Origin of the sequence: Evansella sp. AB-P1, assembly GCF_029688925.1 — a bacterium.
Classification (GTDB): Bacteria; Bacillota; Bacilli; order Bacillales; family Salisediminibacteriaceae; genus Evansella.
Window position 1 is genome coordinate 171,486 of record NZ_JARUKY010000008.1, and the last position, 51,511, is coordinate 222,996.

40 protein-coding genes, 1 pseudogene and 1 riboswitch (1 of these 42 running past the window's edge) are annotated in these 51,511 nt (G+C 35.7%); of the genes and pseudogenes, 2 read left to right on the forward strand and 39 right to left on the reverse strand.

Annotated features, from left to right (window positions below):
- The 18 genes and pseudogenes from QA612_RS10300 to uraD form a co-directional block, all read right to left on the reverse strand.
- Window positions 1-564 carry the start of an oligosaccharide flippase family protein gene (locus QA612_RS10300; RefSeq protein WP_278283732.1) on the reverse strand. Its footprint begins 894 nt before the window's first position, so the window shows 564 of its 1,458 coding nt (coding positions 1-564); the start codon lies at window positions 562-564; its stop codon lies off the left edge, out of view.
- Window positions 565-586: 22 nt separating this feature from the next.
- Window positions 587-1,228 carry a CpsD/CapB family tyrosine-protein kinase gene (locus tag QA612_RS10305; RefSeq protein WP_278283733.1) on the reverse strand — a complete coding sequence of 214 codons (642 nt, stop codon included), beginning with the start codon at window positions 1,226-1,228 and terminating at the stop codon, window positions 587-589.
- The gene (locus QA612_RS10310) at window positions 1,221-1,964 is read right to left on the reverse strand and encodes a YveK family protein (RefSeq protein ID WP_278283734.1); all 744 of its coding nucleotides are present in this window, start codon (window positions 1,962-1,964) and stop codon (window positions 1,221-1,223) included. The genes QA612_RS10305 and QA612_RS10310 overlap by 8 nt, the downstream gene beginning before the upstream one ends.
- A 39-nt stretch (window positions 1,965-2,003) precedes the next feature.
- A complete protein-coding gene (locus tag QA612_RS10315; protein WP_278283735.1) occupies window positions 2,004-2,942 on the reverse strand; it encodes an NAD-dependent epimerase/dehydratase family protein in 939 nt (312 codons plus the stop codon).
- 380 nt (window positions 2,943-3,322) lie between these two features.
- Complete coding sequence (locus QA612_RS10320) at window positions 3,323-4,318, reverse strand: glycosyl hydrolase family 28-related protein (protein WP_278283736.1); 996 nt, start codon at window positions 4,316-4,318, stop codon at window positions 3,323-3,325.
- A gap of 207 nt (window positions 4,319-4,525) precedes the next feature.
- Entirely contained in the window at window positions 4,526-5,326 is an 801-nt protein-coding gene (locus tag QA612_RS10325) for an alpha/beta hydrolase (protein ID WP_278283737.1), read from the reverse strand.
- 314 nt (window positions 5,327-5,640) lie between these two features.
- A complete protein-coding gene (locus QA612_RS10330) occupies window positions 5,641-7,182 on the reverse strand; it encodes a flotillin family protein (protein ID WP_278283738.1) in 1,542 nt (513 codons plus the stop codon).
- A gap of 35 nt (window positions 7,183-7,217) precedes the next feature.
- Window positions 7,218-7,751, reverse strand: a complete 534-nt coding sequence (locus QA612_RS10335; RefSeq protein ID WP_278283739.1) for an NfeD family protein — start codon at window positions 7,749-7,751, stop codon at window positions 7,218-7,220.
- Window positions 7,751-8,290 (reverse strand): PspA/IM30 family protein, encoded by a 540-nt coding sequence (locus tag QA612_RS10340; RefSeq protein ID WP_278283740.1) that lies wholly within the window; start codon window positions 8,288-8,290, stop codon window positions 7,751-7,753. The genes QA612_RS10335 and QA612_RS10340 overlap by 1 nt, the downstream gene beginning before the upstream one ends.
- Window positions 8,291-8,465: 175 nt before the next feature.
- On the reverse strand, window positions 8,466-10,061 hold the full coding sequence (locus QA612_RS10345; protein ID WP_278283741.1) for an aspartate:alanine exchanger family transporter: 1,596 nt from the start codon (window positions 10,059-10,061) through the stop codon (window positions 8,466-8,468).
- A gap of 325 nt (window positions 10,062-10,386) precedes the next feature.
- Entirely contained in the window at window positions 10,387-11,259 is an 873-nt protein-coding gene (locus QA612_RS10350) for a fumarylacetoacetate hydrolase family protein (RefSeq protein ID WP_278283742.1), read from the reverse strand.
- Between the two features lie 48 nt (window positions 11,260-11,307).
- The gene (locus tag QA612_RS10355) at window positions 11,308-12,492 is read right to left on the reverse strand and encodes an amidase (protein ID WP_278283743.1); all 1,185 of its coding nucleotides are present in this window, start codon (window positions 12,490-12,492) and stop codon (window positions 11,308-11,310) included.
- A 41-nt stretch (window positions 12,493-12,533) separates the two neighbouring features.
- Entirely contained in the window at window positions 12,534-13,799 is a 1,266-nt protein-coding gene (locus QA612_RS10360; protein WP_278283744.1) for a pyridoxal-phosphate-dependent aminotransferase family protein, read from the reverse strand.
- Window positions 13,800-13,816: 17 nt separating this feature from the next.
- Window positions 13,817-15,058 (reverse strand): Zn-dependent hydrolase, encoded by a 1,242-nt coding sequence (locus tag QA612_RS10365; RefSeq protein ID WP_278283745.1) that lies wholly within the window; start codon window positions 15,056-15,058, stop codon window positions 13,817-13,819.
- Between the two features lie 311 nt (window positions 15,059-15,369).
- Window positions 15,370-15,861: pseudogene (locus QA612_RS10370) on the reverse strand (ABC transporter ATP-binding protein); the annotation flags it as partial.
- Window positions 15,862-15,928: 67 nt separating this feature from the next.
- The gene (gene uraH, locus QA612_RS10375; RefSeq protein ID WP_278283746.1) at window positions 15,929-16,291 is read right to left on the reverse strand and encodes a hydroxyisourate hydrolase; all 363 of its coding nucleotides are present in this window, start codon (window positions 16,289-16,291) and stop codon (window positions 15,929-15,931) included.
- 11 nt (window positions 16,292-16,302) lie between these two features.
- Complete coding sequence (gene pucL, locus QA612_RS10380) at window positions 16,303-17,286, reverse strand: factor-independent urate hydroxylase (RefSeq protein ID WP_278283747.1); 984 nt, start codon at window positions 17,284-17,286, stop codon at window positions 16,303-16,305.
- 68 nt (window positions 17,287-17,354) lie between these two features.
- Window positions 17,355-17,855 (reverse strand): 2-oxo-4-hydroxy-4-carboxy-5-ureidoimidazoline decarboxylase, encoded by a 501-nt coding sequence (gene uraD / locus QA612_RS10385; RefSeq protein ID WP_278283776.1) that lies wholly within the window; start codon window positions 17,853-17,855, stop codon window positions 17,355-17,357.
- 548 nt (window positions 17,856-18,403) lie between these two features.
- Here uraD and QA612_RS10390 point away from each other — a divergent pair.
- On the forward strand, window positions 18,404-20,056 hold the full coding sequence (locus QA612_RS10390; protein WP_278283748.1) for a PucR family transcriptional regulator: 1,653 nt from the start codon (window positions 18,404-18,406) through the stop codon (window positions 20,054-20,056).
- A 12-nt stretch (window positions 20,057-20,068) separates the two neighbouring features.
- On the opposite strand, the gene QA612_RS10395 is transcribed toward QA612_RS10390, so the two are convergent.
- The 18 genes from QA612_RS10395 to QA612_RS10480 all read right to left on the reverse strand — a co-directional run bounded on the left by QA612_RS10395 (window position 20,069) and on the right by QA612_RS10480 (window position 46,989).
- Window positions 20,069-20,788 carry a hypothetical protein gene (locus QA612_RS10395; RefSeq protein WP_278283749.1) on the reverse strand — a complete coding sequence of 240 codons (720 nt, stop codon included), beginning with the start codon at window positions 20,786-20,788 and terminating at the stop codon, window positions 20,069-20,071.
- 51 nt (window positions 20,789-20,839) lie between these two features.
- Complete coding sequence (locus QA612_RS10400) at window positions 20,840-22,276, reverse strand: 8-oxoguanine deaminase (protein ID WP_278283750.1); 1,437 nt, start codon at window positions 22,274-22,276, stop codon at window positions 20,840-20,842.
- Window positions 22,277-22,291: 15 nt separating this feature from the next.
- Window positions 22,292-23,635, reverse strand: a complete 1,344-nt coding sequence (locus QA612_RS10405; RefSeq protein ID WP_278283751.1) for a 5'-deoxyadenosine deaminase — start codon at window positions 23,633-23,635, stop codon at window positions 22,292-22,294.
- Between the two features lie 74 nt (window positions 23,636-23,709).
- A riboswitch (purine riboswitch) is annotated at window positions 23,710-23,809 on the reverse strand.
- 51 nt (window positions 23,810-23,860) lie between these two features.
- Window positions 23,861-24,490: a nucleotidyltransferase family protein gene (locus QA612_RS10410; protein ID WP_278283752.1), complete on the reverse strand. Its 630-nt coding sequence runs from the start codon at window positions 24,488-24,490 to the stop codon at window positions 23,861-23,863.
- A 12-nt stretch (window positions 24,491-24,502) separates the two neighbouring features.
- Window positions 24,503-25,597, reverse strand: a complete 1,095-nt coding sequence (locus QA612_RS10415) for an XdhC family protein (RefSeq protein WP_278283753.1) — start codon at window positions 25,595-25,597, stop codon at window positions 24,503-24,505.
- Between the two features lie 646 nt (window positions 25,598-26,243).
- Window positions 26,244-26,738 carry a 2Fe-2S iron-sulfur cluster-binding protein gene (locus QA612_RS10420; protein WP_278283754.1) on the reverse strand — a complete coding sequence of 165 codons (495 nt, stop codon included), beginning with the start codon at window positions 26,736-26,738 and terminating at the stop codon, window positions 26,244-26,246.
- Window positions 26,722-29,025, reverse strand: coding sequence for a xanthine dehydrogenase subunit D (gene pucD / locus QA612_RS10425; protein ID WP_278283755.1), 2,304 nt, complete (start codon window positions 29,023-29,025; stop codon window positions 26,722-26,724). Before pucD ends, QA612_RS10420 begins: the two co-directional genes overlap by 17 nt.
- Before the next feature lie 16 nt (window positions 29,026-29,041).
- On the reverse strand, window positions 29,042-29,926 hold the full coding sequence (locus QA612_RS10430) for an FAD binding domain-containing protein (protein ID WP_278283756.1): 885 nt from the start codon (window positions 29,924-29,926) through the stop codon (window positions 29,042-29,044).
- Between the two features lie 211 nt (window positions 29,927-30,137).
- On the reverse strand, window positions 30,138-31,511 hold the full coding sequence (gene allB / locus QA612_RS10435) for an allantoinase AllB (protein ID WP_278283757.1): 1,374 nt from the start codon (window positions 31,509-31,511) through the stop codon (window positions 30,138-30,140).
- 272 nt (window positions 31,512-31,783) lie between these two features.
- Window positions 31,784-32,605, reverse strand: a complete 822-nt coding sequence (locus QA612_RS10440) for a sugar phosphate isomerase/epimerase family protein (protein WP_278283758.1) — start codon at window positions 32,603-32,605, stop codon at window positions 31,784-31,786.
- 14 nt (window positions 32,606-32,619) lie between these two features.
- The gene (locus tag QA612_RS10445) at window positions 32,620-33,783 is read right to left on the reverse strand and encodes a dihydrodipicolinate synthase family protein (protein WP_278283759.1); all 1,164 of its coding nucleotides are present in this window, start codon (window positions 33,781-33,783) and stop codon (window positions 32,620-32,622) included.
- Window positions 33,783-34,940 carry a Gfo/Idh/MocA family protein gene (locus QA612_RS10450; protein ID WP_278283760.1) on the reverse strand — a complete coding sequence of 386 codons (1,158 nt, stop codon included), beginning with the start codon at window positions 34,938-34,940 and terminating at the stop codon, window positions 33,783-33,785. Before QA612_RS10450 ends, QA612_RS10445 begins: the two co-directional genes overlap by 1 nt.
- Window positions 34,941-35,178: 238 nt before the next feature.
- The gene (locus QA612_RS10455; protein ID WP_278283761.1) at window positions 35,179-36,867 is read right to left on the reverse strand and encodes an ABC transporter permease; all 1,689 of its coding nucleotides are present in this window, start codon (window positions 36,865-36,867) and stop codon (window positions 35,179-35,181) included.
- A gap of 28 nt (window positions 36,868-36,895) precedes the next feature.
- Complete coding sequence (locus QA612_RS10460) at window positions 36,896-38,020, reverse strand: extracellular solute-binding protein (RefSeq protein WP_278283762.1); 1,125 nt, start codon at window positions 38,018-38,020, stop codon at window positions 36,896-36,898.
- A 1,250-nt stretch (window positions 38,021-39,270) separates the two neighbouring features.
- Window positions 39,271-40,182 (reverse strand): metal ABC transporter substrate-binding protein, encoded by a 912-nt coding sequence (locus QA612_RS10465; RefSeq protein WP_278283763.1) that lies wholly within the window; start codon window positions 40,180-40,182, stop codon window positions 39,271-39,273.
- Between the two features lie 419 nt (window positions 40,183-40,601).
- Window positions 40,602-43,703 (reverse strand): efflux RND transporter permease subunit, encoded by a 3,102-nt coding sequence (locus QA612_RS10470; protein ID WP_278283764.1) that lies wholly within the window; start codon window positions 43,701-43,703, stop codon window positions 40,602-40,604.
- Window positions 43,704-43,730: 27 nt separating this feature from the next.
- Window positions 43,731-45,095, reverse strand: a complete 1,365-nt coding sequence (locus QA612_RS10475) for an efflux RND transporter periplasmic adaptor subunit (protein ID WP_278283765.1) — start codon at window positions 45,093-45,095, stop codon at window positions 43,731-43,733.
- Between the two features lie 271 nt (window positions 45,096-45,366).
- Window positions 45,367-46,989 (reverse strand): glycine betaine uptake BCCT transporter, encoded by a 1,623-nt coding sequence (locus QA612_RS10480; protein ID WP_278283766.1) that lies wholly within the window; start codon window positions 46,987-46,989, stop codon window positions 45,367-45,369.
- 241 nt (window positions 46,990-47,230) lie between these two features.
- On the opposite strand from QA612_RS10480, the gene QA612_RS10485 reads away from it, so the two are divergent.
- A complete protein-coding gene (locus QA612_RS10485; RefSeq protein ID WP_278283767.1) occupies window positions 47,231-48,481 on the forward strand; it encodes a diguanylate cyclase domain-containing protein in 1,251 nt (416 codons plus the stop codon).
- 88 nt (window positions 48,482-48,569) lie between these two features.
- Here the strand turns inward: QA612_RS10485 and tenA are convergent, their stop codons facing one another.
- The 3 genes from tenA to QA612_RS10500 all read right to left on the reverse strand — a co-directional run bounded on the left by tenA (window position 48,570) and on the right by QA612_RS10500 (window position 51,462).
- Window positions 48,570-49,235 (reverse strand): thiaminase II, encoded by a 666-nt coding sequence (gene tenA / locus QA612_RS10490; protein WP_278283768.1) that lies wholly within the window; start codon window positions 49,233-49,235, stop codon window positions 48,570-48,572.
- A 421-nt stretch (window positions 49,236-49,656) separates the two neighbouring features.
- On the reverse strand, window positions 49,657-50,406 hold the full coding sequence (locus QA612_RS10495; RefSeq protein ID WP_278283769.1) for an ABC transporter ATP-binding protein: 750 nt from the start codon (window positions 50,404-50,406) through the stop codon (window positions 49,657-49,659).
- 48 nt (window positions 50,407-50,454) lie between these two features.
- Window positions 50,455-51,462: an ABC transporter substrate-binding protein gene (locus QA612_RS10500; protein WP_278283770.1), complete on the reverse strand. Its 1,008-nt coding sequence runs from the start codon at window positions 51,460-51,462 to the stop codon at window positions 50,455-50,457.
- Window positions 51,463-51,511: the final 49 nt, after the last annotated feature.

Here is a 51,511-nt window from a genome sequence, read left to right on the forward strand (position 1 = left end):
AGCTAGCATATAGGACATTCCATATAGAAGGCTAATAATGTAAGGATGTAGAGAGAACAACATTCCTAATGAAATTGTTGTCACTAATGTTAAAGCAGATACCATACGGATATAACCGAAATACTCCATTTTCTCAATGAGCTGAAAATACGTAGTTCCAATACTTTGTAAAGCAACACCAGTAACCATTGGAAAAATTAAGAGATAGGCTGTTTGTATGAGCTCTTGATTATTTACATAAACAAACTCAATATAAATAAATCCAAATACAAAAGTAATGATAAGTAATAAAAACCTCATTTTTATATAAGAAGACATTAAAATCGAAGTGCTTACATTTTTCTTTGATCCTTCCCGAAGAACAATGTCACTTAAGCCAGCGTCCGTAAAATAGCCCATAATCATTGAAATTGCTAAGGCGACACTGAAAAGTCCATAATTGTGAGATTGTAAGTAATAAGCTAATATAATTAAGGCAGCAGCATTTAATGCACTGGATAATGCTGTGCTGTAAAATAAGTGAATAATATTATTTATGATAGAGTTTCCATTCGTTTTCTTCATCCTTAGCCACCTTAAAGGAAAATCAACCCGTTAAATAGATCACACCAAGTATTTTTTGATTCGCCCGTTCCAAGTAGTTTTTTGTTAATAAAGCTTCCTCTTTTTTCGTACTGTTTTCTCTCATCATTAACACAACACCATCACAATATTGAGATACAATTTGTGCATCAGCAACATCCAAAAAAGGTGGCGATTCGAATATCACAATATCATATCGCTGTCTCCATTCATTCATAATTGTAGACACTCTATTAGACACCCAAGCATCTAACGGATTTGTGGGAATTGGACCAGTTGGTAAAAGGTGTAGTCCATGAATAAAGGTTTCTTGTATACAAGATTCTAATTTTTCTTCCTTCATAATGACATGAGTTAAACCAGTTAAGTTATTAAAATGAAAACAATCATGTAGGGAGGGCTTTCTAAAGTTTGCATCTACTAAAAGAACATTTTTCCCTTGCTCAGCAAAGGAAATTGCCATTTTAATAGAAACTAACGGCTTTTGTTCTTCATGATTAGGTGTTGTAATCATCATGAACGTCTTTTCCTTCTTCGTTACATTTTCTATGTTTGAACAAATCATTCTTATTTGCTCTGTACTAACTAAATCATCTCGTAATGATAATTTTCTAACCATTTTCGTTTTACTTCTACTTTTACGCACCAAGTTCTCCTCCCTTCACCCTGTGTAAATAATTCTTTTTTATAGGTTTCCTTTTCTTTTTCTTCATAGGCTTAATTTTTTCATCTAAATTTAAATATCCTAATACTGTTAAGCCAAAGATTTCCTCAACTTCTCTTGAATTTTTTACTGAATCATCAAAGTATTCCTTTAACATAGCTAAACCAATTCCTAAGAACAAGCCAACCATGATACCTATAGCAATATTTACAGTAGTACTCCCTATCTGTTTCGTAGAAATGGATCCATTCTGATAGCTGAGTACTTCAATATTGTCTACATATAACAATTCATTCATCTTTTCTACTGTCGTAAAAGCAATTGCCTGCGTGAGCTCCTTTGCTTGTTCTGGTGAGCTATCCCTAACAACTACATTAATAATTTGTGAATTATCATTATTTCTTACCGTTATTTTTTCCTCTAAACTTCCCATATTAACGTTCAATTCATTACTTACTGTGCTTAGAACAATTGGACTTTTAATAAAATCAATAGTTGATGCTAGTAGTTTATTAATATCTTGATTCGTCCCTGCACGTTCCTCAATATTTCCTAAGCTCCCAACAAGTAAATAATCAGTTGCTTCATACGAAGGCTTTATTACAAAAATGGAAATGAATAGTGTAAAAATGGAAACGATTAAAAAGGACCCAATAAGTGTTAGCTTTCTTCTTTTCATAATCTCAAAAAACTTTTTTAAATCAATATTCCCGTCCATCATCATTCCCCCATTCATATAGAAAGCTAATGAGTGTAATTAAATCATTTGCTTCCTATCATTTGTCATCTCATCTTTATAATAATGTAATGTTTCCTGCAACCCTTCCCGCAGTCTATACTTAGGCTGCCACCTTAATATATTTTTTGCTTTCTCATTCTTTAAATAACTGTGTCTTATATCTCCCTCTCTTTCCTGACCATAGAGAGTAGATATAGGTTCTTGCAAAATAGCTTTCATTTCTTCAATAATTTTATTGATTGATACCTTCGTTTGAGTGCTTATATTAAAGGTTTCGTTATGGCCATACTCTAGTGCTCTTACATTTGCTTGTGCTACATCTTTAACAAAGATGAAATCTCTTGTTTGATTCCCATCTCCAAAAACAGTTGGTGATTCACCATGTAAGAGCCTATTAATAAAGATGGCGATGACACCTGCTTCACCATTCGTATCCTGTCTCATTCCGAAAACGTTCGAATATCGTAAAATTGTATATTGCATACCGTAAAGCTTTGAAAACAGTTTAATATAAGACTCGCCATTTAATTTTGATAAACCATAAAAAGAAACGGAATTATAAGGATGCATTTCATCTACCGGTAGGTAATTTGGATTCCCATAAATAGCTGCGGTTGAAGCATAAATAATTTTTTTCGTTTTGTACTTTATGCACGCATCCAATATATTGATGGTTCCTAATATATTTTCTTCACTATCATACAGCGGATCTTTCATTGATTTTGAAACAGACACTTGAGCTGCTTGATGAATGACGAAATCAGGTTCTTCTAATTTAAATATTTCATCAACTGAATCCCTAATATCTGCTTCATAATATTTAACACCAATAGGTATGTTTTTTTTATGTCCAGTAATAAAGTTATCTAAAACAACAACTTCATAATGATTTTTCAACAGTTCCTCTACAATATGTGAACCAATAAACCCAGCACCACCAGTTATTAATACCTTCATTTTATTTCCTTCTTTCTAAAAAGAATTTTTGAAAACAACCTACAAACAGGTTCTTTATAAAGAACTTCACGATTAAAAAAAAGATAAAAACAATATTCTTTATAACGTACAATTGTTCTATATACTGAATTTTAATATTTTTCTTTACAAATTGTAAATCACTATTTAGAAGTATTACATGTTATTTTTACCTATAATGCAAAAGATTACTCTCGTTTACTCTTTATATCGTATATTTATATATTTTATAACGAACACTATTATATCTAATAGAAAATCAAAAAAAAACCAACTATATAATAATAGATGGTCTTCCTTCCCTCTCCGGACATTCGTTATATAGGATGAGGAGTGTAAGTGTAATTAAAATTAAATTCAACTTAATTTCTTGCTTCTTCTACAGGGGATGTAAAATAATTATAATAACCTTCGTCACTTATGAATTCACTCAGTATATTGGATGTTAGAAAGTTTCCAGTAGATTGTCTGCTAAAAGTAATAATTGGTTCTTCATGAACTAATTCATGAACATCCCAAATCACTCCATCAAATTTATTATCAGATCCCATAACGGAAAGAACACTTTCCGTATAACTAGTAAGCTGAACTTGTAAGCTTGTAAATTCATTTCCTGTCGTCTCATATGGAATGGTAATAGAGCCAATTAATTCAATACAATTAACACAGTCATCTAGTGTAATATTGACAAATCGATTACCATTTACCCAAGTAAAATCCGCATCATTCTCTTGTTCCACAGCTTCTAAGTAAATTCCCCTATTAAATCCAACAATATTTAAGTCAGTAAAGTTTACAAAACTAATAAAATGGTTTGGACCATCTGCAAACAAAGCAAGTGCCGTACCTTGTCGCGTTCCGCTTGAATTCACAATGGTTACATTTCTTACATGAGTCCTTTCCCAGGACCAAAATTGGTGTTTTCCATCTAAATATATGACTTCTGAATCAAAGCTATTATTTGTAACTTCAATAATTCCATTAGTAATAGATGCATTTTTTTCTAACTCAATTGCTCTAAAGTTCCCTTCAATAAATAAACGAGTGTTTTGGTCAAACTCAAGCTCAACACCTTCTCTTACAATGATTCCCGATTTAATAACATAGTGCTTATTCCCAGTTAGTCTTACCTTACTAATGTTGGATTCATAGCTATGATCTATTGCAGCTTGAATCGCTTGTGAGTCATCCTCTAAATTATCTCCATCAGCGCCAAAATCATCAACATGAACGTAGTACTTACTACTTTCTATTGTCTTGCTTACTGTCTTACCATTGTTCAATTGAATAATTAATACAGCTAGTAACAAAAAAGTGAAAAATAGTAACGAGTATATGATGATCCTCTTTTTTTTCATATAAACTCCTTTTATGGATTAGTATTAAAAATAGAAACGGTTCAGGAGTGAAGGGTGCCAGCGACGAGCATTCACTTCACGGTTGTTTCATCTGACGAAAATTACACAAAAAATCACTAGAAGAGGAAGAAACAGGAACATGTGAAAGCTTTCTCCTGTAACGATTAACCTCCCATTTGAAAGATATTTTCATATTGCAAAGAATCCTTATACAAAATTATTAAATTTCAACCAAGTTGTACACGGGTTTGTCCAGGTAGATACATGCTCTTCCCCATCAGCTAGTCCTAAGCCGTGGCGCCCCTTTGCAAAAACATGTAAATCAAATAATACCTTATTTTTATTAAGCTCTTGAGCAAACAACAAACTGTTTCCTACTGGGACTGATGCGTCATCTGATGTATGCCACAAAAAGGTAGGTGGTGTTTCTACTGTTACCCTTTCATCATTACATACTTTTTTTAATAGTTCCTCGTCAGGGGTAGACCCAATTAAGTTATCCTTTGATCCACTATGTAAAAATGGTTCTCTCATTGTTATCACTGGATAGCACAGGATTAATAACTCAGGACGTGAAGATAGTTTATCAATTGGATCTTTAGAGTTTTTATCCCCTGTGTCAAAGGTAGTTCCTGCTGTAGCAACAACATGACCTCCAGCAGAAAAGCCTAAAGCTCCTAGTTTATTTGGATTTATACCATATTCATTTGATCGATAGCGTACCATGCGAATGGCTCGCTGTATATCTAATAATGCACAGGGATATTGATATGGAGCAACACGATAGCGCAGTACAAAAGCTGAAATGCCAATGGAATTTAGCCATTTAGCCACTGGTTCTCCTTCATGGTGTGCCCGTCTTGCATATCCTCCACCAGGGCATATAATGATTGCAGAGTTATTTTTTCCCTCTACTAAATACGGAGTTATTGCTGGGCTATCTTCTGGTGTCGTACCTTTCGCTAATGGTGCGCCATCTGGCCATAAAAGTATTTCCACATGTAACATCCTTTCGTATTTTCAGAGTATTTTAACATTAGTATACTACATCTTTATACTAGAGACGTTTGTTTTTAAAATGCTGAAGAAGCTTGGTTGCGAGATGATTGCGCCACCTTTTCTACCGCAAATGTTGCGTTGCAGGAAGATAGAAGCGCAAACGAAAACAAAAAATGAAATAACGAAAAGGCATGAAGAATTTGAATTCTTCATGCCTTAATACGTTCCTAATATTTAAACTCCGTAACATTTTTTAAATGATCAGTGAAGCCTCTCTTAGCAACGTACAAAAATAATTCGTTACCCTATGAGATATACTTTTTTTATTTTTCCGAAGGTTTATCTTCAGGAAGATTTGTATCCGTTAATTCTTGTTTTATTTGTTCAATATTTAATTTTTCATTTCCTTTTCCAGCAAAGTTTTCAATTAAGTCTTTTACATCAATCCCCGAGGAAGCCTTTAAAGATTCCTGTAATGTTGACATTAAGTTTGTGGCATAGCCAGTAACCTTATTAGCCCCACCATTTTCACCACTTGAGCCGGTGTCTACAACTGTAATACTATCGATATTAGATAATGGTGAAGCCACTTCTTTTGCATAAGTAGGTAGCATTTGTAAAATCATATCAAGAATAGCCGCTTGACCATACTTCTCGTAAGCTTCTGCAATTTTCTCTTTCGCTTCCGCTTCCGCAAGACCTTTCAAACGGATAACTTCTGCTTCTGATTCCCCTTTTGCTCGAGCTGCATCCGCTGCTGCAATACCGTCTATACGTACTTTCTCAGCTTCTGCTTTTGCCATTGCTTCAATGTTATAACTTTTCGCATCCGCTTCAGCCATATGTCTTCTTTTTTCCGCTTCAGCAGACTGTTCCACTGCATATCGATCTGCATCCGCTTTTTTCTTCACTTCAGAATCATATTGCTTTTCACGACGTAAAATCTCTTTTTCTTCTAATTCAATTTGCTTTTGTCGTTCAATAATTTGAATTTGCATTTGCTGTTCTGTTACTTCTTGCTTAGAACGAGCTTCTTGTAGATGATATGCTTGGTCAGCAAGTGCTTTTGCTTCATCTTGATCTCTACGGAACTCTGCAATCTTTAATTGATTTGCTCGTTCTGATTCAGCAATTTCTGTAGCGCGTTCTAATTCTGAACGTTTTGCATCCTTATCTGCTTCAGCACGTTTAATACGAGTTTCCTTATCAGCTTCAGCAGTTGCTATATCAGCATCTCTTTTCACTTGAGCAATACGTGGTTTACCTAAAGAATCTAAATAACCATTTTTATCACGAACATCCTTAATTGTAAAAGAAACAATAAGAAGACCCATTTTCGCTAAGTCTTGAGAAGCTACACGTTGAACCTCTTGGGAAAACTTTTCTCGATTTTTATAAATTTCTTCCACTGTCATCGTACCTAAAATAGAACGTAAATGACCTTCTAAAACTTCTTTCGCTTCATTTTCACGATCATCCTTTGTTTTTCCTAAAAATTGTTCTGCTGCTGTAGCAATTTCTCCGATGGATCCACCGATTTTGATAATTGCAGTTCCATCTGCCATAACTGGTACACCTTGCTCTGTATAAACTTCTGGTGTTGATACATCAATTTTACTAGAAAGTAAGCTTAGTTTTTCTGATTGCTGGAATACAGGTAAAACAAACGTACCCCCACCACGAACAATCTTAATACGGTTACCTGACTCATCTGTATTTACATTTCTACCACCTAAATAACTCCCTGTAACAATGAGTGCTTCATCTGGTCCTGCTGTTCGATACTTTGTAACAAATACGCCGATAAGTGCAAGAATTAATACTGCTACAATACCAATAATAATTAATAAAAATTCTCCTGGCATGATTTACCTCCTCTGGTTTTAACCAAATAATTTTTTTAATCTAATTTTACATATGGTGTCACATGTAAAACACTTTCTTTTACGTCTACTACTAGTACTTGTTCACCATAAGGAATGGCTTGAACCTCAAAGCTAACAGCAGAACGGGCAATATTTCCTCCTGTTCCTTCAATCATAACTTCTCCAAAACCATCCTCTGGAATTGAAAGAATGACTTTTCCTACTCTTCCTTTTAAATCCTCGTCTGAATAGGCTAAAGTTGCTTCTGCTTTTGATAAAGGTATCAGAATGAAAATGTTTAATAATGTTACAAGAAGAAAAGCACTGAATAATGAGACAACTAAGACTATGAGACTATGTACCTCTGTAAAACTTTCAATTACATAGGCCATTGAATTGAAAAAAGTTAAAAAAGACAAAATGAGTGTAGGATTGATCGGACCTTCGGAAAGAGCTTCAAAAATGCCCTCAATGAAATCACTTAATAATATATAAACTAATGTTAAAACGCCACTTACAATAAATCCGAATAAATAAATTGTTTCCAAAGAATATCCAAAAAGTTCCATTATTTATCCCGCCCATTTTTTTTCTTTATAATTTCTTTTAACCTCTCAAGCTCCAAATTATCCTCATTGTCCAATGAGTGTAGTTCTTTCTTATTACTTAAAGCAATAGGTCCAGTTTTATGTTTTATAGCATTAAGCTTAAATTCAAGATCTTGGTATTCTAGTTTCATTTGTTTTAGAGTGGATTTTAACTCTCTTAGCTTACTTTCTGTTTTTTCATGAACAACTTCAAGAAACTCTATTTCCTTTTTCACCTTAGCCTTATCTTCAATATATCGGAGAGCTAATTCTTCATTTCCGATCTCTACAGCGTTTAGTGCTTGTTCTTCCCGTTTTTGTAGCTTGAGCTTCACTTCATTCAACTGCTTTAATAGACGTTTTTCTTCAGCGATCATTTTCGAGGTAGCGATTTCCGTCTCTGATACTTCATTCCACACATTTTTCACATAATTCTCAAGTATTACTTCTGGGTCTTCTGCATTATCGACTAATTTAGAGAAGCCCCTAGTTCTTGCGAGACGTCTAAAAAACTGAATCATTCACCACCCCTCCTAGTTCGCTACACAAATAATACAGTATCTGTAAATCGTAACATAAGTAAGACCTACAAATCACTACATTAGAAAAAGATTATACATTTTTACATGAAGTATTTTGAGCACTACTATATTTACCGAACGAGAGTAGGAAAGGTTTCATTTTTTTATAGATATTCTACAGTATTAACGCCAACAATTGAGCTGAGATTGCAACAAAAATCAATGCGAATGGATACGCGGCAGCATATGCGATTGCTGGATCCTCTGAATCAATTAGGTTGTTACAAGCACCTAAACCTGGTGTACTTGTCATCCCACCACATAGTGCTCCTAACGAATGGATAATGCTTAACTTAAATATTTTTTTTGCTAATAAAAAGCCAAGGAATATTGGAATTATTGTAATTAAAGCACCGCCAATGATCAATCCGATTCCCTCTATTAAAACAACTTCTACTAATCCACTTCCTGCAGTTGTTCCTGCCCCTGCTAAAAACAGGACTAATCCTAGGTCCCGAATTACCCGGTTCGATGGTTGATAATATCTTGCTTGGATCGGTCCAACTTTACCAAAATGGCCGATTAATATAGCAATAAATAGAGGACCACCAGCTAACCCTAATGTCATACTTCCTAATCCAGGAATATATATAGGAAGCATTCCTACTAATATCCCTATAAGTAGTATTAAGCTAAGAGATAAAATATGTACATGGGTTTCTGTTAATTGCTTAGATCCAAATAATTTTTCTACCTCTTTTAATCGTCTTTCACTTCCTACAACTGTAAGGACATCACCCCGTTCAAACCTCCAAGTAGCGCTTTGATTAAATTCAAATCCACCTCTTTCCATGCTTGTAACGTTCACACCGTAATTTGCCCTTAACTTAATCTCACGTAAATTCTTACCAATTAAATCTTGGGAATCAACAACAATTCGCTTTAAGCTTAAATTATCCTTATATTCGACCTTCTGTAATACTTCTGTTCCAACCTCATCCTTTAATCGTTTAAGGTCATCTGGATAGCCCACTGCTATTAACTCATCACCCATTAATAATACAGTGTCATTCCTTCCTAAAAAGCTTCTGTCTCCCCGAACAACCTTACTAATAACAACTGAATTATTTCGATCGAGCTTTAACTCTTTTATAGTCTTTTTATCCATCGCTTCATTTTCAATTCGAATCATCATTGATTGAGGAGAACCTTTATGTCGTACTGGACCAACTGTTCTTTTCAAATCTTTTTCTAAATCTACTTTTAAAATACGTGGCAAAAGTTGTACAAATATGACAACTGCAATAACCCCAAATGGATATGCTATTCCGTATCCCACTGATGCAATCGGGTCATTTGTTGCATCGAGGGCTGCAGCTAAACCCGGTGTACTTGTAAGTGCACCAGTCATTAATCCAATACTTAATGGAGCAGACAGATTAAATAGCTTTGATACAATAATTGTCGTAACGGATGCAATAGCAACAACCATAAATCCAATTATCCCAAAAATAATACCACTACTTTTCATCATTCTAAAAAACCTTGGACCAGCTTGTAGCCCTACTGCTACAATGAATAAACTTAAACCTAAATTTTGAACTACTGGTGAAATTTCATATCCAAAATGTCCAAAAAACATTGCTACTAATAAAACACCTGATGCTCCTAAATTTAACCCTTTTATTGATAACTGTCCCACAATGGAACCTAATAATAAAATAATAAAAATAAGAAACAACGTATCATCCAATAAAGAAACTATAGCCATTTATCACTCTACCTCCAAAGCATTTAACCATCATTATATAGCAACAACCGATTATATAAGAAAAATCGGCAATGGGATCGCCGAAGTTCCAAAAGGTTAACGATTTTAAATTTATGTTTAGCCATTCTAAAAATTTATATATAAAGTAAAAATAACATATTTAATAAAAAAATCATAAATCTAAAATACCATTGATCACATATTAACCTAAAAAATAGCTTTATTAAGGGAGATTGATTAACATTTTTGTGAACGAACCTACATTTTTTTATAGTAGTTTTTCTTCTTTAACTTTAGAAGGAAGATTAGAGGGGCTACGAATCCATTATATATGCTTCTTTACGTGGTTTATTAAAGGATAAAATCCATCAATGGTACACATTACTTCATCACCTTCATGTATGTCTACTGGTCCAGGTGTACCAGTTAGAATAATATCTCCTGGATATAAAGTTGAAATGCTTGAAAAAAAAGCTACAATTTTTGCAGGTGAATAAATCATATTATGGATGCTATTCTCATACACTACCTTTCCATTTAAAACTGTTGAAACATTTAGCTTTTCTATTTGTTCTAGTTCATCCACCGTAATAAGAGTAGATCCAATACTTACAAATGTATCAAAACTTTTTGCTCTTGCTAAAAAACGTGGATTCCTTTCATGAATGTCTGCTGCTGTCATATCCAAAGCAGTAGTGTAACCAGCAACCACGTCCTTATAATCTTCCTTTGATATGTGTTTACATTTCTTACCGATAATAATTGCAAGCTCACCTTCAGCCGTTGTTCTATCTGATTCACTCGGAATTACTATTGTTTCATTTGACCCAATGATGCTTGTAGTAGGCTTCAGAAAACAAACAGGCTCCCAATCAGTTTCTAATTCATCTTTCTCAGCCTGACCCTTAGCATAATTAAATCCAATCCCCCATACCTTCCCTGGATTATGTAGAAGAGGCGCATTATGATTATTTTCTAACTCACTTTGGAACGATTGTTTCTTTCTTAACATTTTATAGCCATCTTGATTAAACCATTGGACAATTTCATCTAATTGACCTTTTTGCAAAATGCCTAAAAGTGTGTTTTCCCATTTCCTATTCGACACTTTATTTACATCTGTCATTAAGGTATATCCTTTTTCTGTTTGAATTGCTGTAACTATTTCCCCAGAATTTTTTATAGATATTAATTTCACCAAAACCTCTCCTTCCTGTGTTATAACTACCAATTATTAATGATTTAGCTAGTTTATTCGTTGTTTTAGATGCTTGTTTACCCATTGTAGAAGTCTTAAATCTTCATGAGGTCCAGCAATAATGGAAAGCCCGATTGGAACCCCATTTATCTCCGTTACTGGAATCGTTATTTGTGGTAATCCTGCCATTCCAGCAATACCGGAAAGCTGCATCGTTTGTGATCTTCTTTTTTCAATTGCATCTCCAGATTGTTGACATAGAGGGGCTACTCCTGGAACGGTTGGAATTACTAATAATCCATCATCTGCTAAAAGTTCAGTCATTCTTTTTTGGATATCTCCTCTTAATTCTTTGTATGGTTTACTATCCAATTCTTTTAATGTACTTGCCCATTGAAATCTATCATTTATGTCAGGACCAAAAGTTGGCTTTACTTTCTTTATCCATTCTCCGTGGTTTTTCCATATTTCAATTCCTTGTAACGTTCTAAAGGCTGTGCTCCATGTAAGTAGGCCTTCTTTCGCTATTTTATAGTGAAAGATTTGGTTTCCAAAGCTTTCAATCCAAGAAACAAATGGAGATAAAGCTTCATTACTTTCTTTATCCGCTAATGAGAACGTATCTTCACCAATAATAATTCGCTTAAACTTTAAGCCAGTCTCATTTAGCTCTTTTTCAATAAGAGTTGATGCAACTTTGAGTAAAACATTCGTTTCTCTACTTAAAACTCCAACCGTATCAAAGCTTTGTGCTAAAGGAACGACCCCTTCTAAAGGAATTAATCCATGGGTAGGGCGGTATCCGTAAATCCCACAGTATGCTGCTGGAATTCGAACAGATCCCCCAGTATCAGTTCCTAATGCAAAATCAACAATCTCTGCTGAAACGGCTACAGCAGAACCGCTTGATGACCCTCCTGGAATACGTTTACTATCTTTTGGATTCACAGGTGTACCGTAATGATAGTTTTCACCGTTTAAACTGTACATTAATTCATCCGTTATTGTTGTGCCAACTAACTTTGCCCCCTTGTTTAAAAGACGTGCAACAGCAGGGGCATATTCTTCTGCAGGATCATGGGTTCGAAGCCAGTCTGGGTTTCCTGCAGTACATGTGTGATTTTTAATATCAAATATGTCTTTAACGGCAAAGGTTAAGCCATCTAACCTCCCACTACTAGTAGGTTTCACGTTTAAGTCCTTATTTACAAAAGCGTGATAGTCCATTTTCATGAATAACCCTCCTAAACCAATAGTAATAACCTTCCATCCTTTTAACTAACGGTACTTTCTGTCTCTGTTCTTTCCCATTGCTTATACATATCTAAAGCTGCTTGAACACCAGCACCAATGTTTAATTTTACTTGATGATGGATGAGAACAGCTTCAAAGGATGCCAAAGTTAATAAGATGTTCCTTTTTTGACAGCTATATCCCATCGTACCAATTCTCCATATTTTCCCATGCAATGGACCGAATGAGCTTGCTATTTCTATCCCAAATTCCCCCAAAAGCATGGATCGTACAGAATCACCATTCACTCCCTGTGGAATGGAAACACACGTAACAGTAGGAAGCTTACAGCTGTTATCACCAAATAATGATAAACCCATGGCTTCAATACCTGCTACTAATGCCCTTTCATTCTGACGGTGACGACGAAACCTTTCTTCTAGACCTTCCTCCACAATAACACTTAGACCTTCATATAACCCATATAGCATGGAAGTAGCCTCTGTATGATGGTTAAGACGTTCTGGACTCCAATAATCCTGCAGCTGACTTAAATCAAAATAATTACTTCTAATTCTTCTATTTACGTTATTAGATAAAAGGTGATCCTTCGTTGCAATACCTCTTTCAATAGACTTTCGTTGTAAAACGATTCTTTCTATTCGTTCGTTATACGTAATAGGTGCCATACCTGAAGGAACGGAAATACACTTTTGTGTTCCAGTAATAAGGGCGTCAACCATCCAATCATCTGGTTTCACTTCTGTACCTGCTACAGTAGCTACTGCATCAACAATAAACAAAGCATCTGCTTCCCTACATGCAAACCCAATTTCTTTTAATGGCTGCATACGACCAGTAGATGTGTCACCGTGAACTATTGCTACTATCTTTGGCTTCACTTTTTTTATTTCTTTTATTACTGATTCTGGGTCAAATACACAACCCCAATCACAATTCATTAAATGGACATTTGCACCACATCGTTCTGCAATTTCTGTTAGTAAATAACCGAATCGCCCAAAGGAAGGAACTAGAACAGTATCTCCTTCTTCAATGACACTACATAACACAGCTTCAATACCAGCTCTTGAGGTACCATCTATTGGGTATGCCCAATGATTCTTCGTTTGTAAAACTTTTCGTAATAGCTCCATAGTTTCATTCATTATGGATGTAAAACTAGGATCGAATTGTCCTAAAATAGAAGAAGACATTGCTCGTAAAACTCTTGGATCTACTTCAACTGGACCAGGTGTCATTATCGTTCGTGCTGGAACATGTAATGGTTCATATATCGATTTCATTCTCAACTTCCCCCAATCTATTTTGCTAATCGAAGAAGCGACTGAAATAAGACTTGAGTGCCAGTAGCGCAATCTTCTTTTTCTGACCATTCATTTGGATGATGACTAATTCCATCCTTGGATCGAATAAAAATCATTCCCATCTCAGTCACTTTTGACATAATTAAGGAATCATGACCTGCACCACAAGGGAGTTTCATCGTTTTAATGTTTAGTTCTTTGCACACATCCTCTAATACCGCTATCATACTTTCGGAGCAGGAGGTTGGATCCACGTCCTTTTTCTTTACAATTTGAAACTGTATCTTTCTTTTTTTGCAAGTAATTTCAATTTTTCCATACACTTCGTTAACCATTTGTGTACGTATTTGCTTATCTACGTGACGTAAATCAACAGAGAAAGTTCCTTTCCCTGGAATAATATTTACTCCTCCAGGCTCTATTTTTAACTTACCAACTGTACCTACCCCTTCATAATGCTTTGCTATTTTCTCAATCTCTAGTAAAATTTCCGCCATACATAAGGATGCATCTCTCCGCATGTCCATCGGTGTTGCACCTGCATGATCCGCGCTGCCAATTAAAGTCACCTCCAGCCAAATAGGACCTTGTATATCTGTAACGATTCCAACTGCTAAGTTATTTTCTTCTAATACCTTCCCTTGTTCAATGTGCATTTCAATATAAGCTTTCATTTCGTTGCCATTTCTAACTGCATCTTTATAATTTGTTGGATTTAAGTTTGCTTGTAAAAAAGCTTCCTGATATGACAGTCCTTTATCATCCTTTAATGTAAAATAATCTTCCGTTAATTCTCCTGTCATTCCTTTACTTCCTATATATCCAGTACCAAATCTTGATCCTTCCTCATCAGTAAAGGAGACCACATCAATTGGATGGGTTAACTTAATACCTGACTCCTTTATGGTTCGAACTGCTTCGATTGCCCCTAACACACCTAAAGAACCATCAAAAATACCACCTTGGAAAACGGTATCAATGTGGGAACCTACAATTACTGCTGGAGCATTTTCATTTGTACCTGCTAAGCTACCTATTATATTTCCAATCGGATCTACATGAACGTGAAGATCCGATTCTTTCATTAAGTTTATAAGATACTCTCTCGCCTCCAGATCCTCTAAACTTAGAGAAAGTCGCGTAATTCCTTCTTTTTTATTAGGACTAGCACCAATTTTAGCCAATTCCATTAATGTATTCCACAATCTCTTTTGATTGATCCTGTATGTTACAATCATAAAATCATCCTCCTATAATTATCCACTTTCCTTCTCTCACGCTTTCCTATCACTTCGTATAGTTGGTCTCATTGTAATTACCAATGAGGCAACAGTCTTTATTCAACTTAAATAAATTTTAAACTCTTTATTGTTTAATTTAACTATGCCAATGAGATATTTAATTTGTCTATTGCTAGATGTCTTCGTTAAAAGTGAGTTTCTAAACCCTATAGTTTGAGAATAAACATGGAATCAGGAGACATGAAAGATGAATGTTAATATAAATGAGGTCAACCAGTGGTTGACCTCATTTATTTTTGTTTCATTGGTGTCACAAATAATATAGTCGTATTCTCCTTTTCCCATATTTGTAAGAGCTTCATTTGAAGTGCTTGTCTCGTGATTTCATCCAGGGCAGCAAATGGTTCATCCATAAATAATAGCTTAGGCTTTGCTGCTAGTGCTCTTGCAATAGAAACTCGCATTTTCATCCCACCAGATAGTTGGCGTGGGTATGATTTTAAATAATCTTTCAGACCAACCATATCTATTACTCGAAGTTCTTCATCTTTACGTTTACGCTTATTTATCCCTCTCAATTCCAAAGGAAGCATAACATTATCAAGGACTGTCCTCCATGGCAATAAATTCGTATCTTGAAACACGAATGCCATATCATTTGTTTTTTCAATAATATCCTTAGGTTCCTGACCAAATACGGTTATTGTTCCATTTGTCGTTTCCCCTAGTCCAGCTGCCATTCTCAAGGCAGTAGATTTTCCACATCCCGAGTGGCCTAAGAAACTAATAAATTCACCTTCTTAACATTTTGAAACGACACCACATCTGTTTGAGGAGTAAGCATTATCATCTTCCCCTTTCCTAATTTTAACTTCCACGATATGTGCTATAGCCACCTGGAGCAATTAGCAAAGGAACATGATAATGTTCCTTTCTATTTCCTATTCCAAAACGAATAGGGACAATGTGAAGAAAGGGGTATTCATCTACCTTCTTCCCTTCACCTTTATAATAGTCTGCAACGCGAAAGACAAGCTCATAAATACCTACTTCAAACTCTTCTCCTTCTAATAATGGTTTATCCACTCTCCCATCAACGTTCGTTCTACATTCTTTTATTTTTATAAAATTTTCATCTGTTTGATTGTATTTCCAAAGCTCAATAACCATTTGACCTGCAGGCTTTCCTTTACTTGTATCTAGTACATGTGTCGTTAGTTTTCCGATCATATTTCGACTCCTCAATCCTCATCAATTTTCAATATGTCATCTTGTGTCATGGAAAAACCTTGGAACCCATAAGGTGGTCGGGGATCTGTAAATACCTTTCCTTCAGGAGACGAAGAAACCTCGTCTAACACCGTATCCCATGTTCGATTATTGGATTCAAATGATACCTCAACTAATTGAGGGAATCTTTTTAAAATCCGTGCCCCAATATCATAAATGAGCTTTTGAATAGAAGGTGAGTCCTTTTCATGAAAAACAGCTTGGGCAATATGGACAACTTGTTCTGCACATACATAATTAGAAGGATTTTCTCCGTTTCCATCCTGATTATTTTCATAGCGCCAACGTATATCTAAATAGATGAATAGTGGACGATCAAATGATTCTGGTAAGGTAGTAAATTCATCCTTTATATATCCATAAAAAGAACTTCCCTTCACTTTAATTAACCTCAATCCTTCTACACCACTAACTTGATCAATAATTTCATAATCATCACCTTCTGTACGAAATACCTCCAAGGATGTGGAAGGATGTTCTAGTAATCCTTGTCTAAATACTGTATCACTTGGAGCAAATCCATTACCGTATGAAACATCCACTTCTTCAAATGAAAACTGTTTTCCTGAAATCACAATTCCGTCAATATGCTTATACTTTCTTATAAAGCTTTCACTTACATAATGTAAAAAACCTTCCATTGTTGAACCATCATATTCTCCAGCATGGTATAATATAAAATTCTTCATAGAGTCCGTTGCTATAACAAGAGAATTATCTCCTTTTGAGAAGGAAGATAAAAATGCATCCCCCTTCAATGCAACCTTTATGTCCATTCCAAAAATCGTATTAGACCGTCCTTTGAAATTTGATTCTGGAATTTCTTTTATTCCTGCTAGTGGTTTTGCATATGTTCGATAAACAAAAACATCACCTTTTCCATAATACATTTTTCGTCTAATTTCTGTTTTGTTCTTTAAAACGTTAGATTTCATAATTACATCCCTCTCAAACGTTTGTTGTTTTTTATATCCTTCTTATATCAGTTGATTATTGACAGTATTCATGATGGAATTACTCCTTTAACTAGATCGAATAATCTGAATCGAGCTATCTTAGATACTTCACTTAAGGCAGTTTCTAATTCTTTTTCATATGAATTTGTTATTCTCGTTCTCATCTGTAGCTTAATTTCTTCTTTTCCCTTTCCTTTTACAGCTAAAATAAATGGAAAGCCAAATTTTTCAACATACATTCTATTTAGCTTAGTAAATTCTTTAAATTCCTCTTCCGTTAATTCGTTAAGTCCAGCACTTTTTTGCTCTTCTTTAGACGAAGCAGATAAATCAAACTTTGTCCCTAAATCGGGGTGAGCTCTTAACAAGGATAGTTTTAATGAGGTATTAGCATTGTACATCTCTTCAATCATCCCATTGTACATTTCTTCAAAGCTTTCGAAGGGGTGTAAATACCAAGACACTTCCGCTACCCAAGGAGAATGTTCAAACACTAATCCAATTTTATTAATAAACTCATGACGTTCCATTCTATTTATATCTAGCATTGTATACACTAAAATTCCCACCTACTTCCTCTTTTTATCAAACGTTTATCATTTGATTCATTCCATAGTCACATCATAAAGAGAAGTTATTCAATCGTCATTGTCTAAGTTAACTAATATGATAGTTAGTAATTGTATTTAAAATATAATCTACAGAGGGACCCACTGAATTCTCATCGCTCCATGATCCATTTCTTTCCTTAAGCCTTTTATTCATTGTGCTACTTATTATCATTTAGACTTCGCCTAAACCTACACAAAACATTAGTATCCCTTTAAAAATTTGTGAGGTTTTCTCCCTCATTTTTTCATTAAACATAATTACGTACCATAAAAAATGATCTTTTACCATCTGTACAATTACAAGTCGTCTAATTTCGAAAATAAATTAGTGAATGAGAGAAACAACTCCTTCTATTCTATTTTGTATAAATTAACTAATTTTTTCATAAAGATAGTTACATTTTCTTACAAAAAAGTTTTTATATCTCCTATTTTCCTGTACGGTAATAACAAAGAATTTTATAAATAAGGGGTGAATACTACCTATGCAAATTACAGATATTCTAGAGCTTCCTTCTTTTAAAGATGCAACAGTAGTTGCAGGAAAAAATAAGTTAACGAATACGGTACAGTCTATCAACCTAATGGATGCACCAGACATAATAAACTTTTTAACCAACGATCAGCTCTTATTAACCACGGCTTATTCCATAAAAAACAATACAAGTGCTCTTATGGAACTAGTGAATCAAATGGCCGAGCAAGGATGTGCAGGATTAGGGCTAAAGACGAAAAGATTTATAGAGGAGATACCTAAGGAGGTAATCAAGAGGGCTAACGAACTAAACTTCCCTATTGTTGAACTCCCTTTAAATTATTCATTGGGAGAAATGTTAAATGAAGCTTTAGGATGTATCTTAAACGAACGGACACATGAACTAAATTATGCTTTAAATATTCACCGTAAATTTACAAATATCGTTATTTCTGGCGGTGGCTTCTCAAAAATTATTGATAGTCTCCATGCTATCTTAGATTATCCAATCATTCTTTTGAATAATCGATTAGATATTATGGCATTTTCTAATGATATAGATAAAGAATCTTTTTTCAATATTTATTGGTATATCCATGAAACAATACACCAAGAGGAGATTAGCGGATTAAAAGCTTTTCACATACCATATCAAAAAAGAGAAAGTATTTACAAAGATTTTTTCATTTTCCCCATTCATACAACAAACAAACAAAAAGGGTATATAATTATTTTTAGTTCATGTATATCTAAAGAAACTCCTTTTACATTAGCACTAGAACAAGCAGCTAACGTTATTTCGTTTGAATTTATGAAGCTTAAAGCCATCGAACAACATTCCCGTAGATTAAAAAATGAATTTTTTACTAATTTAGTAGAGGGAAGCATTGTTTCAGAAGATGAAATAATTAATAGAGGAAAGGAATACCATTTAAATAAACAACTCCAATATATATGTTTAACGTGTAAATTAGACGATACATCGGATTTCCATCTAGACACATACCCACTACAATCAGAAAAGAAGTTGACTAATAAAAGAGAAAGAATATACGAACTATTAGAATCTTTGTTATCCATTCAATACGACAATAGTATCTTATTTACAAAAGGTGACCTCTTTGCTATTTTAATAGGGTTTGATTTTTACAATGACAATATTGAAAAAAAAGTGCTACACTCCATTCGTGAAATTCAACAAGAAATACTTCAATCCACAGATATTTCCATATCATTTGGGATAAGTAATTATATAGAGTCCTTTCTAGAAATTCCTACTGCCTTTCAGGAAGCAGTAGACGCACTTCGTACTGGTTATGGGGAAAACAAAACAAATTTCATTAAAACGTACCATATTAAGGAATTAACGGAATTATTTAAAACGATCCCAACCCTTAAACTTAAGGAGTTTTACAAGTCTTCTCTACAAGAGTTAGCTTATCCAGAAGATAAAGAAAAGGAAGATTTAGTTCAGACTTTAGCTATTTACTTAAATAACAATTGTCAAATAGCAGAAACGTCTAAAATGATGTTTATTCACCGAAACACAGTCATTTATCGAATAAAGAAATGCGAGAAAATACTGGGCATGGACTTTAAAGGACAGGATGATACGTTAAGACTAAGAATAGCATTATTTATTCAGTCCTTGATAACAAATTGAGACTGAATCTCTCTACCATTCGAAAAAATATTTCAATGCGATTACGATAAATGTATAAGAAACAGACCCTAAAACAAAGGAAGGAAAGTGTGTTTTCCGCTTTGAAGGTAATTCCTCTTTTAAAACATTTAGTATCATTGCCCCAGAAATAAAAGCAAAAATAATGGCTACGATTAAAGAAGGTAACGTAATCCAAAGACCAACGATCCAGCCTATTAAAATTGCCACAGCTAAAAGGTAACGACCCACCTTACGATAACGATCAGCGTCTTCTGACCAAAGATCATAGGATACCGCAAGGAAATGAGTCCCAATTGCAGTGGAATAAAATACCGCTTGCCAACCTGCCACTTGAGACGTAATAACAACATAAGAAATTAACATATTATATATACTAAAAAAACCTAATTCAACCCAAAATACATTGCTTAACCGATACGTTTTTTGTTCAGCATTATCTGCAATTTTTTTAATGCCGAATAAAACTAACACTCCTATTAATCCTACAAAGTATAACTCTGATTCCATCGTTAATTGACTACCTTCCTCTCCATAAACAGCTTGCTGTTCATGGAGAGCTGGTAGAACATAAACAAATACGTAGGAAACAGCGATTCCTCCAGAAAAGGAAAGCCATCGCCCTCTTCTTATGCGAGATGACGGAATTAATCTGTTTGCAAAAAGTTGAATAAAAATGAAGAGTACTCCAGTTATTAGAGCTCCTATTGTCATTATGAACAGCCTTTCTAAAATATCTATCGGACATCATTTTATTCTATAAAACTATAAATATCTCCATGCCTCGTTTTCTTCTACACTTCTTCTTAATCTTTTGTAATTTATTTTTAATGTTTTTGAAGCCAATTCTAGCATTCTCTTAGCACCTTCATTTGCCCTCCACGCTAAAATTTCTTCATCTACATTTACTAACATTCCATTTTTTACAACGATATCGCCTCCTACGATTGTCATATCTACTTGTGGTGCTCCTGTTAAGATTGGTAAAGCAGTATCATCATATAATGCACCAGCGTACTCTAGTTTGGTAGAGTCAATCATAAACAGATCTGCTGCTTTACCAACTTGTAATACTCCTATTTCTTTATCCCAACCAAGAACCTTCGCAGATCCTCTCGTAGAAACAAATAAGCAATCCTCTGCCCTAAGTCCTCTCACTCCTTGCATATGCTTATGAAGTAAATGCATTATTTTCGTTTCCTGTAATAAATTGGAGGCATCGTTAGAAGCAGCCCCGTCTACACCTAGACCAACTGGTACCCCTTCTTTTAGTATTTTCATGATTGGAAACGTTCCTGAAGCCATTTTCATATTACTCGAAGGACAATGAGCCACACCGCACCCACAACTTCCTAGCTTCGTAATTTCATCATCATTGAACCAAATACCGTGAGCATACCAAACGTCTTCACCAATCCAACCTGTTTCTTCCATGAGCTGTAATGGTCGTAACCCTAATTTTTCTATACAATAAGCTTCTTCATCTTTCGTTTCAGCTAAATGTGTATGCATACGAACGCCATAGCTTCTCGCTAATGCTGCTGATTCTATTAGTAAGTCCTTACTAACAGAAAAAGGTGAACATGGAGCTACACCTACTTTAAGTCTAGAGAATTTGCTGTTATCATGATACGTTTCAATGAGTCGCATCGTATCCTTTAAAATGACATCTTCTTTCTGCACTACTTCATCAGGTGGTAATCCCCCATCTGAACGTCCTAAACTCATAGATCCTCTAGTAGGAAAAAATCGTATCCCTAATTCATTCGCTGCACGAATCTCCTCATCTATTAAATTCCCACTAATCCCGTTTGGAAAAACATAAAAATGATCAGATGATGTTGTACATCCACTTTTTAATAGCTCTCCTAACCCAACCTTTGCACTTAAATACACGTCTTCCAGTCGAATATGCCTCCAAATATCATAAAGTGTGATCAACCAATCAAAAAGCTCACAATCTTGCGCCAATGGGATATTCCGTGTAAATGTTTGATATAAATGATGATGTGTATTGATGAGACCGGGATAAACAATTTTATTTCTAGCGTCTACTACAACATCAGCGTTTTCATTGGTTATATTTCTCCCAATTTCTTTTATCTCTTGACCTTCAATATACATACTACCATCGGGATATTGGCTGCGATCATCATCCATAGTAATAATATTTTTCGCATTTTTGATTAGTAACGTCTTCATTTCCTTTTCTCCTTTCTATGTGGATAAGGTAAGGTTAGGGATTCTATTGAGAAGTCTTTTTAAAGTTCTATTCCCTTCTTTTAAAACATGGTCCTTATGCATCGTCTTTATTATTCTGTTTTCCATTAGAATTTTTCCGTCTACAATTGTCGTTTCAACATCGCTTTGCGTTGCTGAATAAACAATTCTAGAAATCGTATCTACCTCATAGGTTGGATACGTATGAAAATCGTTTAAGTCTAAAATAACCATATCTGCTTTTTTTCCTATCTCAATGCTTCCAATCTCATCATCCATCCCTATTGCTTTAGCCCCACCAATAGTAGCCATTTTAAAAACTGTTTTCGAATCCATTGCAGTAGGTCCATGTATGGGCTTCTGAATAAGTGCGGCTATTCTCATTTCATTAAACATGTTTAAATTATTATTACATGGTGCCCCATCTGCCCCTAAGCTTACGGAAATATTATTATCTAGTAAGCTTGGAATCTCAGCAATTCCTGAAGCTAATTTTAAATTGGATCCAGGACAATGAGATACATTTACTTTTCTTTCTTTTATAATTCGTTTCTCTTCTTCATTTAACCAAACACAATGGGCTAAAACTAGCCTTTCATTTGCTAAGCCTAAGTGATCTAAATAAACGATATTTCTCATACCCGTTTCACGTTCAACAATAGCAATTTCACCTATGTTCTCTGAAGCATGTGTATGAACATATGACTTGTAATAATCAGATAACCTACTTACCTCTATTAATAATTTCTCTGTACACGAAACGACAAACCGCGGAGAAAAAGCATACTTTATCCTCCCTCCATCATACATGTTCCATTTTTCCAATAGATCAACACTTTCCTGAATGGATTGGTCTGTTTGCTCTTGAAGGGGCTTTGGTGTATCACTTCCTTTATCCATCATTACTTTTCCTGATATAGCTCGTATACCGGAAGATGCCATTGCTTGAAATGCATAGTCCGTATAGTTAACTGTCTCCATATCTACAATGGATGTCGTTCCACTTTGGATAAGCTCACCAATTCCTAATAAAGCAGAATAATAAATAGACTCTTCATCATGTGCGGCTTCCAATGGCCAAATTCTTTTTTTGAGCCAATCTAATAGCTCTAAATCATCTCCCCTCCCTCTGAATAATGTTTGACATAAATGTACATGTGTTTGAATAAAGCCCGGAATAATCGTTTTGTTCGACGCATCTATAATCTTGTCTACAGTAGGATCTTCTATTTTTTTACTAATAGAAACGATTTTGTCATTTTCTATTAGAATATCTCCAATAAATTGATCCTCGTTCGTATTCATCGTAATGATTTCACCATTTGTTATTAAAATCCTCATATCCATTCCTCCAATCATTGTAATGAGAATGTTCAAATTAAATTTCAAGTATTAAAATAGCTACGACAGATATGCACAACAATACACATCATCGTAGCTAGGAATTTACGGCGCCTAGTAGAAACCCTTAAATCTTTATTTTGAGGTTATACGATTCGGTTGAATTAATCATTCTGTTAACTTTTAAGATGTAATATACAAAGGATATTAGGGATAAGTCTGTTATTAAGCGTCCATGTTTTTTATCATCCACTTCGCTTTTTCAAAATCCTCCGGAGTATCGATATCAAAGGCAATGTGAGGGTCATTCATATAAATATTCACCATTTTATTAACGTTCTTAAGTAATGCCTTCCCTCCATGATCGCCGGATACATTTGAAAAATCTAACTGCTTATAATTGCCGAAAAAGATAGGATGACCTGGAGTTTTTTGAAAATAGGGACGGACTACAAATGGATCTGATTGTTTTTTCATACCTTTAATTCCTGTTTCAAATACGGTCAGCATCGAATTCCTTTGTATAAACGGTTGGTCTCCTAAAAAAAACATAACTGAACTGGATGAAGAAGGAACAAACTCCATACCAGTTAAAAAGGATGAACTCTGTCCCTTTTCATATTTTTCGTTATATACCCATTTAATAATAGATGAATGAATGGATATTTCACGTTTGATTTTTTCTTTTTGATGGCCAACAACAATAACAATTTCTTCAAATGGTAGACTCATTACATTCTTAATCACTCTTTCTAAAATAAATGAATCTCCCAATTTCATCAATTGCTTCGTACAGCCCATACGCCTTGACATTCCAGCAGCCAAAATGACTGCAGATACAGTGTGTTTTACCATAAGAATCACACCTTAATAATTAGTAATCGTTGAATGTTTAAAAAAGGTTACACTTCTTTTACGTTTTCGCCTTTCATTTCTTACTTGAATTAGCTGCCCTAAAATACTAATGCTAATTTCGTCTGCCCCCTCTGCATAAATATTTACACCTACAGGAGAGTGAACCCAGTCAGGTAAGGGTGAGGGATTCAATAGTCTTTCTGATCTAAGCTTTGGTCCTAATACGCCTAAATAACTTGGACGTTCGTGAATAAAATGCTTTAATATTACTCTATCCTTCATAAAGCTGTGGGTCATAATTAAAACATAGCTATCTTTCTTTATTTTTGATTTTGTTAAATATGTTTCAGGGTGTTCACAAACTAACTCTTTTGCTTTCGGAAAATATTTAGGACTACACCGACTTTGACTAGGATCAATAACAATTGGTGAGAAATGAAATTCACTACACCTTTGAACAATTGGTTCTACATCTGGTCCAGCACCGAATATATAAAGGGTATCCTCTGCTTCTACATGCTCAAAGATAAATGAACGGTGTGAAATATCATTTTCACGATATTCCAGTAATTCATTATTTCCTAAAAATTCCATTACGTTTTTTTGCATATGTTGTTCCCCAATTATGCTATTAGTATTGAGAATCCCCTCTCCTTCCTTAGTAAAAAGGAAACGCAATCCCAAGTTTTTTTCCGTAACCTCACGAACAGATATAATCGATTCTCCTTTATTTAAAATGGAAAGGGCCGTTGGCCAAAGAAATTGTCCATTTTCATCCTGATCAAACCAATTAATAGGTTCTAAGTAAACTTCGATTTTCCCGTTACAGCCTGCTCCTTGTCCCCATCCAAGATCGTCTTCCGATCGCAAATCGTACATGACCTTCTTTGCCTTTTTTGTGGCAATCACTTCATCTGCATGGCCTTTTAAATCTTCTTCAAGACATCCACCGCTTATCATTCCATATTGGACGCCAGTTTCAGAAAATAGCATTTTTGCTCCTTTGTGTCGATATGCTGAACCATATACTGCAATAACTGTACCTAAAGCAAAATACTGTTGGGAATTTTCTTTCACTATTTTTAAATAGTTATAAAACTCTTTCATGGAAATCCCCTCCTACACACCCATTATTTATTTGGCTACTCTCGTATATTAAGCTAATACTAATCTAGTTCTACTATTCATTCGTTACATCACGCTTCGTTTTCCGCAGGCAACGATTCAATCAACTTTGATAAAAAATCAACATTATTCTTTGACAGAGGAGCCATTCTTTTTATAATTATGTTAAGGTTTCTCCACCTCATACCATTTTTATTAAGGTTACCCTGAAAATAACTGTTATGAAAATTAATAGTATTAGCAAATAAAGGTCAGGTTAATCATTCGTTCCGTCCCACTTCGCTTTCACCACAAGGGTATATGTGCGACATCTGTTCTGCTTCACTACGTTCCACAATCACAGTGTCTTCTTTACCGCGGACGAAGAAAATGTGATAGCATTTTCGAGGAGTCTCGTGGGATTCCACTCATTCCAATTGGATTATAATTATTTTCATCCTCCATGGTGCAATTTGTTTCATTTGCATCGAGGTCTACCCTCGAAAATAAGACGGTTCAGTAGTGAAGGGCAACGACTCCGGTGGGATTAGTAATAGCTGAAGACAAAGGAAAATGTTTATTAAGATCACAACCTTTACTTATGGAGTGAATATTGAGAACACGCCGTTAAAACGAACAATCTCTTCTTTTATTTGCTTAACCGTTTTATTACTCGATTGATTCCTCCATATCCTGTGCAGCGACAAAGATTCCCAGCTAGACTTTGCTCTATCTCATCATAATTAGGAGATTTATTTTGATTCAGTAAACCCTTTAAAGAAACAATCATTCCTGGTGTACAGTAGCCACATTGGAATGCACCTTCCTCTAAAAAACATTGTTGAATAGGGTCTAATTTATTTTTCCCAATACCTTCAATTGATTCAATTTCTTTCCCTTCACATTGGTAAGCCATTGTTAAACAAGAATTATGTGGTATCCCATCTATAAGAACCATACATGCTCCACACCTACCAATTTCACACGATATTTTTGTTCCTGTTAAATCAAGATCTGTCCGAATAATATCTACTAATCTTCTAGACGGATGAACAGCTATACTTATCTCTTCTCCATTTAATGTAAAGTTCAAGACATATTGTATCTTCTCTTCTACTAACATAAATTTATCTTCCTGAATCATGTGTAATCCCCACCTTCTTTTCGTTATTTAGGTAAGGTAAATCACAAATAAGCTTTTCTTTATTAATAGGAAGCTTTGTTATCCAAGTGCCTGTAGCGTTCTTAACTGCAGCGACAATAGCTGGAGCAAGAGCAACAGAACCTACCTCGCCTACTCCTCTTGGACCAAATGGGTCTCCATCTGGCAGCTTTTCAATAGCATCAACAGATTGGGAACGTGGCACATCCAAAATAGTAGGAATAACATACGTATCTAAATTTAGGGTTATATATTCACTAGACTCCATGACAGCATCCTCTGATAAGGTGAATCCTAAGGCCATAATGCTCCCACCTTCAATTTGTCCTAAGTAGCCCATTGGATTTATAACAGGACCAGCTGCTACAGTATGGTCTATTGCAACTACCTTTACCGTACCCGTTAAGACATTCACCTCTACCTCAGCAGCAACAGATGTACAGGTATATAAATAATGTCCTCCCATCACAGGATCAGGAGTGACTGGATAATGAAATTTAGTTGAAAACTCTAAATCCTCTATCCCAAGCTTTGCCACTTCACCGTATGTCATTACCCGAACTTTCTTACCATTTTTATAAGTCCAAATCCCACCTGAACCCGTTTTTAAGTCCTTTCTATTAACACCTGTTTCATTTTCGACCTTTTCATATAAAGCGCTTAAAAATTGGGGCTTTAATCGATTTAGTGCTTGCCATACCATGTTAGTCGTTCTAGAGGCTGTAGAGGATCCACTCGGTGGCACAAGATCTGTGTCTCCAATAACGATGTGTATATCCTCTTTTTCACAATTAAAATGATCTAGAAGTAAAATTTCTAATGTTCCCAATAGCCCTTGACCAAATTCTTCATGACCAAAAGCAACCTCAATCTTTCCTTTATTATTTAGTCGAAGGATTCCTCCAGCTGGATCAGGTATCCCAAAGCCTAAACCTGATCCATGCATTGCCATGGAAAAGCCTATCCCTCTTTGAATCCATCGATCACTACTTTCGAGATCTTGCTTACTCTTTTCCCATAAGGGAGATCTTTGAATAGCTTCCCACACCTCAAATGCTCCATTCGTTGGATACACCCGTTGTCCTAATGGACCAAGATCATTTAAATTCCTTAAATTTCTCCTTCTTAGTTCCCAAGGATCTATATGCAATTTTTCAGCTAACCTATCTATTTGTCCCTCTAACGCAAAAATGACTTGATTTCCACCAAATCCACGAAACTCTCCAGAAACGCCATTGTTTGTAAAAACAGCTTTTCCTTTTACAACTACATTTGGTATTTGGTATGGACCAATTGCATGCTCTGTAGCAAAATTTAGTACTGGCCCACCAAGTGTGGAATATGCTCCAGTATCAGAAAGAATTGTTACTTCATGAGCAAGGACTTTTCCATTGGCATCTACGCCTGTTTTCATTGTAATTTTCATTGGGTGTCTTTTAAGGCCTGCCTTTACAGATTCCCATCTAGAATAATGAATCTTTACAGGTTTTCCACATGACAATGAAAGTAGAGCTCCATATGGTTGCACATTTAATTCATCCTTCCCTCCAAATGATCCTCCAATAGGACTAGAAATAACGCGAATACGTTCATCTGGAACCCCTAGAATTCGTCCCAATTGCATTCTGTCCTTATAACCATGCTGTGTAGGTGCGTATACCGTTAATCTCCCATCTTTTTCAGGAACAAAAATACCACCTTCTGTCTCAAGGTATGTGTGCATTTGCCTGGGAGTTTCATACGTTTCTTCTATAACACATACACATTTTCCTAATACGGCTTCCGTATTTCCTCGGCAATAATCTGTTTCATGAAGAATGTTTCCATTAGAATGTAGTTTCGGAGCAGTAGGAAGTAAGGCTTTTTCAGCTGAATCTATGATTGGTAGCTTATCGTATTCAACCTCTATTAAATGTAAAGCTTCTTCTGCAATCTCTGGCGTTGTTGCTGCTACCGCTGCTATTGCATCACCTTCATATCGAACAAAATCAAAACAAAACACCGGTTGGTCCGGGTTACTAATCCCAAATCCGTTTAAACCTGGTATATCTTCATGAGTGATAACAGACACAACTCCTTCAAGAGCTTTCGCTTTTAAAGTATCGATAGATATAATTCGTGCATGTGGATAGTCACTCCGAAGAACTCTTCCATAAAGCATATTTGGAAATGTCATATCTGTTAAATAGCGGAGCTTTCCAGTGACCTTTTCTTTACCATCAGGTCTAATTCTCCATTTATCTCCTGCAGAATCTTGATCTAAGAGCATCTTTATCACCTCTATGTTATAAATTCTTCAATGAACTAAATAAATGATAAACAATTAAATTAGCAGTGACCTTCTTCTTATATTCAGAAATGGTGGAATCCTCTCTTTGTAATTCACGATAAATAACAGACTGAATGTGTTGTAAAAAATCCTTCGTAAGATCATTGTTCTCTAAAGCTAGTTCAGTACTTGTTAATCGAAAAGGTACTGAGGTTCCCCCACCTGCAGCTAATAAACAGGTTCCAATCTGTTTATTAGCTGCAAAGTTACCGGTCCCTGCTATCGTTATGATTGATGGAGTAAATGCTTCTCTTTTTCCAACCTTCTGATAAAACGAGAATCTATTTTGAGGTTTATTTTTAATCAAAGGAATAGCAATAGAGACCAGTATTTTGGGATGGTAGACACCGTTAACTTCCTTGTACTTAGCATTACTTAAATATACTTCTAATGATTCATTTTCAAATTCTTTACCATTAAACCACGTTAAAGTAGCATCATGAATAAGTAATGCGGGAAGTGAATCTCCTGTTTTTGTTAAAATATTCCCTCCTATCGTCCCTTGATTACGAATGGAGGGTGCTGCAATCCTTTTACATGCTTCCACAATTGCACTCCCATACTTATTCAATAGAGGATGCTTAATACAGTCAGCTAGTTTAGTCATAGAGCCAATCAATAGTTCACTTCTATCTGATGTATTTTTCTCTTCAATTTTATCCATGTCATGTATTTGGTCTAGACTTATTAAATGAGGGGAGATGTGACGTAATCCTCCTTTCCATTGTGTACGGAGCCATGTCCCTCCAGAAACGAAGCAGCTAGCATCCTTATATGTTTGATGGATGCTCCATGCGTCATATAAATCTTTTGGGCGCCAAACTTTTTCAACTGTCAGCATCCAGCAAACACTCCTTTTTCTTATAATTTTATTCTCCTCTATACAATGATTCACCTGAGAATTTGTCCTTGTATTTTAGAATTCAGAATAAGTGTTTTAACATGATGAAGCATGAACAACATACAATAGATTGTTAACAGGATAATACTTTATCACCTCTTCGTCATTGGTCATCACTGTTAAATAATGAAAGGAATGTTGTGTACTTTAACTAAACAGTAGTAATCTCTCTACCATACCCAAAGTCTGATATGGCGTGTTCTTTATCGTAAACGATATTTCCTCTTACAATAGTAGTAGTGATTTCAAAATAAAGACTTTGATTTTCATATGGCGTGTACTTGTTTTTCATAAAGATGTTAGATTTCTTCACTTTATTTTTTTTACTAAAATGAGCAATGGTTAAATCTGCTTCATAGCCAACTTCAATGACTCCTTTTTTTGTCTTAGGAAGAAATTTTTTTGCCACATTAGATGTAAATAACGGCAAAATTTGTTGAAGTGATAAACCTCTACGTAACCCTTCGTTAATAAAAAATGGAAATGCATATTGAACTCCTTGTATCCCGCCCCATGATTTCCATATATTATTATCACCTGCAGTTTTCATAGAATAAGTACAAGGAGAATGGTCAGATCCAACCGTATCTACCATCCCATTCTTTATACAGTTCCAAAGCTTTTCTATTGTTGATTTATCTCTTAAAGGTGGTGCACACTTTAAAATTGGCCCCTTTTCAATAAAATCCTTATCCTCAAATAAAAGGTAATGAGGACAAACCTCCACTGAAACTTGTACCCCCCTTCTCTTTGCATGGTAGAGGGACTCAATTGCCTTAGGAGAGGTAACATGAACAAAATGAACGGTTGCTCCTGTTTCCTCAGCTAAGCCTAAAGCATACTCAATTGCTTCTAATTCCGCGCTAAGTGGTCTACTTTCTAAAAAAGCTTGGCGATCTGTTCTTTTTTCACCAAGTAGTTTTGATGTTTTCTTTATAATAGATTTATTATCTTCTGCATGGAGAGCAAGGATAGAATTTAGTTGTTTAACTGCCTCCATCCCTTTCTTTAACTGACTTTTCTTAATACATGGAAAATCACTAATACCGCTCTCTGATAAAAAAGCTTTAAAGCCTATAATTCCTTGTTGTTTCATTGCATTAAGTTCGATCGTATTATCAAAGTTATCAGCTGTAATCCCCGCCCATAAGCCAAAATCTATGATTGACCTATTTTCAAGATGCTTCTTTTTTCTTGCAAGAATGGAGGAATTAATGACAGATGGGCTACTATTAAGTGGCATATCAAACACTGTGGAAATGCCTCCTGCTGCTGCTGCTTGACTACCAGTTTGAAATCCTTCCCACTCCTCTCTTCCAGGGTCATTAAAATGAACATGAGAATCTATGAAACTTGGTAATATAACACCATCACTTGCATCAATAACTTGCATGAATTTATCTTCCTTTATATCACTTTTAGAAAAGAGGATTTCCTGAATTTTCCCATCATCTATAATTAGATCAACTTCCGAAAATGAACCATTCCAAAATACTTGGCCATTTTTAATCAATAATTGGTTCATGTAATCCCTCCAATTTTAAACAACTGTTTCGTCTATTTTGTACGAAATATATATAAATTCCATCATTTTCGTTAGATAATTTAACAGAAAATTTTGAATTTTTATGACTTTGGTGTAGATTTACTAATGATTTTATTTAATAAGGTCCTTTCTACAGCTAACCAAGAAGAGTTTTTATTCGGATGCAAAAGAAAAAACGTGCATATTGTAGCTACAAGCTCTACAATAAACACGTTTTCCGTTATCTCTACTTTTCTATGATGTTATTTTTTCTAGCAATGCTCCAAATATCTCTCTTTCATTAATGCTAAAACGTCATCCCCCTGCATATCCCAAATTTCTCTATTAAAAATTTCTACCTCTATTGGGCCATCATACCCAGTTTGATCAACAGCATCTCGAATTCTTCTTAATTCAATAACCCCATCCCCCATCATTCCTCTACTCATAAGTAAATCTGTTGTGGGTACAGTCCAATCAGATACATGAAAGCCTAAGATCCGTCCTTTTGCACGATTAATTTGCTCGTACAGCTGAGGATCCCACCAAACATGGTACACATCAACAATAACACCAAGATGGTCGTTATTTATTTTTTCTACCATTGAATTTGCCTGACCAAGCGTTACAATAACCGAACGTTCTGCTGCATACATTGGGTGTAACGGTTCTATTCCTAATTTGACCCCAGCAGACTTGGCATAAGGAAGAATCTCCTGTATCCCTTCCTCTACTTGCTTTCTTGCTTCAACAATATCTTTATCACTCGCCGGTCCACATACGAGCACCAATACATTTGTACCAAGTTCAACTGCTTCATCAATTGCCCGAAGATTATCCTCAATCCGTTCCTTTCTTTCTATAGCTGTAGCGGCAGGAAACATTCCGCCTCGGCATAAACTTGATACTTGAATTCCTGAGTCACGAACAATTTTTTTACATGCACTTAAACCTAGATCCTTTACTTTATGCCGCCAAATAGCAATACTTGGAACGTTGTTTCGGATGCATCCATCTACTGCTTCCTGTAAGTTCCATCTTTCTGTTGTAATCTGATTCAAGCTTAGTCTACTAATATTTTCAAACTTAGTCATAAGACACACCTCCTTTATTCCAATCCACTTATTGCTAAAGTGTTTTTCATTCTTTTCATTGCAAGCTCTGGGTCCACTAATAGCCCTGCTTGGTCCGCTAATACGAAAAGTTCCGAAAGGTGGATTATGGATCTTGCACTTTCAGCCCCACCGATCATTCGGAAATGTGATTGATGACCGTTTAAGTAAGCCATAAATACAATACCAGTTTTATACGAATACGTAGGTTTTTGAAAGATATGGCGAGACAGTGGAACTGTTTTTTCTAACAAGGAATTATATTTTTTAAAGTCTCCATCATCCAATGCATGCATTGCGGCAGCGGCAGCTGGAGCGATTGCATCAAAAATGCCAAGTAATGCATCACTATGTCCTTTTTCATCCCCTTGTATTAAGGAAGGATAATTAAAATCATCACCGGTATACATACGTACACTTTCAGGTAATAGACGGCGCATCTTTATTTCCTTTTGATCATCTAGTAATGATATTTTTATCCCGTCTACTTTATCTTCATTCTCTTTAATAATTTGAAGACAGACTTCCATTGCTTCGTCTACATCACTTTTTCCCCAATAGTTTTTTAAAGCTGGATCAAACATATCCCCTAACCAATGAAGAATAACTGGTTGAGATACTTGATTTAAAATTTTTGAATATACAAATCCAAAATCCTCAGGACTTTTAGCGCAGGCCGCTAATGCACGGCTGGCCATCAAGATAATTTGACCACCTTGTTCTTCAATGAAGGAGCATTGTTCTTCATATGCTTTTATTACATCACTTAGGTCTAGATCTTCCCTTGGATGTAAATGATCTGTTCCTGCACCGCAAGCTATGCGCCCTCGAACGGCTTTAGCTTCCCGGACAGATCGTTCAATAAGCTCCTTAGCATTATTCCAATCTAATCCCATTCCCCTTTGAGCTGTATCCATAGCCTCTGCAACTGACAATCCTAAGGACCATAGATGACGGCGGTACGCTAACGTATTCTCCCAATCTATTTTCGACTCTTTTTGAGGATCAACATCTACAAAGGGATCAGCAACAACATGTGCTGCAGAAAAAGCTACCCGACTTTTAAATGTTGACTCAGGCACATTAATCTCTGTACTTTTTTGCAGGGTATACGTATAGGTTTCTCCCCCGTGTCTAGGTAATTTTATGGATTTATTCATTACGATTCACCCTTTAATTTAGGAATCTCTAACCACCGCTTCTCATCCCAAGACTGTAAGCCCACTTCAGCTAGCTGAATCCCTTTCACTCCTTCGAATAAATCCCATGGGAAAGGGGAATCATCTGCAACGTGTTTAATAAATTCTTCCCACTGAATCTTAAAGGCATTTTCAAACATTTGATTATCAGGAACGTTCTCCCACTGCTCTTGAAAGTTAAATGGATTAGGCACATCTGGATTCCAAACAGGCTTTGGTGTATTTACTCGATGCTGAACTTTACAATCTCTTAATCCAGCAACTGCACTTCCTTGTACTCCATCTACTTGAATGGTTAATAAATCATCTCGATCAACACGAACTGCCCAAGAGGAGTTGGCTTGAACGATAACACCGTTTTCTAATTGAAAAATAGCATAAGCCGCATCATCTGCCGTACATTCGTATGGTGTTCCCTTTTCATCCACTCTTTTCGGTATATGTGTTGCCCCAAGGCAGGTAACAGAGCTTATATTTCCAAATAAATTATCAATCACGTAACGCCAATGAGGGAACATATCAACAATGATTCCACCACCATCTTCTTTTCGATAGTTCCAGGATGGGCGTTGTCCCTCTTGCCAGTCACCTTCAAATACCCAATAACCAAATTCCATTCTTACAGATAATATCTCTCCGAAAAAGCCAGCATCAATTAGTCTTTTCAGCTTAAGAATTCCTGGTAAAAATAATTTGTCTTGAACAACTCCATTTTTTACTCCTGCTTCTTCAGCAAGCTCTGCTAGTTCTAATGCTGATTCTATATCTGTTGCTGTTGGTTTTTCACAATAAATATGTTTTCCAGCTGCTATCGCTTTTTTAACTGCATCCGCTCTGCGTAGAGTTGTTTGAGAATCGAAATAAATTTTGTTATAGGGATCTGCTAAACATTCATCTAAATCCGTGCTCCAACGGGAAATATTATGTGCAATTGCTAGCGCTTTCAATTTATCCTCATTTCTTCCAACGAGAATAGGATCAGGCATAATCACATCACCAGATGGAAGTGTAACTCCACCTTGTTCTCTTATTGCAACAATAGAACGAATAAGGTGTTGATTCGTCCCCATCCTACCTGTTACACCGTTCATAATAATTCCTAAATCAGTTTTAGCCATTTACATTTACCCCTTTCCCTTTTTTTATTCTATAGTTAACTATGTTTGTCAGCTTCTATTTTCATTCTACAAGGACTATTTAGGAAGGTCTTATGCATATAAGAAATATTTTCTTAATTTCGGAACTACGATAAAAATAGAAAAAGACCAAATCCAGAGATTCGGTCTTTTCATCAAATTGTTATATGAAAGGATATTCCCTTCTCCAAACAATATTTAGCTACTTCCATCACATTAGTTAATATTTTTTTAATAAGTATCTTAAAGGAATACATGATACAAGAATAATCAACAAAGCAGGAGGTGCAGCTAAATGATAAAAGGCTTCTGAAGCCTCAAAATATATTCGTACAGCTAACGTATCAAAACCAGGAGGTCGAAGCATTAACGTAGCAGGAAGCTCTTTAATTGAACTAACAAAAACAAGGGCCCCTCCAGCAAGAACACCTGGCAATATTGAAGGAATAATCACTTTAATCATGACCTTCCATGGTGGATACCCTAAGCTCCGAGCAGCTTCATCAATTCTAGGAGACACTAAGCTTAACGACGCCTCCCCTGCCTGCATAGCTTGTGGTAAAAAACGAACAACAAAAGCTAATGCGACCATATAAAATGTGTTATATAGCATTGGAATATGGTTATTAAAGATAAATACAAAACCTAACGCAACGATTACACCTGGTAGAGCATAACCTGCATAACTTAATCTATCGATAGCACTAGAAATGATAGATGGATAACGTGATTTTAAGTAAATAATTGGCATGGCCAGGATCATACAAAGAAGTGCAGCAAAGCCAGATACCTTTAAACTATTCCATGCAAAACCAAAGAATCGTTCGTCAAGTGCTCCCATTCCTATTCCAATAATGGACCAATAAACAAGTACGAGGATAGGTAACACTACTGATAAGAAAAATACTATAATAACATAAAACAAGATTAGAGGCTTCCACTTCCCTAAAGGTAATATATCAGGTTTTTTATAAGTATTTGTCGTTTGATAGTACTTATTTTTCTTTCTCGTACGTGCTTCAATCCACAATATCACCACAGTTAACAGAATCAATACTAAACTTAAAACAGTAGCAGAAGCGGTGTCAAAGCCAGCTCTTTGAAAGTAAATAGCAGCAGTAAACGTTACATAACGGAGCATGGCAATTGCCCCAAAGTCTGATAAGACATAAAGAGAAATAAGAATAGCTCCAGCTCCTATTGCTGGTCGTAAAAACGGTAAATTCACCTTCCAAAAAACTTGAAGTGTAGTCATCCCTTGCGATCGAGCCACTTCTTCATAATTACGATTCATTTTTCTGAGAGAAGCACTTGCAATTAGAAATACATATGGATATGTAAACATCGTTAATACGAAAAATACTCCCCAAAAAGTATAAATGTTTATGGGATAATCACCAAAAACATTAACAAGCCAAGGTGTATCCCGCCAGAAATCTCTCGCCCAGCCACTTGGACCAAATATAATAATATAAGTAACAGCTCCAACATATGGTGGAATTACTAATGGGAGTGCTAATAACCATTGCCACAACTTTCTTCCAGGTACATCAGTCCGCACAACAAGCCAAGCTAATGAAACCCCAATTATAACTGCACAAACTGTAACTGCAGCAGTTAATGAAAATGTATTCCACAGCAACTGAGGAATTCTTTCATCTAATAATCGCATCCATCTATCTACTCCAGCAAACATAGAACGCCACACGACATAAATAATTGGAATAGACATTATGAGTGCTACGAATAAACCAAATAATAATAATACTGGTCCTGGTGGATTCCCCCTCCAAATGTCAAACCATTTTCTTCGAATGAAATGGAGAAGGGTTGGGGAGAATTTCTCCCCAACCTTGGCATTTTTTTTATTTTTGTTCTTTTCATTTTTATCTATATTATTATTTGTCATAATGCCCTCTCCCGATGCTTTTGACTCATTACCTTAATTCAAGATCTAATCCTGAATTCTCAATTAACTCTTTTGTACCTTCAAAATAATTTCCAAGTTCTTTAATAGGCATATCTTGAACCTTTAAGTCATGGAAATCCACGATATATGGTTCAACTTCTGGTGGATACTCCGCACCATATTCTGAGTTAATAAGAAGCTCTAATGATTCTCCAACGAATACAACTTGATTTTCTGGCTTTAATACCCACTCAAGGAATGCTAATGCATTTGCTTCATTTGGTGCTCCTGTTACAAGACCAACACCTGCAGCATTGGCAATAACACCCATTTGATCTTCTTCTTGATCAAGATAAATGAATCCTACATTGTTATCTTCATCTAATAATTGTTGATGGAAATAGTAGTTATTTACAAGACCAAATGTATGCTCACCAGCACCTACAGCTCTACGAATATCACCATGTCCTTGGAAAATTCCTGCTGCATTTTCTCTAATTGCCTCAACCCACTCAGCAGTTCTTTCATCTCCCCACTCGTAACGAAGTGCAGATACGTTACCAAGCATTCCTCCGTTACCACCACGAGTAATGGCGTAACCATTCTCTACTTCAGCCCATTTAGGGTCGAATAGATCTTCAATACTCTTTGGCATTTCTTCTTCTGTAATCATGTCTTTATTGTATATGAACCCACGAGATCTAGCTGAAATTGCAAAATATGCGTTATCATCTGCACGAAATTCAGCTGGAATTGATTCAATTCCTTCTGGGTTAGATCCTTCCACTAATCCTTGGTTGTGTAAATATCCTAATGCACCTAAATCATTAGAAATAAAAATATCTGCCTGTACATTTCCCGCTTCTTCTTCAAGCTGAAGTGGGTCCGCACCATGTAATGCTCTTACTTCAATTCCTGTTTCGTCTTCAAACTTCTGTAGTAAAGGTTCTACAAAATTTTCATTACGTGAAGAGTATACTATAAGTTCACCACCAAGTTCCACTTCTGCATCATTATTTTCTGAATTATTATTGCCTGTTTCATTATTGTTTGGATTTGATTCATCAGCGCTACTATTATCTCCACAACCAGCAGCAATCAATAAACCAAATGCAACCATCATAAATACGAATAATTTCAAAACTTTTTTCATCTTTGTACTTCCCCCTAGATTATGATTTATCATTTAGTGTATGTAGTTGAGAATGATTATCATCCCCACTCACAATTACGAGTATACTGGAAATGAGAATCATTGTCAATGAGATATTAAATATTTTTTTGTTTAGAAAATTGAACAATTTGTGAAAAGAGAAATGAAATTTCATGTCACAATTGGAGAGATGTAAGTAGGTCCTTGAACTAGGGATAACCACGTTTATTTTTTAGAAAGCTCCTCATACAGCTGTTTTGCCAATTTAAGTGCTGGAGTGTTTAGCCCCATTTCCGCCGACTTTCGGTGGAATCGCGCCAACTCACGATGGAATCGCGCCGCTTCACGATGGAATCGCGCCGCTTCACGGTGCAATCGCGCCACTTCATGGCAGAATCGCGCCGCTTCACGGTGCAATCGCGCCACTTCATGGTGGATCAAGCCACTTCACCGCAAAATCGCGCCACTTCATGGCAGAATCGCGCCGCTTCATGGTGCAATCGCGCCACTTCATGGTGGATCAAGCCACTTCACCGCAAAATCGCGCCATGTCCATATTTTCGCCATATTTTAAGTGAACAAATAAGAATACCTAGCTTGGAGCCATAATGCAAGTCATTCATCCTAAAGGTTCTATTCAGGAACGGTAACGGTGGATACTTCCTCTGTTCCTGCTAGCAGTGTTTAGTTAATTTGCAGTACAATAGGACCTACTTGACGACTAGAAAGTTACAAAATCATGTGAGATGATCGCTGTGTAAGAACATTTTCATCCTCCATGGTGCAAAGCTCCACTTGCATGGGTGGTCTACCCTGAAAATACGCGGTATAAAAGCAAAATAAAGTATCGACAAAAATGATTATTTTCATCCCCCATGGTGCAAAGCTCCACTTGCATGTGAGGTCTACCCTGAAAATAGAACCGTTCAGGAGTAGATTGCGGCGACTCCAGTGGGATCAGCACGTGTCCTAAAATCCACTCCAAAGCTTACTGTGTAAGTTTAAGGAAGTTGAGGCTGTACTCCACGGTAAAGAAGACACTGTGAAGCATGAACAGATGTCGCAAATATGCAAGTGGTGAAAGTGCATGCCTGCAACGAATGAACCATTATGACAGAAAATTTCAACATGAAGTGAAGTGCGAAAATATATAAAAAAATAACCACGTAGTACATTTCACTACGTGATTATTTTCTCAACAGATGTAAAGATTTTCTCATCAAAATGATTAGAGCAATCTAGTACGCGGCTTAGTTTGAAGTTAAACCGTCAACAAATACCTTTACATTTGCCTCCATCATACCGATATACGTTTCTGCACCACTGCCTTCTGGACCAATTGCATCTGTATAAACTTCCCCAGCAATTGGAACATCAGAATCATTTGATACTGCTTCCATATAACGATTGTCTACAGTAGTTTCAACAAAAACTGCTGGTAAGCCACTATCTCTTACAATATCAATAATTCGATTAATTTGCTGCGGTGTACCTTCTTCATGAGAATTGATTTCCCATACACCTTCTGTTTGAAATCCGTAACTGTCTCCAAAATACTTAAATGCATTTTCACTTACAATAATCATTCTGTATTCTTCTGGAATTTGTGCAACTTGCTCTTCAATCCATGCATCTAGCTCTTTTAATTCAGCAATATACGCATCTGCATTTTCACGATAAATGGATTCACCTTCTGGATCTCGTTCTACTAAATCCTCTACTATGTTTTCCACGTATACAATCACATTTTTAGGACTTAACCATGCATGTGGATCTGACTCATCTTCCTCTCCAACTAAGGGAATTGGAGTTACTCCACTAGATACTTCTACAATATCTGTTTCTGTCACATTAGAAACGATTCTCTCTAACCATTCTTCTAAATCAAGACCGTTAATATAAAAGACATCCGCATCACTTACTTGCTGGAAATCACTAGGTACTGGTTCATATTCATGAGGTTCTTCTCCAATTGGAACGATATATTCCACTGTACCGTGATCACCAATAATATTAGAAATAATATCACCTAGTACAGAAAAACTTGTAGTAATCGTTAAACCTTCTTTATCTTCCTGTGCCGTCTCCTCTGATCCACAAGCTGTAAACATTAATCCAAATAAAATAACAAATCCAATACTCAATAATTTTTTTCTTAACATTTTTTCTCCTCCTGTTGTACTAAGCTTATATTTTTTTGATTATTTTCTTAATACATACGACTAAATAAGAATTAACAATTCGCATCTTCACCTACGTAAAACTTTTTGCCTTTAGTCAACTTTCAGATGAAAATTTTTTCATGTATCCCTTATTAAAGTTATGCAACACTAGTTGTACACGGAATACTTTTTTGTTATCAGTAACGAAAGTTTACCTTAGGCAACTTTCAGAATTTATTATAAAACATAACTTAGCGTTATGTCTATAATAAATGTATATTTTTTTTATATTAGGTGTTTATAACCTTCTTGAGTGATACAAAAAAAGACGTACCTATCATGTCAAGGGATAATGACAACATATAGGTACGCTTATTATGAATACATTCAACTCTTCACTCAATGGGACTTAACTAAATCTAAGCATCCTTTTCTTCAGTACGATTACCACTAAAAATCCCTTTCAACCAGTTCGTTACGTTGTCCATATAAATGTAAATGATCGGAACCAAAAACAGGGTAATTACTGTTGAAAAAGCTAATCCAAATACAATAACTGTAGCCATTGGTGCTTGAAGCTCAGCTCCTTCTCCAAAGCCCATAGCAAGTGGTAGCATAGCTAAAACGGTGGTTAGCATCGTCATTAATATAGGACGAAGCCTTGTTGGACCAGCTTCTAGAATAGCATCCTCTCTTGACATACCACGGTTTCTTAGCTTATTAATATAATCCACTAATACAATTGCATTGTTTACAACAATTCCTGCTAGCATGATTACTCCAATAAATGCCGGAACACTTAATGGCCTACCAGTTAATAAAAAGCCAATCATAATTCCAATAAATGTTGTTGGCAAACTAAACATGACGATGAAAGGATATAACACCTTTTCAAATTGAAATGCCATTACTGCATAGACAAGAAAAATAGCAAGGGATAAAGCTAGAGTTAAATCAGAGAAGGCATCCATCATCATTTCGTACTCTCCACCAATTTGATAGCTGTAGCCCTCAGGGAAAATATATTGATCTAACTCCCTTTCTATATCTGCAATGACACTCCCTAAATCACGATTATTTATATTCCCTGTGATTGAAACTCCTCGTGTTTGATTTTGGCGATTAATGACATTAGGACCTTCCACTTGTGTAAATTCAGCAATTGCTGATAAAGGCACAGTGTCCCCCATAGGCGTTAAAAGAAGTATGTTTTTCAGTTCATTAAAGTCAGATCGATATTCGTTAGGTAAAATAACAGTTACATTTATTTCCTGTCCTTGAGATCTCATTAGGGTAGCAACTTGCCCATTTACACTCCCTCTTATTGTCTGCATGACTTCAGCATACTGTAAGCCATATTGTGCAGCTCGATCTCTATCTACATGTATTTGCATTTCAGGCCTTGTTTCACCTAATGAATGGGATACATTAGCAGTTCCAGAAATATTACTGATTATGTCACTAATATCATCAGCTATTAACCTTAAGGAATCAAAATCCTCCCCCCTTAATTCTATATCAATAGGTTCTCCACCCATTCCATCACTTTCAAAAGCTCTCACATTCACATCTATATCTGGAAGTGTTTCAACAAATTCGCTAAAGCCTTCAATAACTTCATCCGTTGTTACAGATCTTTCATTTTGGGGCAGGAGTCGAATATATAGCTCGCCACTATTTGCATCTCGGTTAGCCCCCATCATTCGTTCTCCGCCAATTGTAGTATAAACTACCTCTGTATCTCCTGATTCAATTAAATATTGTTCTAGCTCTCTTAATGAATCCCTTGTCTCCTCCCTTGTTGTCCCGGCAGGCACTTCAAACCGCGCCGTAATCTCTCCTTGATCAAAGGATGGGATAAGTTCAACTCCTACAAGACGAACACTACTTAAACTAGCTATTAACAACACAATTGTTCCAATGACTATCGTTTTTCGATGGTTCAAGGACCATTGTAATAATCTTTTATAATGTCTATTTAGCTTTTCTAGGCCAACTCCTACTTTTGAAGTATATTTTTTTATCCCTTTTGGATCTTCCTCTATGGTTAAATCTGGTAGTAGTATTCCAGATAACATTGGTACGAAGGTTAATGCAACAACCAATGAAGCTAATAAAGTAAAACCTACTGTTAAGGCTAACGGCATAAAGATTTCTGCTGCAATACCTCCTGTAAATACAATAGGTATAAAAACGACTAAACTCGTTAATGTAGAAGCAATAACAGCTGAGGAAACCTCTGTTGCACCTTTTATTGCGGAATCTATTCGACTATATCCCCGTTCACGAAACTTATAAATGTTTTCAAGAATAACGATAGAGCTATCAACTAATAAACCAATTCCTAGTGCTAAGCCCCCTAATGTAATGATGTTTAACGTCTCACCAGTAAAATAGAGCAATGTAAAGGCGGAAATTAACGCAATAGGAATTGACAAACCAATAATTAGCGTACTTCTAAAGCTCCTAAGAAAGATTAATAAAACGATGATGGCCATAGTGCCACCTAATAGCATATTCGTCACAACACTATTAATGGAGTCTTTAATAAATAGAGCGGAATCCATTATTTTAGTTAATGTAACTCCTTCTGCAATCTCATTTTGTATTTTTTCAATTTCTGCAGTAACAGCATCCGAAACCTCAACAGTATTTGCATCAGTTTGTTTCAAAATATCAATGCTTAACGTCGGTTCCCCATTTACATAGGCATAGGACGACATCTCTTGATATGTATCCTTCACTTCCGCAATTTCATGAAGCTTGATTGTCTCTCCTGTACGGGTAGGTACATTAATATTCTCAATATCAGAAATGGACCTGAAATCACCAACAATTCTTAATGGCATTTCTTGTCCACCACGCTGTATTTGACCTGCTGAAGCACTCATGCTTTCTCCTCCAACAATTTGAGAAAGCTGCGTTAAAGTTAACCCGTAGCTATGTAGCTTTAATATATCTGGTTCTATTACTATTTCTCGAACTTGACCACCAGTGAGATTCACTTGCCCTACCCCAGGAATCCGTTCCATTTGTGGAATAATCTGATTCTCTGTAATATGAGTAAGTCTTGTTAGATCCATCTCTGCAGATATACCAACTTGCATAATTGGCATTTGATTCGGGTCAAAACGCATGATCATTGGTGCACCAGCACCATCAGGTAGCATTTGACGAACCATATCAATTCTTTCACGTAAATCCAGCATCACCATATCTAAGTCAGTATCAAAATCATACATGAGCATGACGACAGATTGATTTTGTGCAGAAATAGACTGGATTGTTTCTAGCCCTTCTGTTGCACTTAACGCCCCTTCCAATGGTCGCGTTACTAAGTTCTCTACCTCTTGAGGAGCTGCTCCATTGTATGGAGTAGATACAACGGCAATTGGTAAATCTAAATCAGGCATAAGATCAACCTTTAAGCCTGATAAAGAAACAGTCCCTAATAAAATCATGACTAATGCAATAATCGTAACACCAACTGGACGCATAACAGAATGTTTAATTAAATTCATAAAATAACCTCCATTTTATCTAAGATGTTATGCATCCCTTTCCATAAAAACGTAAAAAGCTTGTTCAATATTAAAAGGTGCTTGTCCGTTTTCTATGACATCAGATTCAAATGTCATATCAATATCATTACGAATGTTGATAAGTGCACCATCATACAATTGATGGTTCCCTCTTGTTACTACATACTCCCCTTCATTTAAACCACTTCCAATAGCATATACGGAAGTCGTTTCACCTATAATCGTGACAGCGCGCCGTTCAACACTTTCGCCATCTGTTGTAACATATACCACTTTTTCATTATTCTCATCAACAACAGCTGAAACAGGGATAATTAATTGTTCACCTGTTTCTCCTTTACTTTTTATCGTAACTTCTGCAAGCATGCCAATACGTAAGCTATTATCACTATTATTTGAAATCTCAATGTGAACAGGGTAGGACCTAGATTGCTCACCTGGCATCAGACTAATATAGCTAATTTGACCTTCATATGTTTTATTTAGAGAATTCAAGAGAACAGCAGCATACTTTCCAACCTCAATGTTAGGTAGTAATGTCTCATTCACATTTACTTGAACAATCGGATTTTCCATGTTTATGATTTGTAAAACTGGACCTTGTGGTGCAACCATCGCACCAGCACTTATATTTAAACCATTAATTTCCCCTGATATAGGCGCAACGATAGTAGCATGTTTTTTTTGTTGTTCAGCCATTTGTACAGCAATTTCCCCTTGCTTAACGGAAGCCTCTGCTGCTTCAATTTGTCCGGTAGACTTTGCTTGATTTAACGCTAATTCTGCTTGTCTAACAGCAGTACTTGCTTGATTTAGATCACTTTCTGTCGGTAAATTATTCTCAAGTAACCGTTGAAAAACACTTTCCAACTCTTCAGGTAATTCTTCTACATCTAAACTGATTTCCTCATTTATTGCTTTCTCTATCATTTCATATAGTTCATTTGCCTGCTCTAATTGCAGTTCTGCCTGCTTTATGCTTTGCTCTCGCATTGTTTGAGCAGCACTCAAATTAGCTTCTGCAGCATCTAAACCAGCACGAGCTTGGGCAACATTCAACTCAATATCTGTTGCATCAAATTCCAGAAGAATATCCCCACGTTCTACACGATCACCATTCTTCACATGAACCTGCTGCACTTCTCCAGTGACCATTGGTAAAACAGGGACTAGGTCATTTGCCATCACATTTCCTGAAAGCTTCACTTCATTCGTCAATTCTCCATATGTAACTTCACTTACTTCTACCGGGAAGGTAGGAGACGTATCCTCATCATTTGTTATATCACCCTGTCCTTCATTTCCATTACATCCCACTAGAATACTGATTAAAATGATAATATAAAAACTAAATTGTAATTTATTCCCCATTTTCATTTTACCCCCAACGTATTTAAAACATATTTACTATTTTTATCATCGATGAATCAATTTATGTTGATCTAGAACATGTTTCGTCATTTCCTTTTACCGCTTTCTATTTTATCATTCTATTAATAAAATGGTGTGAATAGAAAATGAATTTATCGTAGTTAAAAGTAAGAATTTGACCAAAAATAATAAAAAACTCAGTTCAAAAGAAAAGAAGTCAGCTTCTCGCTACAATTAACGATAAAGCTAACTTCTCTTATCAATAGAAAACTTATTTTTCTTTTCCATCTTTACTTTGTTTCAATTCTTTTTTTAATGCTAGATTTTCTTCCTTTAGTTTCAATTTTTCTTCCTTCAACTTTAATTTTTCTTCCTTCAATTTTAAATTATTTAACTTATCTTGAAATAGAGTCATCCTCTCTCCACGTAATGATTTCATTAAGGAGACAATCATAAAAATCATTATGATCATAAAAGGAAGTGCAGCGATGATCGCTGCTGTCTGTAACGCATCCAAACCACCTGATGCAAGCAACACAAGTGCTGCTGCAGATTGAATCCCACCCCATATTAATTTCACAGAATTTGGAGGTGTTAAACTTCCATTGGTTGTTTGCATTCCAAGAACAAACGTTGCTGAATCAGCAGATGTAATGAAGAAGGAACAAATTAATACGATGGCTATAATAGACATAACAGTGCTTAATGGGAATTGTCCAAGAACAGAAAAGAGGGCAACCTCCATTCCACTTGTTTCTATAATATTCATAATTCCTACGTTTTCGTATAGATCAAGAGAAATTGCAGTTCCTCCAAAAACAGAGAACCATAACGCACTAAATAACGTTGGTACTGCTAATACACCAATGACAAATTCTCTAATCGTGCGGCCCCTGGACACTCTAGCAATGAATGTTCCTACAAATGGTGCCCATGAAATCCACCAAGCCCAATAAAAAATTGTCCATCCTTGAACCCAATTCGTTTCTGGATCGAATGGATCCATTCTAAAACTCATACTTGTTAAATTTTGAAAGTAACTGCCTAGCGTTTGGGTAAACACTCCCATAATGTATGTGGTAGGACCTAAAATGAATAAAAACATCATTAATCCCACTGCTAAATATATGTTTGTTTTACTTAAAATTCGAATACCACGATTTAAACCAGTTTGTGCTGATATCATATAAAGAATAGTTATTATAATAACTATAACTAACTGTGTCATAAAATTATTAGGTATAAAAGGAACTAACTCAGAAGCTCCACCAGAAATTTGCATTGTACCAAATCCTAGAGATGTTGCAACACCAATTATGGTAGCAAACACTACTAATACGTTTATTGTAGTACCAATTGAACCATCTACTCGATCTCCTAGTATTGGTCTTAAGGTTGCGCTTAAAACTCCTGGATATCCTTTTCGAAATTGAAAGTAAGCTAGAACTAAGGCTACTATTGCATAAATTGCCCATGGATGTAATCCCCAATGAAAAAATGAATACCTTAGTGCTAAACCTGCTGCTTGAAATTCTGTAACATCCGCATTAGGAGGAGTGTAAAAATGATATAACGGTTCAGCAACTCCCCAAAATACTAAACCAATTCCCATCCCTGCAGTAAAAAGAAAAGAAAACCACGTAATATAATTATATTCTGGTTTTTCATCAGGCTTTCCTAATTTTATTCTTCCATAAGGACTAAAGATTAAAAAGATAGCAAAAACTAAAAAAGCGGTAGCAGATATTAGATACAACCAGCCTAGTTCTGTTGTAATAAACCCTTGAATTTTTTCTGTAACATCGTACATATTTTGAGGAGCAATTGCACCCCATAAAATAAAAATAATTGCAATTATTGCTGAAATCGTAAAAACAGGTGTTAATTTCTTCAAAAAAAATCTCCTCTCAATAAATCATTCAAATAAAAATAACTATATGACAAAAACTACCGTTATCATCATATATGAAACTAGAAATTAATTCAAAGACAATTCAATAGTATTATATATTCTAGCAATTTGATTAATAAATGTAATATGTTCCAATTCCATAGATTTAATGGTATTTTATAAGTAATATTTAAACATACTGAAGAGTTCTTATATATGTCATATTTTTTTAGGAGGGAAATAGATGCTCGCTGATTTACGATCAATACCAATGAAAATTTGGATGATTATTATTTGCATATGGATGGTCCCTCTTTTATTTGGATTAATAATTCAAGATAGTAGCCTTGGTGCTATTTGGTTTATATATTTGGGGTTAGTCGTATTAACATCATATTTTACAGGTTTACAAGGTGGATTGATCATTGCCTTCATCTCTGTCATTATCCACATATCTTTTGGACTAATTAGCTTCATTTATACTGGTTATCATGCTACAGAACTATTCTACTTAATTACACATTCAATCTTACAATTCCTATTAGCCTTTGCTATCGGACAGCTTGCAGATAAGCTGAAAGATAAACATAAAGAAGTAGAAGATATCTTCAACTCATTAGATGCAACGATTTGGTCACATGATTTAAAAAAGGACACGATCATTATTTCTACTGGCGTAGAATTAATTTATGGCTATACAGGTAAAGAGTTTGCCGAAGATCCTAGCTTATGGAATAAAGTCGTCCATCCAGAGGACACGAAAATAGCTAAAAAAATGAATGAAGATGCATTATCAGGACTACCAACAAATACAATATTTAGAATTGTACGACCAGATGGTAAGGTTCGTTGGATACAAGATAAGGCTACACCTATTTTTGATAAAAATAACAATCTCGTAAAAATAAATGGGGTCGTCTTAGATATTACAGAACGGAAGCTTGCAGAAGAAAAAATAAAGAAAATGGCATATTATGATTACTTAACTAATTTACCTAATAGAAAGTTTATTCACGAACGGTTAACAAAGCTAGTTAATCAATCACAAGAAACAATCAGTCATATAGGTGCTGTTATGTTTATTGATTTAGATGGATTTAAGCAAGTAAATGATACGTTAGGCCATGACGTAGGAGATAAATTATTAATTGAAGTTTCTCGTCGAATTCAAGATTCTATTGGTAATGAAGATATTTTAGGTCGATTAGGTGGAGATGAGTTTGTCATTCTCGCAGACGACGTGGATGAGATTGAAGGGGGTAAAATAGCAGAAAAAATCATAAGTAACATATCTTCCTTCCCATTCATTTTTAACAAAGATAGTGTTTATGTAACACCGAGCATTGGAATTTGTATGTATCCATTCGATGGAGATAGTGCAGAAGACTTACTAAAAAAAGCTGATTATGCTATGTATTTATCAAAAAATCTTGGAAAAAATCAATATCAATTTTTTAACGTACGGGAAGATATCCAACTATCTCAACTGCCTTAAGTATTAAAAAGATACCCCTCAACATCTTTATGTTAGAGCCTGTAAAAGCTCAAACAATAAAAGGTTGAAGGGTTTTTTTATATCTTTATTAAACTGGCCACTTCTCTAAAGTATAAGACATTTCCCAGAACATATATTCATATTTACTGCTCTTAATGAAGATTGACTCCATCCGCTTTTTTTCCGCCTCAGAAGCTTGTTCTGCCCAAGCATCTAAACGATCGATCTGCTCATTTACTAATGTTTCGAACCACTCATCTCCGTAAGTATCAATCCATTTTTGATAGATTGGTACTCCTGGTGTAGATCCTTTATATTTTTCACCGATTTCCCAATAAAGCCAATAACAAGGAAGAATTGCAGCAATAACTTCACCTAAAGACCCTTTATAAGATGCTGCTAAAATATGGTTCGTATAAGCTACAGCTGTTGGTGCTGGATCCTCATTTTCAATTTTCCCATCCACTGAAATCCCTAGTTCTTTCGCAAATCCTTCATGGAGCATATGCTCCGCATCAAAGGTGGATTTTGCATGGTGTGCCATTTGCCCTGTTGTATAAAAGTCTAATGCTTTTGCTGCACCAATAGATTGTGCTTGAGCAAACTTTGATAAGTAAAAAGAGTCTTGCTTCACATAGTAAGTGAAGCACTCTAGAGGTAGTGATCCATCTGCAACCCCCTTTACAAATGGATGTTCAAAGCTCGCTTCCCAAATTGCATCAACCTTCTGTCGTAATTGTTGTGAAAATTTCATTCCAATCATCCTTTCATTTTTTAGGTATACCTTGAAAATAGCTGTTTTTAAATAAAGGTTGGATTAATCATCCGTTACATCCCACTTCGCTTTCACCACAAGGGTATAAGCGCGACATCTGTTCTGCTTCACTACGTTCCGCAATCACAGTGTCTTCTTTACCGCGGACGATCTGCCAAGCCTCCTCGGCACTATGAAGTAGAGCAAGATGTGTTTCTTTGTGCCTGCGGTGTCTCGTCTAGCTCGTTCTTCCGCAGGACTTTGAATTGCTTCTAAGAGTAATCCCACGCACGAAGAAAATGTGATAGCATTTTCGAGGAGTCTCGTGTGATTCCACTCATTCCAATTGGATTAAAATTAATTTTCATCCCACATGGTGCAAATTTACACTTGCATGGGCAGTCTCCCCTGAAAATAGTAACTACTGATATAGAGACTTCATTAACTTTTCCTTAAGCTGTATATATTCAGGTGATAACGTAACATCCTTCGAACGTGGACGAGAGAGCCCGACACTAAATTCCTCAATCACTTCTGTTGGCCGTGGTGACAATACATATATTCGATCAGATAAAAATATGGCTTCGTCTATACTATGAGTAATAAATAAGACAGTCCTTCTCATCTGACTCCATATATTTAGTAACCATTCTTGCATTTTTTCTCTCGTCAGTGCATCTAAAGCTCCAAAAGGTTCATCTAATAATAACAGTTGTTTTTTGTGTAAAAATGTTCTTAACAATGCAGCTCGCTGCTTCATACCACCAGATAAAACAGTAGGATAATAGTTTTCATAACCCTCTAAGCCAAACAAAGGAAATAAGGATAATGCTTCTTCTCTCGCAGATTGATAATTTTGCTTCGTTATCGTGGCACCTAAAAGAACATTTTCTAAAACCGTTTTCCATGGAAATAATAAATCCTTCTGCATCATATAACTAATATTTCCTCGCTTCCCCTTCACATCCTGATTGTTAAAGAGGATATCACCTTCATCAGGTACTTCTAACCCTGAAATCAAATTAAATAATGTACTTTTTCCACAACCACTTGGACCAATTAACGATACGAATTCCCCTTGCTGCAAATGAAGGTCTACTCCATTTACAACCTTTTGTCGATCCTTTTCCTCACCGAATGCATGATGGATATTCACTAATTGTAATTCCATAATTACTCCTTATTTCAGACAGATTAATTAACAAGACTACATCCGTGCTTATGGCAAAAATTGATTCGTCATTGAATCAGAAGTATTAACTGTTTCTTCAATCAAACCATTCTCCAATAACCACTCAGTGAAATTATCCCATTTACTTTCACTTTGAAGTCCCCACTGAGACGCATCTCCTTGATAACGTTCACTTAACCAATCCTGTGAAGCACGAATAAGGTCAGCATCTGTCTCAGGAGTAACGCCAATTAATATTTCAGCAGCTTCTTCTGGATTATCAATAGCAAACTCATACCCTCTGCTCATTGCTCGTAAAAATCGTTCTACTAGCTCTGGTTGCTCTTCAATGACAGCATCACTTGTAATAATTGCTGGAGCATAATAATCAAAAACAGGATCAATATCTCTTAAATAGATCATATTAATCTCTTCATTACGAATCTCAGCTTCAATTCCAGTCCACCCATAATAAATCCATTGAAAATCAATATCTCTTTGTGTATTTACAAAAAAGTCAGCTGTTCCTACAGTTACGTTTTCTAATGTAGAAAAATCAGCACTGCTAGCTTCCATCACTGCTTCAATAATGGCATCTTCCATTGGGGAACCCCAACCACCGTAAGTTTTACCTTCAAAATCAGCAGCAGAAGTAATACCCTTTTCTACTGGAGAGGCGAAACCAGATGTAAGTTCTTGTATTACTGCTGCAATAGATACGACAGGAATACCTGTTGAACGTGCAACCGTTACTTCATCTTGAGCACCAATACCGAAGTGAGCTTGCCCTGAAGCGACAATTTGTGTTGCTCCTTCCATTGCCGGTTCAATTATGGTTAAATCAATCCCTTCCTCTTCAAAAAAACCTTTCTCCTGTGCAACATATAAACCAGTGTGATTTGTATTAGGCACCCAATCAAGAATAAAGGTTGCTTCTAACACTTCTAGTTCATTATTATTGTTTCCGTTTGCACCTTCCCCTTCACTTTCATTACACCCTACTAAAACTAATAAACCTACTAGTACAGACAATAAAATACTCATTTTTTGAATCATATTCTCTCTCCATTTCTAATACTCTCATTTTTCTTTTTACTATTTTTAT

Coding starts and splice junctions, on each gene's coding strand:
- QA612_RS10500 (WP_278283770.1), bottom strand. CDS start 51,462: ATGATTCAAAAAATGAGTATTTTATTGTCTGTACTAGTAGGTTTATTA.
- QA612_RS10395 (WP_278283749.1), bottom strand. CDS start 20,788: ATGACAATAGGAGCTCTAATAACTGGAGTACTCTTCATTTTTATTCAA.
- QA612_RS10465 (WP_278283763.1), bottom strand. CDS start 40,182: ATGTTAAGAAAAAAATTATTGAGTATTGGATTTGTTATTTTATTTGGA.
- allB (WP_278283757.1), bottom strand. CDS start 31,511: ATGAACCAATTATTGATTAAAAATGGCCAAGTATTTTGGAATGGTTCA.
- QA612_RS10475 (WP_278283765.1), bottom strand. CDS start 45,095: ATGGGGAATAAATTACAATTTAGTTTTTATATTATCATTTTAATCAGT.
- QA612_RS10430 (WP_278283756.1), bottom strand. CDS start 29,926: ATGCTGACAGTTGAAAAAGTTTGGCGCCCAAAAGATTTATATGACGCA.
- QA612_RS10340 (WP_278283740.1), bottom strand. CDS start 8,290: ATGATTCAGTTTTTTAGACGTCTCGCAAGAACTAGGGGCTTCTCTAAA.
- QA612_RS10485 (WP_278283767.1), top strand. CDS start 47,231: ATGCTCGCTGATTTACGATCAATACCAATGAAAATTTGGATGATTATT.
- QA612_RS10390 (WP_278283748.1), top strand. CDS start 18,404: ATGCAAATTACAGATATTCTAGAGCTTCCTTCTTTTAAAGATGCAACA.
- QA612_RS10360 (WP_278283744.1), bottom strand. CDS start 13,799: ATGAAATCGATATATGAACCATTACATGTTCCAGCACGAACGATAATG.
- QA612_RS10365 (WP_278283745.1), bottom strand. CDS start 15,058: ATGATTGTAACATACAGGATCAATCAAAAGAGATTGTGGAATACATTA.
- QA612_RS10440 (WP_278283758.1), bottom strand. CDS start 32,605: ATGACTAAGTTTGAAAATATTAGTAGACTAAGCTTGAATCAGATTACA.
- pucD (WP_278283755.1), bottom strand. CDS start 29,025: ATGCTCTTAGATCAAGATTCTGCAGGAGATAAATGGAGAATTAGACCT.
- QA612_RS10335 (WP_278283739.1), bottom strand. CDS start 7,751: ATGGAACTTTTTGGATATTCTTTGGAAACAATTTATTTATTCGGATTT.
- uraH (WP_278283746.1), bottom strand. CDS start 16,291: ATGATCGGAAAACTAACGACACATGTACTAGATACAAGTAAAGGAAAG.
- QA612_RS10310 (WP_278283734.1), bottom strand. CDS start 1,964: ATGGACGGGAATATTGATTTAAAAAAGTTTTTTGAGATTATGAAAAGA.
- QA612_RS10345 (WP_278283741.1), bottom strand. CDS start 10,061: ATGGCTATAGTTTCTTTATTGGATGATACGTTGTTTCTTATTTTTATT.
- QA612_RS10405 (WP_278283751.1), bottom strand. CDS start 23,635: ATGAGGATTTTAATAACAAATGGTGAAATCATTACGATGAATACGAAC.
- QA612_RS10325 (WP_278283737.1), bottom strand. CDS start 5,326: ATGTTACATGTGGAAATACTTTTATGGCCAGATGGCGCACCATTAGCG.
- QA612_RS10450 (WP_278283760.1), bottom strand. CDS start 34,940: ATGGCTAAAACTGATTTAGGAATTATTATGAACGGTGTAACAGGTAGG.
- QA612_RS10495 (WP_278283769.1), bottom strand. CDS start 50,406: ATGGAATTACAATTAGTGAATATCCATCATGCATTCGGTGAGGAAAAG.
- tenA (WP_278283768.1), bottom strand. CDS start 49,235: ATGAAATTTTCACAACAATTACGACAGAAGGTTGATGCAATTTGGGAA.
- QA612_RS10355 (WP_278283743.1), bottom strand. CDS start 12,492: ATGAAAATGGACTATCACGCTTTTGTAAATAAGGACTTAAACGTGAAA.
- QA612_RS10330 (WP_278283738.1), bottom strand. CDS start 7,182: ATGCCAGGAGAATTTTTATTAATTATTATTGGTATTGTAGCAGTATTA.
- QA612_RS10315 (WP_278283735.1), bottom strand. CDS start 2,942: ATGAAGGTATTAATAACTGGTGGTGCTGGGTTTATTGGTTCACATATT.
- QA612_RS10470 (WP_278283764.1), bottom strand. CDS start 43,703: ATGAATTTAATTAAACATTCTGTTATGCGTCCAGTTGGTGTTACGATT.
- QA612_RS10320 (WP_278283736.1), bottom strand. CDS start 4,318: ATGAAAAAAAAGAGGATCATCATATACTCGTTACTATTTTTCACTTTT.
- QA612_RS10415 (WP_278283753.1), bottom strand. CDS start 25,597: ATGAAAGAGTTTTATAACTATTTAAAAATAGTGAAAGAAAATTCCCAA.
- QA612_RS10400 (WP_278283750.1), bottom strand. CDS start 22,276: ATGAAGACGTTACTAATCAAAAATGCGAAAAATATTATTACTATGGAT.
- QA612_RS10410 (WP_278283752.1), bottom strand. CDS start 24,490: ATGGTAAAACACACTGTATCTGCAGTCATTTTGGCTGCTGGAATGTCA.
- QA612_RS10445 (WP_278283759.1), bottom strand. CDS start 33,783: ATGAATAAATCCATAAAATTACCTAGACACGGGGGAGAAACCTATACG.
- QA612_RS10460 (WP_278283762.1), bottom strand. CDS start 38,020: ATGAAAAAAGTTTTGAAATTATTCGTATTTATGATGGTTGCATTTGGT.
- pucL (WP_278283747.1), bottom strand. CDS start 17,286: ATGAAATCTAACGTTTTAAAGAACAAAACAGAAATTAGACGAAAAATG.
- QA612_RS10420 (WP_278283754.1), bottom strand. CDS start 26,738: ATGATTCAGGAAGATAAATTTATGTTAGTAGAAGAGAAGATACAATAT.
- QA612_RS10455 (WP_278283761.1), bottom strand. CDS start 36,867: ATGACAAATAATAATATAGATAAAAATGAAAAGAACAAAAATAAAAAA.
- uraD (WP_278283776.1), bottom strand. CDS start 17,855: ATGCTAGATATAAATAGAATGGAACGTCATGAGTTTATTAATAAAATT.